Origin of the sequence: Halopelagius fulvigenes (assembly GCF_042662625.1) — an archaeon.
Lineage (GTDB): Archaea > Halobacteriota > Halobacteria > Halobacteriales > Haloferacaceae > Halopelagius > Halopelagius fulvigenes.
Map to the genome: position 1 here is coordinate 830781 of NZ_JBHSXH010000015.1, position 53816 is coordinate 884596.

At 67.9% G+C, this 53816-nt stretch carries 59 protein-coding genes, 1 tRNA gene and 2 pseudogenes (2 of these 62 cut by a window edge); 27 read left to right on the forward strand and 35 right to left on the reverse strand.

Features of this window, described 5'->3' with window-relative positions:
• Positions 1-524: the 5' portion of a Na+/H+ antiporter gene (locus ACFQEV_RS14395; protein ID WP_379697355.1), read on the reverse strand. Its footprint begins 1180 nt before the window's first position; only the first 524 of its 1704 coding nucleotides appear in the window; it begins with the start codon at positions 522-524; the stop codon falls past the left edge of the window.
• Positions 525-608: 84 nt separating this feature from the next.
• Positions 609-2003, reverse strand: coding sequence for an adenylosuccinate lyase (purB, locus tag ACFQEV_RS14400; protein ID WP_379697358.1), 1395 nt, complete (start codon positions 2001-2003; stop codon positions 609-611).
• A 168-nt stretch (positions 2004-2171) separates the two neighbouring features.
• On the opposite strand from purB, the gene purH reads away from it, so the two are divergent.
• Positions 2172-3749: a bifunctional phosphoribosylaminoimidazolecarboxamide formyltransferase/IMP cyclohydrolase gene (purH, locus tag ACFQEV_RS14405; RefSeq protein WP_379697361.1), complete on the forward strand. Its 1578-nt coding sequence runs from the start codon at positions 2172-2174 to the stop codon at positions 3747-3749.
• Between the two features lie 239 nt (positions 3750-3988).
• On the opposite strand, the gene ACFQEV_RS14410 is transcribed toward purH, so the two are convergent.
• On the reverse strand, positions 3989-4174 hold the full coding sequence (locus tag ACFQEV_RS14410) for a DUF7534 family protein (RefSeq protein ID WP_379697363.1): 186 nt from the start codon (positions 4172-4174) through the stop codon (positions 3989-3991).
• A 121-nt stretch (positions 4175-4295) separates the two neighbouring features.
• Complete coding sequence (locus ACFQEV_RS14415) at positions 4296-4724, reverse strand: universal stress protein (protein WP_379697366.1); 429 nt, start codon at positions 4722-4724, stop codon at positions 4296-4298.
• A 139-nt stretch (positions 4725-4863) separates the two neighbouring features.
• Between ACFQEV_RS14415 and folP the strand changes: the two genes are divergently transcribed.
• The 3 genes from folP to ACFQEV_RS14430 all read left to right on the forward strand — a co-directional run bounded on the left by folP (position 4864) and on the right by ACFQEV_RS14430 (position 8615).
• Positions 4864-7374: a dihydropteroate synthase gene (gene folP / locus ACFQEV_RS14420; RefSeq protein WP_379697368.1), complete on the forward strand. Its 2511-nt coding sequence runs from the start codon at positions 4864-4866 to the stop codon at positions 7372-7374.
• Positions 7375-7486: 112 nt separating this feature from the next.
• Positions 7487-8236 carry an NRDE family protein gene (locus ACFQEV_RS14425; protein ID WP_379697370.1) on the forward strand — a complete coding sequence of 250 codons (750 nt, stop codon included), beginning with the start codon at positions 7487-7489 and terminating at the stop codon, positions 8234-8236.
• 25 nt (positions 8237-8261) lie between these two features.
• Complete coding sequence (locus ACFQEV_RS14430) at positions 8262-8615, forward strand: helix-turn-helix transcriptional regulator (RefSeq protein WP_379697372.1); 354 nt, start codon at positions 8262-8264, stop codon at positions 8613-8615.
• Between the two features lie 231 nt (positions 8616-8846).
• Here ACFQEV_RS14430 and psmA read toward each other — a convergent pair whose 3' ends face one another.
• The 10 genes from psmA to dapA form a co-directional block, all read right to left on the reverse strand.
• On the reverse strand, positions 8847-9617 hold the full coding sequence (psmA, locus tag ACFQEV_RS14435) for an archaeal proteasome endopeptidase complex subunit alpha (protein WP_379697375.1): 771 nt from the start codon (positions 9615-9617) through the stop codon (positions 8847-8849).
• A 6-nt stretch (positions 9618-9623) separates the two neighbouring features.
• Positions 9624-10103, reverse strand: a complete 480-nt coding sequence (locus tag ACFQEV_RS14440; RefSeq protein WP_379697377.1) for an Rpp14/Pop5 family protein — start codon at positions 10101-10103, stop codon at positions 9624-9626.
• The gene (locus ACFQEV_RS14445) at positions 10104-10763 is read right to left on the reverse strand and encodes a class I SAM-dependent methyltransferase (RefSeq protein WP_379697379.1); all 660 of its coding nucleotides are present in this window, start codon (positions 10761-10763) and stop codon (positions 10104-10106) included.
• Complete coding sequence (locus ACFQEV_RS14450; RefSeq protein ID WP_379697382.1) at positions 10747-11442, reverse strand: RNase P subunit p30 family protein; 696 nt, start codon at positions 11440-11442, stop codon at positions 10747-10749. The genes ACFQEV_RS14445 and ACFQEV_RS14450 overlap by 17 nt, the downstream gene beginning before the upstream one ends.
• A 64-nt stretch (positions 11443-11506) precedes the next feature.
• Complete coding sequence (locus ACFQEV_RS14455; protein ID WP_379697384.1) at positions 11507-12619, reverse strand: M20 family metallopeptidase; 1113 nt, start codon at positions 12617-12619, stop codon at positions 11507-11509.
• 50 nt (positions 12620-12669) lie between these two features.
• Positions 12670-13941 (reverse strand): diaminopimelate decarboxylase, encoded by a 1272-nt coding sequence (gene lysA / locus ACFQEV_RS14460; protein WP_379697386.1) that lies wholly within the window; start codon positions 13939-13941, stop codon positions 12670-12672.
• Positions 13934-14470, reverse strand: coding sequence for a hypothetical protein (locus ACFQEV_RS14465; protein WP_379697389.1), 537 nt, complete (start codon positions 14468-14470; stop codon positions 13934-13936). Before ACFQEV_RS14465 ends, lysA begins: the two co-directional genes overlap by 8 nt.
• A 209-nt stretch (positions 14471-14679) precedes the next feature.
• The gene (locus ACFQEV_RS14470) at positions 14680-15525 is read right to left on the reverse strand and encodes a 2,3,4,5-tetrahydropyridine-2,6-dicarboxylate N-succinyltransferase (RefSeq protein ID WP_379697392.1); all 846 of its coding nucleotides are present in this window, start codon (positions 15523-15525) and stop codon (positions 14680-14682) included.
• The gene (gene dapB / locus ACFQEV_RS14475) at positions 15522-16340 is read right to left on the reverse strand and encodes a 4-hydroxy-tetrahydrodipicolinate reductase (protein ID WP_379697395.1); all 819 of its coding nucleotides are present in this window, start codon (positions 16338-16340) and stop codon (positions 15522-15524) included. Before dapB ends, ACFQEV_RS14470 begins: the two co-directional genes overlap by 4 nt.
• The gene (gene dapA, locus ACFQEV_RS14480) at positions 16341-17264 is read right to left on the reverse strand and encodes a 4-hydroxy-tetrahydrodipicolinate synthase (RefSeq protein ID WP_379697397.1); all 924 of its coding nucleotides are present in this window, start codon (positions 17262-17264) and stop codon (positions 16341-16343) included.
• Positions 17265-17641: 377 nt separating this feature from the next.
• Between dapA and ACFQEV_RS14485 the strand changes: the two genes are divergently transcribed.
• A complete protein-coding gene (locus tag ACFQEV_RS14485; RefSeq protein ID WP_092536832.1) occupies positions 17642-18139 on the forward strand; it encodes a LabA-like NYN domain-containing protein in 498 nt (165 codons plus the stop codon).
• 4 nt (positions 18140-18143) lie between these two features.
• Here the strand turns inward: ACFQEV_RS14485 and ACFQEV_RS14490 are convergent, their stop codons facing one another.
• Together ACFQEV_RS14490 and ACFQEV_RS14495 are read right to left on the reverse strand one after the other, a co-directional pair.
• Entirely contained in the window at positions 18144-19064 is a 921-nt protein-coding gene (locus tag ACFQEV_RS14490; RefSeq protein WP_379697400.1) for a DUF7847 domain-containing protein, read from the reverse strand.
• Between the two features lie 114 nt (positions 19065-19178).
• Positions 19179-19358 carry a hypothetical protein gene (locus ACFQEV_RS14495; protein ID WP_379697402.1) on the reverse strand — a complete coding sequence of 60 codons (180 nt, stop codon included), beginning with the start codon at positions 19356-19358 and terminating at the stop codon, positions 19179-19181.
• Between the two features lie 119 nt (positions 19359-19477).
• Here ACFQEV_RS14495 and ACFQEV_RS14500 point away from each other — a divergent pair, with 119 nt between their 5' ends.
• Entirely contained in the window at positions 19478-19984 is a 507-nt protein-coding gene (locus tag ACFQEV_RS14500) for a PUA domain-containing protein (protein ID WP_379697404.1), read from the forward strand.
• A gap of 12 nt (positions 19985-19996) precedes the next feature.
• Here ACFQEV_RS14500 and ACFQEV_RS14505 read toward each other — a convergent pair whose 3' ends face one another.
• The 4 genes from ACFQEV_RS14505 to ACFQEV_RS14520 form a co-directional block, all read right to left on the reverse strand.
• Positions 19997-21034: a presenilin family intramembrane aspartyl protease PSH gene (locus ACFQEV_RS14505; RefSeq protein WP_379697407.1), complete on the reverse strand. Its 1038-nt coding sequence runs from the start codon at positions 21032-21034 to the stop codon at positions 19997-19999.
• Between the two features lie 46 nt (positions 21035-21080).
• A complete protein-coding gene (locus tag ACFQEV_RS14510) occupies positions 21081-21308 on the reverse strand; it encodes an H/ACA ribonucleoprotein complex subunit GAR1 (protein ID WP_379699889.1) in 228 nt (75 codons plus the stop codon).
• 5 nt (positions 21309-21313) lie between these two features.
• The gene (srp19, locus tag ACFQEV_RS14515; RefSeq protein WP_379697410.1) at positions 21314-21595 is read right to left on the reverse strand and encodes a signal recognition particle subunit SRP19; all 282 of its coding nucleotides are present in this window, start codon (positions 21593-21595) and stop codon (positions 21314-21316) included.
• 136 nt (positions 21596-21731) lie between these two features.
• Positions 21732-22853, reverse strand: coding sequence for a PGF-CTERM-anchored ABC transporter substrate-binding protein (locus ACFQEV_RS14520; RefSeq protein ID WP_379697413.1), 1122 nt, complete (start codon positions 22851-22853; stop codon positions 21732-21734).
• 67 nt (positions 22854-22920) lie between these two features.
• Here ACFQEV_RS14520 and btuC point away from each other — a divergent pair, with 67 nt between their 5' ends.
• Both btuC and ACFQEV_RS14530 read left to right on the forward strand, forming a co-directional pair.
• Positions 22921-24030 carry a vitamin B12 ABC transporter permease BtuC gene (gene btuC, locus ACFQEV_RS14525; RefSeq protein WP_379697415.1) on the forward strand — a complete coding sequence of 370 codons (1110 nt, stop codon included), beginning with the start codon at positions 22921-22923 and terminating at the stop codon, positions 24028-24030.
• Positions 24027-25391 carry a heme ABC transporter ATP-binding protein gene (locus ACFQEV_RS14530; RefSeq protein WP_379697418.1) on the forward strand — a complete coding sequence of 455 codons (1365 nt, stop codon included), beginning with the start codon at positions 24027-24029 and terminating at the stop codon, positions 25389-25391. The genes btuC and ACFQEV_RS14530 overlap by 4 nt, the downstream gene beginning before the upstream one ends.
• Here the strand turns inward: ACFQEV_RS14530 and ACFQEV_RS14535 are convergent.
• Positions 25367-25501 carry a hypothetical protein gene (locus tag ACFQEV_RS14535; protein ID WP_379697421.1) on the reverse strand — a complete coding sequence of 45 codons (135 nt, stop codon included), beginning with the start codon at positions 25499-25501 and terminating at the stop codon, positions 25367-25369. The genes ACFQEV_RS14530 and ACFQEV_RS14535 overlap by 25 nt on opposite strands.
• 201 nt (positions 25502-25702) lie before the next feature.
• On the opposite strand from ACFQEV_RS14535, the gene ACFQEV_RS14540 reads away from it, so the two are divergent.
• On the forward strand, positions 25703-26881 hold the full coding sequence (locus ACFQEV_RS14540; protein ID WP_379697424.1) for a tubulin/FtsZ family protein: 1179 nt from the start codon (positions 25703-25705) through the stop codon (positions 26879-26881).
• A gap of 143 nt (positions 26882-27024) precedes the next feature.
• Positions 27025-28047, forward strand: coding sequence for a transcription initiation factor IIB (locus ACFQEV_RS14545; RefSeq protein WP_379697426.1), 1023 nt, complete (start codon positions 27025-27027; stop codon positions 28045-28047).
• 31 nt (positions 28048-28078) lie between these two features.
• Here the strand turns inward: ACFQEV_RS14545 and ACFQEV_RS14550 are convergent, their stop codons facing one another.
• On the reverse strand, positions 28079-28300 hold the full coding sequence (locus tag ACFQEV_RS14550) for a hypothetical protein (RefSeq protein ID WP_379697429.1): 222 nt from the start codon (positions 28298-28300) through the stop codon (positions 28079-28081).
• A 44-nt stretch (positions 28301-28344) separates the two neighbouring features.
• Complete coding sequence (locus tag ACFQEV_RS14555; RefSeq protein ID WP_379697432.1) at positions 28345-28833, reverse strand: halocyanin domain-containing protein; 489 nt, start codon at positions 28831-28833, stop codon at positions 28345-28347.
• A 101-nt stretch (positions 28834-28934) separates the two neighbouring features.
• Between ACFQEV_RS14555 and ACFQEV_RS14560 the strand changes: the two are divergent.
• Both ACFQEV_RS14560 and ACFQEV_RS14565 read left to right on the forward strand, forming a co-directional pair.
• A pseudogene (locus ACFQEV_RS14560) lies at positions 28935-29213 on the forward strand (Htur_1727 family rSAM-partnered candidate RiPP); the annotation flags it as partial.
• A 30-nt stretch (positions 29214-29243) separates the two neighbouring features.
• Positions 29244-29642 (forward strand): annotated as a pseudogene (locus ACFQEV_RS14565) (SPASM domain-containing protein); the annotation flags it as partial.
• Between the two features lie 12 nt (positions 29643-29654).
• Here the strand turns inward: ACFQEV_RS14565 and ACFQEV_RS14570 are convergent.
• On the reverse strand, positions 29655-30092 hold the full coding sequence (locus ACFQEV_RS14570; RefSeq protein ID WP_379697435.1) for a universal stress protein: 438 nt from the start codon (positions 30090-30092) through the stop codon (positions 29655-29657).
• A gap of 134 nt (positions 30093-30226) precedes the next feature.
• Here ACFQEV_RS14570 and ACFQEV_RS14575 point away from each other — a divergent pair, with 134 nt between their 5' ends.
• The 3 genes from ACFQEV_RS14575 (at position 30227) to mobA (ending at position 32296) form a co-directional block, all read left to right on the forward strand.
• Entirely contained in the window at positions 30227-31090 is an 864-nt protein-coding gene (locus ACFQEV_RS14575) for a universal stress protein (protein ID WP_379697438.1), read from the forward strand.
• A gap of 105 nt (positions 31091-31195) precedes the next feature.
• Entirely contained in the window at positions 31196-31645 is a 450-nt protein-coding gene (locus tag ACFQEV_RS14580; RefSeq protein WP_379697441.1) for a pyridoxamine 5'-phosphate oxidase family protein, read from the forward strand.
• A 3-nt stretch (positions 31646-31648) separates the two neighbouring features.
• Entirely contained in the window at positions 31649-32296 is a 648-nt protein-coding gene (gene mobA, locus ACFQEV_RS14585) for a molybdenum cofactor guanylyltransferase (protein ID WP_379697444.1), read from the forward strand.
• A 3-nt stretch (positions 32297-32299) separates the two neighbouring features.
• Here mobA and yqeC read toward each other — a convergent pair whose 3' ends face one another.
• Positions 32300-33046 (reverse strand): selenium cofactor biosynthesis protein YqeC, encoded by a 747-nt coding sequence (yqeC, locus tag ACFQEV_RS14590; RefSeq protein ID WP_379697447.1) that lies wholly within the window; start codon positions 33044-33046, stop codon positions 32300-32302.
• A gap of 135 nt (positions 33047-33181) precedes the next feature.
• On the opposite strand from yqeC, the gene ACFQEV_RS14595 reads away from it, so the two are divergent.
• Entirely contained in the window at positions 33182-34165 is a 984-nt protein-coding gene (locus ACFQEV_RS14595) for a class I SAM-dependent methyltransferase (protein WP_379697450.1), read from the forward strand.
• Positions 34166-34224: 59 nt separating this feature from the next.
• Positions 34225-34297, forward strand: a tRNA-Thr gene (locus tag ACFQEV_RS14600).
• Between the two features lie 78 nt (positions 34298-34375).
• On the opposite strand, the gene ACFQEV_RS14605 is transcribed toward ACFQEV_RS14600, so the two are convergent.
• Entirely contained in the window at positions 34376-34684 is a 309-nt protein-coding gene (locus tag ACFQEV_RS14605; protein WP_379697453.1) for a hypothetical protein, read from the reverse strand.
• Positions 34685-35088: 404 nt separating this feature from the next.
• Here ACFQEV_RS14605 and dph5 point away from each other — a divergent pair, with 404 nt between their 5' ends.
• The gene (gene dph5 / locus ACFQEV_RS14610) at positions 35089-35868 is read left to right on the forward strand and encodes a diphthine synthase (RefSeq protein WP_379697456.1); all 780 of its coding nucleotides are present in this window, start codon (positions 35089-35091) and stop codon (positions 35866-35868) included.
• 15 nt (positions 35869-35883) lie between these two features.
• On the opposite strand, the gene artA is transcribed toward dph5, so the two are convergent.
• The 5 genes from artA to ACFQEV_RS14635 all read right to left on the reverse strand — a co-directional run bounded on the left by artA (position 35884) and on the right by ACFQEV_RS14635 (position 43003).
• Entirely contained in the window at positions 35884-36828 is a 945-nt protein-coding gene (artA, locus tag ACFQEV_RS14615; protein ID WP_379697459.1) for an archaeosortase A, read from the reverse strand.
• Between the two features lie 180 nt (positions 36829-37008).
• Entirely contained in the window at positions 37009-39699 is a 2691-nt protein-coding gene (locus ACFQEV_RS14620) for a DUF7827 domain-containing protein (protein WP_379697462.1), read from the reverse strand.
• 847 nt (positions 39700-40546) lie between these two features.
• Positions 40547-41314 carry a VOC family protein gene (locus tag ACFQEV_RS14625; RefSeq protein WP_379697465.1) on the reverse strand — a complete coding sequence of 256 codons (768 nt, stop codon included), beginning with the start codon at positions 41312-41314 and terminating at the stop codon, positions 40547-40549.
• A 101-nt stretch (positions 41315-41415) separates the two neighbouring features.
• A complete protein-coding gene (locus tag ACFQEV_RS14630; RefSeq protein WP_379697468.1) occupies positions 41416-41880 on the reverse strand; it encodes a TIGR04206 family protein in 465 nt (154 codons plus the stop codon).
• 10 nt (positions 41881-41890) lie between these two features.
• On the reverse strand, positions 41891-43003 hold the full coding sequence (locus ACFQEV_RS14635; RefSeq protein ID WP_379697471.1) for an OBG GTPase family GTP-binding protein: 1113 nt from the start codon (positions 43001-43003) through the stop codon (positions 41891-41893).
• Between the two features lie 138 nt (positions 43004-43141).
• On the opposite strand from ACFQEV_RS14635, the gene ACFQEV_RS14640 reads away from it, so the two are divergent.
• The 6 genes from ACFQEV_RS14640 (at position 43142) to ACFQEV_RS14665 (ending at position 47131) form a co-directional block, all read left to right on the forward strand.
• Complete coding sequence (locus ACFQEV_RS14640) at positions 43142-43342, forward strand: VNG_1110C family protein (RefSeq protein ID WP_379697473.1); 201 nt, start codon at positions 43142-43144, stop codon at positions 43340-43342.
• A 43-nt stretch (positions 43343-43385) separates the two neighbouring features.
• Entirely contained in the window at positions 43386-43751 is a 366-nt protein-coding gene (locus ACFQEV_RS14645) for a DUF7541 family protein (protein ID WP_379697476.1), read from the forward strand.
• Positions 43752-43824: 73 nt separating this feature from the next.
• Positions 43825-44208 carry a DUF6684 family protein gene (locus tag ACFQEV_RS14650; protein WP_379697479.1) on the forward strand — a complete coding sequence of 128 codons (384 nt, stop codon included), beginning with the start codon at positions 43825-43827 and terminating at the stop codon, positions 44206-44208.
• 59 nt (positions 44209-44267) lie between these two features.
• Entirely contained in the window at positions 44268-46037 is a 1770-nt protein-coding gene (locus tag ACFQEV_RS14655; RefSeq protein ID WP_379697482.1) for a cbb3-type cytochrome c oxidase subunit I, read from the forward strand.
• Positions 46038-46363: 326 nt separating this feature from the next.
• Positions 46364-46639, forward strand: coding sequence for a DUF7520 family protein (locus tag ACFQEV_RS14660; protein WP_379697485.1), 276 nt, complete (start codon positions 46364-46366; stop codon positions 46637-46639).
• Between the two features lie 99 nt (positions 46640-46738).
• Entirely contained in the window at positions 46739-47131 is a 393-nt protein-coding gene (locus ACFQEV_RS14665) for a universal stress protein (protein ID WP_379697488.1), read from the forward strand.
• An 89-nt stretch (positions 47132-47220) separates the two neighbouring features.
• Here the strand turns inward: ACFQEV_RS14665 and ACFQEV_RS14670 are convergent, their stop codons facing one another.
• Positions 47221-47370: a YbbN family protein gene (locus ACFQEV_RS14670; protein ID WP_379697491.1), complete on the reverse strand. Its 150-nt coding sequence runs from the start codon at positions 47368-47370 to the stop codon at positions 47221-47223.
• Between the two features lie 93 nt (positions 47371-47463).
• Between ACFQEV_RS14670 and ACFQEV_RS14675 the strand changes: the two genes are divergently transcribed.
• Positions 47464-48210 carry a GNAT family N-acetyltransferase gene (locus tag ACFQEV_RS14675; RefSeq protein ID WP_379697494.1) on the forward strand — a complete coding sequence of 249 codons (747 nt, stop codon included), beginning with the start codon at positions 47464-47466 and terminating at the stop codon, positions 48208-48210.
• On the opposite strand, the gene ACFQEV_RS14680 is transcribed toward ACFQEV_RS14675, so the two are convergent.
• A complete protein-coding gene (locus tag ACFQEV_RS14680) occupies positions 48207-49820 on the reverse strand; it encodes a long-chain-fatty-acid--CoA ligase (RefSeq protein WP_379697497.1) in 1614 nt (537 codons plus the stop codon). The two genes, ACFQEV_RS14675 and ACFQEV_RS14680, sit on opposite strands and share 4 nt — an antisense overlap.
• 173 nt (positions 49821-49993) lie before the next feature.
• On the opposite strand from ACFQEV_RS14680, the gene ACFQEV_RS14685 reads away from it, so the two are divergent.
• Positions 49994-50236: a hypothetical protein gene (locus ACFQEV_RS14685; protein ID WP_379697500.1), complete on the forward strand. Its 243-nt coding sequence runs from the start codon at positions 49994-49996 to the stop codon at positions 50234-50236.
• Between the two features lie 120 nt (positions 50237-50356).
• Here the strand turns inward: ACFQEV_RS14685 and acs are convergent, their stop codons facing one another.
• Complete coding sequence (gene acs / locus ACFQEV_RS14690; protein ID WP_379697503.1) at positions 50357-52336, reverse strand: acetate--CoA ligase; 1980 nt, start codon at positions 52334-52336, stop codon at positions 50357-50359.
• A gap of 130 nt (positions 52337-52466) precedes the next feature.
• Positions 52467-53279, reverse strand: coding sequence for a mycofactocin-coupled SDR family oxidoreductase (locus ACFQEV_RS14695; RefSeq protein WP_379697505.1), 813 nt, complete (start codon positions 53277-53279; stop codon positions 52467-52469).
• A gap of 128 nt (positions 53280-53407) precedes the next feature.
• Here ACFQEV_RS14695 and ACFQEV_RS14700 point away from each other — a divergent pair, with 128 nt between their 5' ends.
• Positions 53408-53816 carry the start of a glycosyltransferase family 4 protein gene (locus ACFQEV_RS14700; RefSeq protein WP_379697507.1) on the forward strand. The gene runs 800 nt beyond the window's last position, so the window shows 409 of its 1209 coding nt (coding positions 1-409); its start codon is at positions 53408-53410; the stop codon falls past the right edge of the window.

The window sequence follows — 53816 nt, forward strand, 5'->3', positions numbered from 1 at the left end:
GAGGTGACGAGTCCGAGCAGCGACGAGAAGATGACGACGCCCACGCCGTCGTTGATGAGGCTCTCACCCTCCACGAGCGTCGAGAGTCGCTCCGGCGCGCCCACATCGTCGAAAAGCGCCAGCACGGAGACGGGGTCGGTGGGGAGGATCATCGCCGCGAACAGCATGGCGACGAGGAGCGGAAAGCCGAACGCGTAGCTGCCGAGGAACCCCAACACCGCCACCGAGAGGATGAGTCCCGGGACGGCCAAGGTGAGGATGACCGGCAGGTTCGTCCGGAACTCCTCTAAGTCCGTCGTCGCCGCGCCCTCGAACAGCAACGGCGGCAACAGGACCAACAGGATGATGTCGTGAGAGAGTTCGATTCCGAACTCGATTCCGAGCACCGACGCCGCCAACCCGGCCAACAGGAGGGCGATGGTGTAGGGGAAGCGGCCGATTCTGGCGACGACGACGCCGACGACGCCACCTAACAGAAGAACGCCGATGAGGTCGAGCAACTCGGCCTCGACTCCGACTGCCATGAGACGGCGTTCTCCCCCCTGTCGGAAATAAGTTTTAGCGGACGGGGTCCGGAGACGCCCGACGGCGCGGCGACGGGGACGGGCCTACGAGTCGTCGAGTTCGCCCACCAGTTCGTCGCCGAGGCCGACGTACGTCGCCGGCGAGAGTGCGCGGAGTTCCTCGCGGACGGGTTCGCTCACGTCCAACTCGTCGAACAGGTCGCGGAAGTCCTCGATGGTCACGTCGCGCCCGCGGGTGAGTTCCTTGACGCGTTCGTACGCCTCGGTGTCGCCCTCCCGGCGGAGGATGGTCTGGACCGCCTCGCCGACGAGTTCGGGGTGGGCGTCGAGTTCCTCGCGCATCACCCGTTCGTTCGGGACGACCTTTCGGAGGCCCGCCGCCGCCTTGCCGTACCCGACGAGACAGTGCGCGAACGCCGCGCCGACGTTCCGCTTCACCGTCGAATCGGACAGGTCCCGCTGGAGGCGGGAGTTCGTCACGTAGTCCGCGAGGAACGTGAGGTCGGAGTTCGCCTTCGAGAGGTTCCCCTCGCTGTTCTCGAAGTCGATGGGGTTGACCTTGTGCGGCATCGTCGAGGAGCCGGTTTCGCCCGCCTCGGCCTCCTGTCCGAGGTAGCGGTCCGAGACGTAGAGCCAGACGTCGAGGTCCAAATCGAGCAGGACGTTGTTGACGCCGCGGAGGGCGTCGAACAGGGCCGCGAGGTCGTCGCAGGGGTTCACCTGCGTCGAGAGGGAGGTGTGTTCGAGGCCGAGTCCGGTCACGAACTCGCGGGAGAACGCCCGCCAGTCAACGTCGGGGTAGGCGGCGACGTGGGCGGCGTAGGTGCCCGACGCGCCCGCGAGTTTGCCCGACAGCGCGTCGGCCGCCTCGCGCACCCGGCCGAGTTGCCGGCCGAGCCGGGACGCGTAGACGGCCATCTCCTTGCCGAACGTCGTCGGCGTCGCGGGTTGGCCGTGCGTGCGCGCGAGCATCGGCGTGTCGCGGTACTCGCGGGCGAGTTCGGCGAGTTCGTCGCGCACCTCCGTCGCGGCGGGGACGAGGACGTCCTCGACGGCCGGTTTCGCCAAGAGGCGGTGCGCGAGGTTGTTCACGTCCTCGCTGGTGAGGCCGAAGTGAATCCACGGGTGGACGCGTTCGGGCGTCTCCGTCCGCAGGAAGTACTCGACGGCCTTCACGTCGTGGTTCGTCGCCGAGTACCCCGCCGCGCCCTCCGTCTCCAGTCGTTTCACGAGGCGGGCGTCCTCGGCGTCGAACTCCTCGTACAACGACCGCAGCGTCGCTCGTTCGTCCGCCGAGAGCGACACGGGCGTGGCGTCCAGGTCGGCCAGAGCCAGCAGGTACTCGGCTTCGACTCTGACGCGCGCCCGGATGAGCGCCGCCTCGCTGGCGTACGGGACGAGCGGTTCTGTCCGGCCCGCGTAGCGACCGTCGAGTGGCGAGACGGCCGACAGGGGGTCCGCTCGGGGAAGGTCGTCCATGGGCGAGGATGCCCCCGGCCCGACCTAAAGCGTGTCGATGGATGTCTCCACTACCATGTATAAATCGACGCACCGAACACCGCATCTCCGCTGAATATATCCACGAACGAGCATACATCTCCCTCGAACATCGCAACTGTTTTTCTCCCGGCGGGTGGGCGTACCACCATGACCAAGATTGCGGGCTTGGCGAGCAACCGCGGACGGAACCTGCTTCACATCGACGAACGCGCGCCGGGCGGCGCGGAACTGGCCGTCGTCCTCTCGAACGAGGAGGGCGCGCCGATCCTCGACGCCGCCTCCGAACGCGGCATCCCCACGGAAGTCGTCGCGCGCGACGACGGGGAGTCCCGCGAGTCCCACGAGAAGCGCATCCTCGACCGCCTGTCGGCGTACGACTTCGATCTGGTCTGTCTCGACGGGTACATGCGCGTCCTCACTGAGGAGTTCATCGACAACGCGCCGACGACGCTCAACGTCCACCCCTCGCTCCTCCCGTCGTTCCCGGGGATGGACGCCCACGAACAGGTTCTGGAGGCGGGCGTCCGCACGACGGGGTGTACGGTCCACGTCGTCACCGAGGAGGTGGACGGCGGGCCCATCGTCACCCAAGAGGCCGTCCCCGTCTATCAGGACGACGACGAGGCGTCGCTGAAAGAGCGAGTTCTCCGCGAGGGCGAGTTCGTCGCCTACCCACGCGCGGTCCGGTGGTTCGCCGAGGGACGGGCGGACGTCACCGACGAGGGCGTCGTCGTGGAGGGCGACGACGGCGGCGACTTCCCCGAACGCCGCGTCGTCTCGAACGACCGCGCCTCGGAACTGCGCTACGGCGAGAACCCGCACCAGGACGCCGCCGTCTACGCCGACGACGCCTGCGAGGAGGCCAGCGTCGTCCGCGCCGAGCAACTGAACGAGGGCGCGAAGGCCCTCTCATACAACAACTACAACGACGCCGACGGCGCGTTGAACCTGATAAAGGAGTTCGACGACCCCGCCGCGGCGGTCATCAAGCACACGAACCCCGCCGGGTGCGCCACCGCCGACACCCTCGCGGAGGCGTACGACCGCGCCCTCTCGACGGACCCGATGAGCGCGTTCGGCGGCATCGTCGCCCTCAACCGCGAGTGCGGCGCCGAGACGGCCGAACAGATCGTCGATTCGTTCAAGGAAGTCGTCGTCGCGCCGGGGTACACCGACGCCGCCCTCGACGTTCTGACCGAGAAGAAGAACCTGCGCGTCCTCGACGTCGGCGAACTCGGCGAGCGAACCGACCGACTCACCGAGAAACCCCTCGTCGGCGGGCGACTCGTCCAAGAGCGCGACCTGTGGGCGCCCACGGAGGAAGACGTGGACGTCGTCACGGAGACGGAACCCACGGAGGAGCAACTGGAGACGATGCTGTTCGCGTGGAAGGTGCTGAAGCACGTGAAATCGAACGGTATCCTGTTCGCCTCCGGCACGGAGACGGTGGGCGTCGGCATGGGGCAGGTGTCCCGCGTGGACGCCGTCCGCCTCGCCGCGATGAAAGCCGAGGAACACGCCGAGGGGAAGGACGCCGAGGGTGCCGTGATGGCCTCGGACGCGTTCTTCCCGTTCCCGGACGGCATCGAGGAGGCCGCCGAGGCGGGCGTCGAGGCGGTCATCCAACCCGGCGGATCCGTCAACGACGAGGACGTCATCGACGCCTGCGACGAACGCGGTATCGCGATGGTGTTCACCGGACGGCGGTGTTTCCGTCACGACTAGTGGCGGAAGCTCGTGGCCGAGCGATAGCGAGGACACGGTGCTTTAGACACGACTGACCGGAGTGAAGGAGCGTCTAACGCCAGCGAGACGAACGGAGTGAGTCTCGCGCGGTTTCCGTCACGACTGAGCGGAGCGAAGAAGTGACGGAAGTTCGACGGGCGAGCGTAGCGAGTCCGTCGGTATTTCCGTCACGACTGGCGGGAGCGCTCGAAAGTACGGAGCGTCTGTCCGAACCGAACTCAGACCGGAAGTCCTCTCTTGTAGACGACCCAGTACGAGAGGGGAACTACCACCAGCAGAATCACCGGAATCGTGAGTATCTGCGTGTACGGGTCCGGGGGTGTGAGCAGGGCACTGACGGCGAAGCCGAGAGCCACGGGTGTGGCGGAGACGAGGAGGAACCGTGTCCACAGCGACTGGTTCATATCCGTACATGTGAATTAGACTACATAAACCTGTGCTGGTCAGCGTTCCGGTCGTCCTCCCGGGCAGGCTCGGGAGTCGGTACGCTCCCGCGGCGAGTGACCCGTTCGCAGGTTCGACCGGTCAGATGCTCACGACGAGAACCGGCCGGTTCGTGTTCTGGACGACGCGTTCGGTGACGCTGCCGAGACTGGCGAGTTTGTCGCGTCCGGTGCGTCCGTGGGTCCCCATCACCACCAAGTCCACGTCGTGTTCGTCGGCGTAGTCGAGGATACAGCGGTACGGGACGCCCTTTCGGACGGCCGTCGTCGCCTGCACGTCGGCGTCGCGCGCGGCCTCGGCCACCGCATCGGCGGCCTCTATCGCCCTGTCGTGCAGCGAGTTCGCCACGGCCTCTCGCTGTTCGTCGCCGGCGGCGAGGCGGATGCGCCGGTCGACCACCGAGAGGGCGTGGACGGTTGCCCCCCGCGTCTTGGCGATGTCTAGCGCGTGTTCGAGGGCGACGGCGGTACCCTCGCTTCCGTCCGTCGGGACGAGTATCGAGTCGTACATGCCCCACCGTTCGGCGCGGGCGTGCTTGAAGCGATACGGTGGTTCTCGCGGGGCGACGACGGAGGCCGCCACCCCCGGCGTTCGGCCCGCGCACGCAGGTCCGACAGTCCTAAGCGCGGCCCGCGTCACCTCGGAGTATATGGAGTACCACGAGGCGGTCAACTTCCTCTTCGACCTCCGCAGGTTTCAGGTGAAGCCCGGGACTGCGTCGGTCCGGTCGCTCCTCGCCGAGTTCGACGACCCGCAGGACGACGTGTCGTTCGTGCAGATCGCCGGGTCGAACGGAAAGGGAAGCACCGCCCGAATGGCGGAGTCGGTCCTCCGCGAGGCCGGCCTCACGGTCGGCCTCTACACGTCGCCGCACTTCGAGGACGTCCGCGAGCGCATCCGCGTGGACGGCCGGAAGATCCCGGAGTCCGCACTGGCCGAGTTCGTCGCGGCGGCGAAGCCGTGGCTGGTCGAACGCGCCGCCTCGGGCGAACCGCTGACGTTCTTCGAGGTGATGACGGCGATGGCCATCTGGCGCTTCGCGGAGGCGGACGTGGACGTGGCCGTCCTCGAAGTCGGCATGGGCGGGGAACTCGACGCGACGAGCGTCGTCGACCCCGTGGCAAGCGCGGTGACGAACGTGACGCTCGAACACACCGCCGTCCTCGGCGACACCGTCGAGGAGATAGCCGAGAAGAAAGCCGCCGTCGCGCCCGACGACAGACCCCTCGTCACCGGCGCGACGGGCGACGCCTTGGAAACGATTCGAGCGCACGCCGAGGAGACGATAACCGTCGGTACCGCGGACGCGGAGATGGAACCCGGGCCGAACGTGACCGTCCGGTACGACGGCCGGGTGAACCACCAGGAGTCGGCCGTCGTCGTCTCCGGCCCCTCGTGGGGCGTCGAAGCGAACATCCCGCTCCTCGGCGCGTATCAGGCGACCAACGCCGGTATCGCCTGCGTCGTCGCCGAACAGGCCGCCGACGCGGCGGGGACGACCATCGACGCGACGACGCTCGAACGCGGCCTCAGGCGGGCCAACTGGCCGGGGCGGTTCGAGGTGATGGAACGGAACCCGCACGTCGTCTTGGACGGGGCGCACAACCCCGGCGCGTGCGAGGAACTCGCGTCCGTAATCGGGGAGTTCGATTTCGAGAACCTCCACCTCGTCTTCGGCGCGATGCACGACAAGGACCACCGCGAGATGGCGGCGGCGCTTCCCCGCCCCGCCTCCGTCGCGACGTGCAGGCCGAACAACGCCCGGTCGGAGGACCCCGAGACGCTCGCCCGCGTATTCGAGGACGCGGGCGCGGGCGACGTGACCGCTGAAACCACCGTCTCCGCGGCGCTTCGGACGGCGCGCGAACGCGCGGGGCCCGACGACTGCGTCCTCGTCACTGGGTCGCTGTTCCTCGTCGCGGAGGCGCGGACGGCGTGGACGCGGACGGTGGTGCCGAAGCGCGTGGAGACGCTCTCGGACGCCGACCGCCTCCTCTCGCGGGCGAGCGTCCCCAACGAGGACGCCGAACGGGTGCGCGGCGATACCGTCCACCGCGTCTACCGGACGACGGCGCAACGCCGGCAGGCCCGCCGCCTCCGCGAGGAGATGCTGGCCGTCGGCGGCGACTGCGCCGTCTCCGGGCACCGCGGCGAGGGCGAACAGGTGGACGTGGTCCTGACTGGGACGCGCGCGCAGTTCGAACGCGTCCGAGCGAACCTCGCGTACGCCGACGAGTACGGCCTCTCGGAGTTCGCCGGAGCGCTCGACGCCGCCCTCGACGCGCCGCCCTCCGGGTCCGCCGCGCCCGGACCGGCGGACGAAACGGGCGAAGCGGAGTTCCCGTGGACCGACGGCACCGCCGTCATGGGTATCCTCAACGTCACGCCGGACAGTTTCCACGACGGCGGCGAGTACCGCGACGCCGACGACGCCCTCGAACGCGCCGAGGCGATGGTCGAGGCGGGGGCCGACATCATCGACATCGGCGGCGAGTCCACCCGCCCCGGCGCGGACGTCGTTCCGGTCGAAGAGGAGATAGAGCGCATCGTCCCGGTCATCGAGTCCCTCGCGGATACGGACGCTCTCGTCTCCGTGGACACGCGGAAGGCGGACGTCGCCCGCGCGGCACTCGACGCCGGGGCCGACATCCTCAACGACGTGACCGGCCTCGAAGACCCCGAGATGCGCTTTCTCGCGGCCGAACGAGACGTTCCGGTCATCGTCATGCACAGCATCGACGCGCCCGTCGTCCCCGGGAAGGACGTGGCGTACGACGACGTGGTCGAGGACGTGATAGACGAACTGAAAGAGCGGATTCTGCTGGCGGAACGGGCGGGCGTCCCCCGCGAGAACGTCGTCGTGGACCCCGGCCTCGGGTTCGGAAAGACGGCCGCGGAGGACTTCGAGATGCTGGACCGGATCGGCGAGTTCGAAGCGCTGGGCTGTCCGATCCTCGTCGGCCACTCCCACAAGTCGATGTTCGAACTCGTCGGCGAGGAGGCGGGCGACAACCTCGAAGCGACCGTCGCCGCCACGACCATCGCCGCCGACAGGGGGGCGGACATCGTCCGCGTCCACGACGTGCGCGAGAACGTCGCGGCGGTGAACGTCGCCCTCGCGGCGCGCGACCCGAGTCGGTTCGCGGACGGCGGCGACTGAACGACTCCGCCCCGTTCGCTCCGCCTCTCCTCACCGTCCCGTCCCCGACCGGCCGTGCGCGCCGCCGACCGACCGGCGAATCGTTTTCCCCCTCACCCCCCTACACGGCGACGTGTGTACTCTGACGATAGCGTGGCGAGCGTTCGACGAGGCGCCCGTCGTCGTCGCGGCGAACCGCGACGAGGCGTTGGACCGACCGTCGGAACCGCCCTCCGTCGCCGAGGGCGACCCCGCGTTCGTCGCGCCGAGAGACGCGGAGGCCGGCGGCACGTGGGTCGGCTACAACGACCGCGGCGTGTTCGTCGGCATCACCAACCGCTGGGTGTCCGTCGAGGGCGGCGGCGAACGCTCCCGCGGCCGACTGGTCCGCGACGCCCTGCGGTGTGAGTCGGCCGAGGACGCCCGGACGATGGTCGAGGACGCTGTTTCCGACGCCGTCTACGACGGGTTCAACCTCGTCGTCGCCGACTCCGAGGCGGCGTACCTGTTCGAGTGGGACGGCGGCCTCCGGATGACGGCGTTCGACCCCGGCGTCCACGTCGTCGTGAACGTGGGAACAGATAGCGAGTTCTTCGAACCGCCGGCGAGACCCCGAGCGGGCCGCGAACAGGCGGAGAACGCGACGAAGGTCCGGTCGGCGCTGGAACCCGAACCCGGCGAGTCCGCGGCGGAGTGGCGCGAACGCGCCGCCGGCGTCCTCGGCGACCACGAGTACGGCGTCTGCGTCCACGACCCCGAGGGTCGGTTCGGCACCGTCTCCTCGTCGCTCGTCACCCTGTTCGCCGACGGGACGGCCGAGTACGAGTTCGCCCCCGGACCGCCCTGTCGGACGGCGTACCGGCGGGTCGAAAGTCAAGTTTAAACCCGTCGCGGGCGACCGTCGAACCATGAGCGCAGGCGAGGCCGAACCCGACCTTTCGGAAGCCGAACGCGCGGGACTGGAACTCATCCGCGAGAGCGGCGGTATCCACCAGAGCGACTTCTGGAAGGAACTCGACATCTCCTCCCGGAAGGGGAGTCGCGTCGCCGAGCGTCTCGCGTCGCTCGGCCTCATCAAACGCGAGGACACGGTGTACAACGGACACAACACCTACTACCTCGAACCCGCCGCGAAGGACCTCGAGTTCTCCCTGCTGATGGCCGGCGACATGCTCTCGCCGTTCATCGGCGAGGAGGAGATAAACGCCAACAGCAACTCCTTCTCCCAGTGGCTGATGAACCTCGCCTACGAGGAGTACTGAGCCGCTTTCTCCGTCCGTTCGGTCTCTCCTTCGAGAGGCGCGTCCGTCTCGCCGAGTGAGAGACGCGTCCGTGGGCCGTTCGATACCGCCGGCGAGAGCGAGGCGCGTCCGAAACGGAGACGAGGCGTACCGACCGGTACCGAGCGGCGATTCGAAGCGACGGTCCGGAGAGAAAAGATAGTCGAGTGCGTCGATTTCGGCGGCGGGACGGCCTGAGACCCGAAGCGGGCGTTACTCCTCTTCTTCGGCCGCGTCTTCGTCGTCCTCGTCCGTGGGTTCGAGGTCGTTCTCGGTGATGTACGACTCCACCTCGTCGTTCGTCAGTTGGACGTACTCCTCCGTCTCCGCGGAGACGGTGGCGACGTCGACGCCCTGGGCGTCGAGCTGGTCGTCGTTCGTCGAGGCGATGGCGCGGAGTGCGAGTCCGAGGCCCTCGTCTAAGGTCAGGTCGTCGCTGTAGTTCTCCTCGAGGTACTCCTGGAGGTCACCGCGTTCCGCGCCGATGGAGACGGCCTTCCACTCGTACGGCGTCCCCGAGGGGTCCGTCTCGTAGAGGCGCGGCGTGCCGTTCTCGACGCCGCCGATGAGGAGGGCGACGCCGAACGGGCGCGCGCCGCCGACCTGCGTGTACTGCTGGATGTGGTCGGTGACGTTCTTCGTCAGCGTCTCGATGCCGATGGGTTCGCCGTAGCGGAGTCGGTTCACCTGCGCCTGCCGGCGGGCGAAGTCGATGAGTTGGCGGGCGTCGGCGACGTGTCCCGCGGAGGCCAGACCGATGTGGGTGTCGGCCTTGTGCAACTTCTCGACGCTCGTCGGTTCCATGAGGGGAGAGCGAGAGCGCTTGTCCGCGGCGAGAACGACGCCTTCCGGCGTTCGGACGCCGACGCTCGCCGTGCCTCGCTTCACCGCCTCGCGGGCGTATTCGACCTGATAGAGACGGCCATCAGGCGAGAAAATCGTTATCCCGCGGTCGTATGCCTGCTGTTGGGCTTGTCCCTGCATATAGTATCACTCGAAATCGAGTTTCGTCGCGCCCGCGAACCCGTCGGCGCCGCGGACGTCCACGCGCGAACCGCGGACGACGGCGGGCCGAGAGTCGTTCTCGAACACGACGTTTCTCTGTTCACAGTCTCCGGCCCGCCCGTTCAAATAACTTTCCTCACAGGCACGCACGGTGCCCGAAATCCCGCGGATTCGGAGTCCCACGGGGTCGCCGCTGACGCGACTCACGCAGGCGACGGCGGCGCGGGCGCGGTCGGTTCGCCCCCGGTGGGCGCGGACTATCGTCTCGCCCTCGCCGTCTTCGAGGCGAAAGGAGAGGACGGTCAGGTCGGCGTCCGCGCTTCCGGCGTCGCCGTAGAGGTTCTGGGCGGCGTACCACAGGTCGCGCTGGAAGTCGCCGCGGTCAAAGTCGGCGTCGGGCCACGCCTCGATTTCGACCGCGAGGTACCGCCACCGCGGGCGGATGTGCTTCGGGAGGTGCTTCATCTACTCTTCGCTCTCGTCGGCCGCCGCGCCGAGTTCGATTTTCTCGCCTGCCTCTCCGAACCGTTCGGCCACGAGGACGCCCACCTGTTCGTCGACGCGTTCGACGGCGGTGAGGACGAACCCCTCGTCGGTCAACGCGTCCACGAGGACGCCGACGGTCGCGGGGTCGTCCACCTCGGGACTGTAGAACGGTTCCTCGGGGTCCGGCGTCCCGAAGAACATCACGTCCCCGAGGACGAACCGGTCGGGGTCCAGGTCGGCGACGACGCCGATGGCCTCGCGTTTCTCCTCGTCGGAGAGGTGGTGCATCGCGAAGTTCGAGGTGATGATATCGACGGGGCCGTCGTAATTCGGGTCGCGGAACCGCCCCTCGCCGAACTCGACGTTCTCTACGCCGGCGTCTTCGGCCTTCTTCCGCGCCTGTTCGAGCATCCCCTCGCTGATGTCGCGGCCGACGACTCGCTTCGCGTCCGGCGCGAGGGCGAGTGCGATAGCGCCCGTCCCCGTCCCGAGGTCCAACACCACGTCGTCGGCCGTCGGCGCGGCGTGTTCGACGACGAGGTTCGCGCAGGCGAGGTACTCATCGGAGTCCTGCGAGTCGTCGTACTCGGCGGCGGCCTTCGAGAACCGGTCGGCGTGTTCCTCAATCGTCTTCTTCATATCCGTCACGTTTGACGCCGGGGGCTATGAACGACTCGGACATCCGCTCGCGGTTCCGCGCGGCGACGTCGCCCCACGCGGCCAGTCCCTCGCGGACGAACTCGCCGCCGAGGCCGATTTCCTCGCCGACGGCCGCCAGTTCCCGCGGCGAACGCACCTGCAGGTGCGACTCCGCGCCGACGCTGACGACGTGCGGCGCGTCGTAGTGGTCGATTAGTCGAGACAGTTTCCGGAGTTTCCGCAGGTGTTGGACGCGCGTCCCCCCCGTTCGCCGCAGGACGGGGCCGAAGTTCACCTCGACGGCGACGCCGTTGTCGCGGGCGGCCTTCGCGAGGACGTGGTTCACGTCGCCGTCGCCGTCGAACGGGCGGGCGAGGACGTCCACGCGCGCCTGTTCGACCGCGAAGCGGTTGAGTTCGTTCGTCCCGCCGCGGACGACGACGAGGGTGCGGTCTGGGCGGAAGTTGCCCACCGCGCCGCTCGCGTTCCGCGGGTGCGGCGCGACCACCTCGGCGGCGTCCACGATATCGACGCCCGCCTCCCCGCGGAGGGCCTCGTAGTCGGGTCTGGCGTCCACGGCGCGGACGACGAGTCCGTCGTAGCCGTGTCTCGCCGCCGTCGCCGCGAATCGAGACACCGTGGCGTCGCCGTCGGGGTGCGCGTAGACCGCCTCGTACATGTGCGCCCAGAGGCCGAGGCGGGGTTTCGTCGTTACGGTTTCCCGGCCGAGGGGGACGGCGCGGTCACCGGCCGACGAGTTCGGCCGCCGCGTCGGTCAACGCCGCCGCCGCTGTCCGCACGTCCTCGACGCGGACGTACTCGCGTTCGGCGTGGGCGACGGCCCCCTCCTCGTCGGCGAGGACGCCCGGCCCGAAGACGACGACGGGCGCGGGCGAGAAGTACGACGCCTCCGTCGCCGCCGTGAAGGGACGCACGTCGCCGGACCCGCCCGCCCGCCGGGACGCCTCGGCGACGGTTTCGACGAGTTCGTGGTCCTCGTCGGTGGCGAACGCCTCCAGGAACGGCGTCGGCCGGTCGGTCAGGTCGAACGAGACGCCCACGTCGTCGGGGACGGCCTCGCGGACGGCGGATTCGATGCCGTCGCGGAACGCCGCGGCCGTCTCCGGCGGAACGCTCCGCCGGTCGAGGACGAGTCGGCACTCCGCGGGCACCTGATTCGTCGAGTCGCCGCCCTCCACCGTCGTCGGCGTCAGCGTGGCGGACCCGAGAGCGGGGTGTTCCTCCCGCCCCTCGTCGTAGGAGCGAATCGCCGATAGCGCCCGTTCGAGTGCGAACACGGCGTTGACGCCCGACTGCGGTTCGGCGGCGTGGGAGGCGACGCCGGAGAGCGTCAGCGTCCCCTGAAACCGCCCCTTCGCGGCGGTGCAGACGTCGAGGTTCGTGGGTTCGCCGACGACGTACATGTCGCTATCCACGTCGAGTGCGTGCGCGCCCGTCGAGAGCACTTCCTCGTCGGGCGTCACCGCGAGGGTAACGCGGGCGTCCGAAGCCGGTTCGACGGCGACGAACGCCGCGAGAAGCGCCGAGAGCGGTCCCTTCGCGTCGCACGACCCCCGCCCGCGAATCACGTCGCCGTCCCGGCGGAACGGGACGTGCGGCGAGACGGTGTCGATGTGCGTGTTCAGTACGAGGTGGGTGTCCGGGTCCGCCGCCCCCTTCGAGGCGAGGGTGTTGCCTGCCCCGTCCACCTCGGGGTCGAACCCAGCGTCTTCGAGCGTTTCGACCAACAGGTCGCGCATCTCTTCGACGCCGTCGTTCGAGGCGACGGGCACCGCGCGTTCGAGGAAGTCGATGGGGTCGAACGCCGAGGCGTCGGCGTCCGAAGCGGAGTTCATGCGGTGACGTTCCCCCGTTTCGATATAAAAAGAATCGGACCGCCCGCCCGCTACTCCTCTAAACGAACCAGGTCGTCGAACGTCTCCCGGCGGCGGGCGACGCGCGCCTCGCCGCCTTCGAGGGCGATTTCGACCGGGCGGGGTTGCGAGTGGAACTGACTCGCCATCGCGTAGCCGTACGCGCCGGTGTGGCCGATGGCGAGGATATCGTCGCGTTCGGGGCGCGGAAGCGGTCGGTCGCGGCAGAACGTGTCGGAACTCTCGCAGACGGGGCCGCCGACCGTCAGCGGTTCGACCGGCGCGTCGGGGTTCGTGAGGTTGCGGATGCCGTGGTAGGCGTCGTACATCGCCGGGCGAATCAGCGTCGTCATGCTGGCGTCGATGCCGACGACGGTCGTCTCGGGCGTGTCCTTGACGGTGTTGACCGTCGCCAACAGACACCCGGCGTCCGCCAACAGGTACCGACCCGGCTCTATCTTCAGCGTCGCGTCCAAGTCGCCGAGGGCCTCTGCGGTCCGGTCGGCGACCGCCTCGATGTCGAGGGGGTCCTCGTCGTCGCGGTAGGGGACGCCGAACCCCCCGCCGATGTCGAGGAATTCGAGGCCGCCCACCTCGCGGGCCAACTCGCCCATCTTCGCGACGTACTCGGCGTGGGCGTCCATGTCCTCGTCGAGCATGCCGCTTCCGGCGTGGGCGTGGAGGCCGACGAGGTCCATATCGTACTCCTCGCGGACGCGTTCCGCGACCTCGGGGACGCTGTCGTACGGGATGCCGAACTTCGGGTGCGCGCCCGTCTTGACCTTCTCATGGTGGCCCGCGGCGATGCCGGGGTTGACGCGGAGGCAGAGGCGGCCGTCGAACCCGCGTTCCGCGAGGCGTTCGACGCTGTCCTCCGCGCCGACGTTGAGCGTCATGCCCGGCGCGTCCTCCCAGACGCCGACGACGTAGTCTAGGTCGTCGTCCGGGGGGTTGACGCCGGTGTACTGTATCTCGTCGGGGTCCGCGCCCGCGCGGAGGGCGCGGAACACCTCGCCCGCGGCGGCGCACTCCATCGGGACGCCCTCGTCTAAGAGCGTCTCCACGACGGCGCGCCCGGAGTGGGCCTTCACCGCGAACATCACCGTCGGGTCGTCGAACGCGGACTCGAAGGCGGCGGAGAGTCGCCGGTAGTTCTGCCGGATGCGGTCCAAGTCGATGACGTACGCCGGCGTGTCGTACTCGTCGGCGAGGTCGCGGAGTCGGGCCGCGTCCCAGTCGCCGAGGCGACGGACCGCCGGGTCGACGTCGGTGTCGGATCCGGCCGTCGGAGCCCGGTCAGTCATCGTCCGCCGGTTGGGTCTCCTCGGACACGGCCGGTTCGGTTTCGACCCGGGGAGAGCGACCCACGCGGCCGCCGTCCGGCGCGGGGGCCGGCGCGGCAAGGGACGCTTCGGACTCGCGTTCGCGGACGACGGCGGCGTTCGTCCCGTCGTCCTCGGAGGAGAGCGCTTCGACGAGGACGCCCTCCCCGTCGGCGACGGCCCGGTACGTCCCCGTCTGCGTGTCGAGCAGGACGGTCTCCTCGCCGATTCGGTCGATGGCCCACGCGGCGGCGCATCCCGCGGCGGCGGGCGTGACGCGTTCGACGACGCCCTCGGGGTTCACGAACGTCGTGACGACGCGCGGTTCGGCGTAGCTCTCTTCGAGTGCGAGAAAGAGGACGCCCTCGGCGTCCTCCTCGGACTCGCAGGCGGCGCGGACGAACGCCCCCCTGTCGGGGACGGCCTGGGCCGCGTCGACGGCGAGAAGTCGGCAGTCGTGGTTTTCGCTTCGGTACGATTCGTACGAGATAGTTCGGTCGGATACGTTCATGGGTGGTGCTAGCGCGGTGGCTCGGTCGGATTCCGATATGGCCGCGAGTGGTCGGACACGGGAGTCACGCGAAAGAGAGAGGTTCGAGCGTTCGCGGATGCTCCCGTGCCGTTCATCGGAGGCCTCTATGTCTCCCCCCTATATATGTTCTGGTGACGATGACATTCGTTGCCACGACCGATGGTCGTGGGAGTCGGTGTCAGAGCGGATTACTCTCGGAGCGCTTCCTCCCTGCGGGTCTTGTCCAGCGTCTCCTCCTCGATGTCGAGGGCGACGACGGCGGGCTTGAACGCGCCGCCGGCGAACAGGTCGTGGTCGCCGATGGACGACTCGACGTAGCGGGTGAACGCCCGGCGGTTCGCGGGCAGGTGCCCGTAGACGACCTCCTCCTCCACGAGGTCGTACACCGGGATTCGCGGCGACAGCAGCGTGTTCTCGCCGACGACGGTGTTCTCGCCGACGTGGAACCCCGAGGTGACGCGGCACCCCGCGCCGAGGGAGACGTTGTCCTCGATTATCACGGGCGCGTCCTCGACGGGTTCGAGGACGCCGCCGACGAGGGTGTTCGCGCCGAGTTTCACGTTCTCGCCGATCTGCGCGCAGGAGCCGACGGTGTCGCAGGAGTCCACCAGCGTTCCGTCGCCGACGTGCGCGCCCACGTTGACGAACGAGGGCGACATCATGATGCAGTCGCGGCCGAGGTACGCGCCGCGGCGGACAACGGTCCCGTCCGGCGTGTTCCGCGTGCCGCGTTCGCCGAGGTCGGCCGTCTCGCGGAGGGGGAGCACGTCGTAGTAGGTGACGCCGCCGTGCTCGCGGCCCTCCGTCTCCCGGAGGCCGAAGTTCAGCAGGATGCCCTGCTTGACCCACTCGTTGACCTCCCAGCCGTCGGGACCGGACCCGCCCGTCTGTTCGGCGGCGCGGACCTCCCCGCCTTCGAGGGCTTCGAGGAACGCGTCGAGCGTCGCCAGTTCCTCGCTGCCGGCCGTCGTGACCGAGAGGGCGTCGTCTTGGTATCGCTGCCACAGGTCGTCGATGTCGGATTGCATGCTCATCGTTGGTCGAGTACGTCGTCGAAGTCGTACCGCCCGGCGTCGCGTCCCGCGACCCAGACGGCGGCGTCGAGTGCGCCGGCGGCGAAGACGCCGCGGGCACCCGCCCTGTGCGTCAGAGAGAGGAGTTCGTGGTTGCCGGCGAGAAGGACCTCGTGCTCGCCGGTCACGTCGCCCGCCCGCCGCGCGTGGACGCCGATTTCGCCGTCCTCGCGCGGTTGGTCGCCGACGCGTCCGTGGACGCGTTCGGACTCGCCGCGGACGTCGTCAGTGTCGCCGGACCGCGTCCGGCGGTTCGACGAACGGACTTCGTCGATGTCGTCTAAGATGGTGTTCGCCGTGCCGGAGGGGGCATCGCGCTTCCCGTTGTGGTGCGTCTCCGTCACCTCGATGTCGTAGCCGGGAAGCGCTGCCACCGCCTCGCGGACGGCGCGACGGAGGGCCGCGACCCCCCGAGAGAAGTTCGCCGCCTTCAGGACGGGAACCGACTCGGCGGCCGAATCCAGCGTCGCGCGGCCCTCCTCGTCGAACCCCGTCGTGCCGACGACGGCGGCGACGCCCGCGTCGGCGCAGGCGGCCACGTAGTCGGCGCTGGACTCGGGACCGGTGAAGTCCACGAGGACGTCCGGCATCTCCACCGCCAGCAGTTCGTCGATCCGCGCCGCTTCGCGGACCGGGACGCCCGAAATCTCCTCGACCGGCGACCGGTTGACCGCGAGCACCACGTCCACGTCGTCGCGGTCGGTGGCGGCGTCCAGAACCTCCCGGCCCATGCGTCCGGCCGCGCCCGTGACGGCGAGGCGAACCGCCTCGGCCATCTACTCGGCCCCCGCCGCCGCGCCCAGCGATTCCTCGCGCGCCGCGTCGAGTTCGTCGAGGATGCGCCGCAGTTCCGCGGCGTTCTCCTCGCGCAACTCCGTCAACGGCGGGCGGAGCGCACCCGGGGCGTGCCCGCGCATCTCCACCGCCGCCTTCACCGGAATCGGGTTCGTCTCGACGAACAGGTGGCGGTTGAGCGGTCCGAGTTCGTGGTGGAGTTCCCGCGCCCGGTCGTAGTCGCCGTCGAGGGCCGCCTCCACCATCGCGACCGTCCGTTCGGGTTCGACGTTCGCGGTGACGGAGATGGTGCCGACGCCGCCCACCGAGAGGACGGGGAGCGTCAGTGCGTCGTCGCCGGAGAGCACCGCGAACTCCTCGCCGCGCGTGCGTTCGACGACTTCGGATATCTGCCCGAGGTCGCCGCTCGCGGCCTTGTAGCCGACGATGTTCTCGTGTTCGGCGAGTTCGGCCGCCGTCTCCGGTTCGATGTTTCGGCCCGTCCGCGAGGGGACGTTGTACACGATCTGCGGCACGTCCACCTCGTCGGCGACCGTCCGGTAGTGGTCGGCGAGGCCGGCCTGTTCGGGCTTGTTGTAGTACGGCGAGATGAGGAGGAGTCCGTCCGCGCCCACCTCGGCGGAGCGTCGGGACAGCTCCAACGCCTCGCGGGTGGAGTTCGACCCCGACCCCGCGATCACGGGCACGTCCTCGACCGCCTCCACCGTCGTCTCGACGACTTCGACGTGTTCGTCGTGCGTCATGGTGGCGCTCTCGCCCGTCGAACCGACGGGGACGAGGCCGGCGACGCCCGCCTCTTCGAGGCGTCGCACGTTCTCAGCCAGCGTTTCGTGGTCGATACTGCCGTCCGAGGCGAACGGCGTCGTCATCGCGGGGAAGACTCCCGTCAAGTCGAGTTCCGTCATGTGGTGTCGTGTCTGTGTGTCTGCGTCGCGTCGGTGGTCGAACGCCGGTGCGCACCGTCGAAAGCCGCCCGAGACGGGGTCGCTACTCCCGCCACGAGCGTTACGGTGCGCGTTTTTTTGGTTTCAGAAGAGCCCCACGCGTCGCTGTCGGCAGGCGGACACCCGACCGGGACGGCGTGGTTCGCGTCACACGCGAGAAACCGGACCGTGCCCAAATATAACTTGCGCAGCGCGCAACATCCGCCGATCGGACGAGGGCGCCGACGGCGGCGGCCGGAGCGGTCAGCGTGACGACCGTTCGCGCGCACGCGTCCGGGCGGGCGCGGGAGACCGGAATCGCCCCACAATTCATTAGGTGTCGTCCCCCCCAGTGAGGTATGACCGAGATTCACCCGGGCCAACGCGTCGCCGTTCTGGCCGACGCGCAGAACCTCTATCACACGGCACAGAGCCTCTACTCGCGGAACATCGACTACTCGTCGCTGTTGGAGAAGGCGGTCTCCGACCGAGCGCTCACGCGCGCCATCGCCTACGTCGTCCGCGCGGACTCCCCCGACGAGGAGCGGTTCTTCGAGGCACTCGTCGATATCGGCTTCGAGACGAAGATAAAGGACATCAAGACGTTCGGCGACGGGTCGAAGAAGGCCGATTGGGACGTCGGGATGGCGTTAGACGCCGTGACGCTCGCCAACCACGTCGATACGGTCGTGCTCTGTACGGGCGACGGCGACTTCTCCCGACTCTGTTCGCACCTGCGTCACGAGGGCGTCCGCGTGGAGGTGATGGCGTTCAAGGAGTCCACCGCCGAGGAACTCATCCGCGAGGCGGACGCCTTCCTCGACATGTCGGAGCGAACCGACACGTTCCTGCTGTAGCCTCTCAGAGCGCCGACTCCTCGCTCTCGTTCTCGAAGTCCGTAGCCTCGGCGAACTCCTCGGGTCGCGCACGGGGTTCGTGAGCGCGGTAGAACGCCGTCGCGTACGTGCGCTGGAACGTGAACAGGAGCATCGTCGTCGCCAACGAGATGACCGAGACGAGGAGTACCTCCTGCGTCGAGAAGCCGAGCGCCTGCATCGGGGCCGCACCGCCCGCGACGGCACTGGCACCCGCGCCCGCGCCGGCCCCCGCACCGTCTTGGAGCTGCGGGAGGTTCTGGAACGTTTGCCAGACGACGAACCCCGTGATGGGAATCGTCGTCAGGATCGAAACGACGAGGTTGATGACGGAGTAGCCGAGGGCGCTGACGAGATTGTCGCGCACGAGTCGGTAGCTCTCGCGGAAGCCGTCGAGCGCTCCCGCCTCGCCGACGACGATGGCGACGGAGTAGAACTGGATGAAGAAGTGCAGGACGAGGAGCGCGAGGACGAGGACGACGACGAGCGCGCCGACTGCGAGCATCGCACCGCCGCCGGCGCCGCCCGCGCCGCCCGCGCCGAGGAGGCCGACGGCGGCGACGACGCCGACGATGGTGGCGACGACACCGAACACGAGGAGGATGGCGAACTCGACTATCGAACCGACGAGCAGGGGGACGTAGCGGTCCCTCCCGACGCGGGTGAGCGTCGAGAGCGACGTCTCTCCGTCTAATCCTTCCGACGCCATGCCGAGGAGGCCGGCGACGACGAACGGCGTCACGAAGAACGTGAGGATCTGGAGGGGGTACGACAGGAAGGAGAGCGACGTCAGCGAGAGCGCTTGCTGCGGCAGGACTATCAGGCCGTACAGCAGTCCTACGAGGAACAATACGGGATTTCGGCCCAGTGCGGAGAGGGCCGAACGGAGGGCATCGATTGCGGCCATACTATCCGTTTGTCGCAGCGTTCCTTAAAGATGAATGAACAGAACCGCTGTCACGTCCGGTCGGCGGCCGCCGCGATACGATTACGGCGTCGAGAGGCCGCGTTACGAGCGGTGTCAGGCCGTCGCGCCGTCGGCGTCCCGTCCGGCGCGGAGGGACGCGACGACGGTGGAGGCGGCGGCGAACGCCGCGATGGCGGCGGAGACGCGCCCGTCGACGCCCGTCTGCAGGAGGAAGGCGCTGCTCGCCAGAAGGAGCGCCGCTCCAAGCGCGACCTGCCGCATGTCCACGGTCATACCCGGAACCGACTGACAGTCGCTACTTAGGGTTTTTCTTCGAAATCGAGCGTGGTAACGAACTGCACGGGGCGAGGGCGGACCGCGACTGACTTCACGGACCGGCGGGAACGACGACCATGAGCGACGACAGCGACGAGGCCGGCGGGGACCGGACGCTCGCCGACCTGCGGACGGTGGCCGACTACCAGTTCGGCGCGGGCGCGGGCGAGGCGCTCTTTCCGAGCGACGCCGAGGCGGAGTTGACGGTGACTCGCTCCACCAGCGGTCGGCCGAGGCAGATACGCGCGCCGGCGGGGCGACTCGTCTCCTACGGGACGGACGGTCGGTTCACGCTCGGGCACGCGGGCGGCGTCCGCCTCGCGGCGGCGTCGGAATCGCCCGCGAACCGAGTCGTCGTCGGCGACGAGAGCGAACCGTTCGTCCGCGACGGCAAGAACGCGTTCGCGAAGTTCGTCACCGACGTCGACCCGGACGTTCGACCCGGCGACGAAGTCGCCGTCGTGACGCCCGACGACACCGTCGTCGCCACGGGCCGCGCGGAACTGTCGGCCGACGCGATGCTCGATTTCGAGACGGGGATGGCCGTCCACGTCCGCGAGGGTGCGGGACCGAGAGAGGAGTGACGCGACGGTAGGTTACAGGCCGAGCGCGGTCAGAATCGGCACGCCGGCGGCGAGCGACCCGACGAGGTAGCCGCCTATCGCGCCGCCGTTCAAGAGCGGCAGTCCGGCGTGCGCCCGCCCCTTCAGCACCATCCACAGGAGGACGAACAGTCCCGCGAACGTCCCGACCATCGATGTCAGCGCCGGGAGGTTCAGGGCGGGGAGGAAGCCGACGCCGAGCGACTCCGCGGGCGAGAAGAACGCCGCCGACGCGATCATCACCGTCGGCATCACGGCGTCGCCGAGGCCGATGAAGAGGGCGTCCCGAACGCCGTCGTCGGAGTCGGAGTCGGCTTCCGTCTCTGCGCCGTCGCGGGCCGGCGAACTCGGTTCGTCGCCGCCGTTGGCCGCGGCCGTCGCCTCGCCGTCCGTCGTCGGGTTCGCCTCCGCGTCCGTTCCGTCCCCCTCGTGGACGTCGTTCGCGCCGGAGAAGTCGTCGTCGAGGAGCGAGTACGACAGCGTCGTCGGCATGACGAGGACGACGGGGATGCGGAGGTCCATCACGCCCTCCGCCAGATCGAGCATGTGCTTCGTCCCGTAGACGCTGATGGCGTCGTAGACGGCCAAGGCGGCCAAGAGGAGTATCGCGGGGAGCAGTCCGAAACTGATGCCGAACAGTCCGGCCGCGCCCGCGCCCATCAGGACGCCGGCGGTGTCGATGACGTACCACTCGGGGTACGCCACGAGTGCGGCGGCGACGACGACGGCGGCGACGGCGGCCGGAATCGCCGGCAGGACGGCGGAGAAGACGTACCACGAGAGCCACCCGCTGGTGAAGACGATGAGCGCGCGGACGGCCCAGTCGAAGTCGTACTTGAACGCCGCGAGCATCACGGCCGTCGCCACGAGGATGGCGCCGATGTAGACGAGGCTGTTCGTCGGGTCCGTCGGGTCCTCGACGGTCTGGTAGCCCTGCTCGTAGAAGGTGGGGACGAGCGCGAGTGCGCCCAACTGCACGAGGAGGAAGACGAGCGCGGCGATGGCCACGCCGAAGTACGCGCGCTTTCGCATGTCGCCCCGTTTCGGCCGGTGCGGTATGGGGGTTGTGCTTCGTCCGCTACCGGGCGTACAGTTTCGTCCCGACGAGCGACGCCGGCGACGCCCCCTCGTTCGGCGCGATGGCGACGTACGGTCGCTCGACGGGGCCGAAGATATCGACCACGCGCCCGACGCTCGACAGCGACTCGTCCACCACGTCGCGGCCGATGTCGGGGTGGGTCTCGCCGTCGGCCCGCGCGATGAGGAGGTTCTGTGCGGTCCGCGAGACGGTGCCGACGCGTTGCATCGCCATTATCCCCTGAGGATGCCGACGTACGCGGCGACGGCCTGCACGAGGTCGTTCTTCGTCGAGTCCTCCGCGCCTTTCACGAGGACGCGCCCGCGGGAGTCCCACTCGCGCGGGTGGGTCACGTCTCGCTCGATGACCGCGTCGTAGCCGACCTGCTGGACGGCTTCCGCGATCTCGTCAACCGTCGGTTCCTCGACCGCGGCGCGGAGGGGGACCCGACGCCCCTCGGACCGCGACTTCGACGCATCGATGTAGACGGGCCAGATGACGTTCTCGACGGCCATACCGAAAGGGGTGCGGCGCGGCCGTAATACGGTTGTGGTCCGCGGTCACCGGTCGCCGACGGTCGGTCGTCTCCGCGGTCGGTCGTCCGCCGGTCGAAAAAAGAGCGAGTCGTCCGAAGCGACGGGTCGTTCGGTTCTACCGTCGGCGCGCCAGAAGCGACGCCCCGAGGAGGGCGACGACAGACGCGGCGACGCCGAATCCGGGCGCGCCCGTCTGCGTCTCCTCGGCCGTCGTGGTGGCGGGCTGTCCGGCGGTCGAACCGGTCGTCTCCGTCGCCGCAGTCGTCCCCGCCGTCGCCGTCTCGTTCGACTGCTGCTTCATCGAACGGTACTCCTCGTACGCCTCGGGGTGGACCGCCTGCATGATCGTCTCGGCGGCGTCCACGGCCCGCGGCGCGGGTTGCTGGAGGTTGTTCTCGTCCACTCGGACGACGTTCCCCTCCCGAATCGCCGTGGTGCTGTTGTAGGCGTCGTTGTTCGGAATCGGCGACCCCTCGGGCGCGACTATCCACGTCGGGTCCATCTGGACGACCGTCTCGTCGTTGAGTTGAGCGAACCCGGAGACTCCGGCCTCGGCGGCCCCGTTCCGGAGGCCGGCCGTGGTCATCACGTCGCCGATGAACGTGTTGTTCCCGGAGGTGTAGCCGTAGAAGACGTTGAGTCCGACGGGTTTCTCCTCGTCGGCGAGGGCCTTCCGCATCAGGCGGGCGGACTCGCAGACGTCGGCGGCGGTCCGCTGTCCCGCCTCGCAGTTCCCGGTCAGGCGACCGATCGTCTCCGTCTTGTTGGCGACGAACTCGAGGGAGGTGCCCGTCCCGAAGACGTACACGGGGACGCCCTGGTCGCGAATCTGCTCGACGCGGTCCTTCGCCAGCCCGTACGTCGAGTTCGGCACGAGGACGAGGTCGGGGTCGGCCGCGAGGACCCTCTCGACGCTCGGGCCGCTCGCCCCGGAGACGTTCGCTTTCTCGTCGGCCCCCTCCAAGTAGGAGGCGTACTGCGAGACGCCGACGACTTCGTCGCGCGCGCCGATCTCCCACATCGTCTGGGCCGCGCTCGGGTTGAGCGTCACGACCCGTTCGGGGTCCGCTTCGAGCGTTACGTCCGTCCCCGTCGCGTCCGTCGCGGTGTAGGGGAAGGTGCACGATCGCTGTCCGCCGGACGCGCCGTCGTCGGTCTGTGCCGCCGCCAGCCCCGCCGTCGGCGCTACCGCGGCGACGACGAGGACGAGGGCGAGAACGGCTGTTCTGTGTCTCATGTGTCCTCCCGTGACCCCTATCGCAACAAGTATTTACCTAAACCAACTGCGATTGGGTTAGAAGCACATGGACGTTCGTGCCCGCACCCTCGCGTGGTCGGGGGGGCTGACCGGCCTCCTCGTCGCCGTCGTTCTCGTCAGCGCCGGCATCGGGCCGGTGTCCATCCCCGCCCGAACCGTGGCGAAGGTGGTGTTGAACGCCGTCGCGGTGCCGTCGGGGGTCACGCTCTCGCCCGCCGCGGTGCCGTTCCCCCTCGTCGGCCGGGCGAACGTCCTCGCGCCGCACCTCGAATTCTCGCCGGTGTTTCGGTTCCCGGTCGAACGGACCCACACCGTCATCGTCCGCAGCGTCCGCCTCCCACGCATCGTCCTCGCCGCCCTCGTCGGCTTCGCACTCGCCACCGCCGGCGTCGTCATGCAGGGCTTCTTCCGGAATCCGATGGCCGACCCCTCCATCATCGGCGTCTCCTCGGGCGCAGCCGTCGGCGCAGTCGCCTCCATCGTCCTCCCCTTCGCGCTCCCGTTCGGCCTGCAACTCCAGAGCGCGGCGTTCGCGACGGCGCTCCTGACGGCGTTCGGCGTCTACCTGCTCGCCTCCGAGGGCGGCCGCACGCCGACGGCGACGCTCCTCCTCGCGGGCGTCGCGGTGCAGACGTTCCTCGGCGCGGTCATCTCCTTCATGCTGCTCCACAGCGGCGAGAGCCTCCGCCGCGTCGTCTACTGGCTGATGGGCCACCTCGGCGGCGCGACGTGGGACGAGGTTCGAACCGTCGCTCTCGTCCTGCCGCCGCTCTTCGTCCTCTTGCTCGCCTACGGCCGGGACCTGAACGTCCTGCTCCTCGGCGAGGAGGACGCCCACAGCCTCGGCATCGAAGTCGAGCGGACCAAACGGATCCTCCTCGCCGCGTCGAGCGTCGTCACCGCCGCCGCCGTCGCCGTCACCGGCGTCATCGGCTTCGTCGGCCTCATCGTGCCGCACGCCGTGCGCCTCGTCGTGGGCCCGGACCACCGGATACTCCTGCCGACGAGCGCGCTGGCCGGGGCGTCGTTCCTGGTCGCCACCGACACCCTCGCGCGGTCCGGGGCGGCCGAGATCCCCGTCGGCATCGTGACGGCGGCCCTCGGCGCGCCCTTCTTCCTCTACCTCCTGCGGACGCGAGAGGTGCATCGGCTGTGACCGACCCACTCGTCCGCGCCTCGGACCTCCGGATCGACCTCGGGGGGACGACCATCCTGGACGGCGTCTCCCTGACCGTCGATTCGGGGACGTTCGTCGGCCTCATCGGCCCGAACGGCGCGGGGAAGACGACGCTGCTCCGGGCGTTGAACGGCGCGCTCACGCCAGCGCGGGGGCGCGTCGAGGTGGCGGGCGAGCGAATCGGCCGCCTCGGGTCGAAGGCCGCGAGCAGACTCGTCGCCACCGTCCCGCAGGACACGTCCGTCTCCTTCGACTTCGACGCCCGCGAGACGGTGCGGATGGGTCGGACGCCCCACCTCTCCCGGTTCGGCGGGTGGAGCGACGAGGACGCGGCGGCCGTCGAACGCGCGATGGAGCGGACGGATGTGACCGGTCTCGCCGACCGCGCCGTCACGGGTCTCTCGGGCGGCGAACGACAGCGAGTCCTCATCGCCCGCGCACTCGCGCAGGCGACGCCGCTTCTCCTCTTGGACGAACCGACCGCCAGCCTCGACATCAACCACCAGGTCCGGACGCTCGAACTCGTCCGCGAACTCGTCGCCGAGGGGAAGACGGCCGTCGCGGCCATCCACGATCTGAACCTCGCGGCGCACTACTGCGACGAACTCCTCCTCCTCTCGGACGGGCGCGTCGTCGCCGCCGGCCCGCCCGCCGACGTTCTCACCGAGGCGAATCTGGAGGGCGCGTTCGGCGCGAACGCGGTGGTGTCGCGCCACCCCGTCACCGGGTCGGTGTACGTCACGGCGTTGCCGGAGACGCGGGCGGGCGACGCCGAGGGGCGCGTTCACGTCGTCGGCGGGGGCGGCACCGCCGCGAGGCACCTCCACATCCTCTCGGCGGCGGGGTACGACGTCTCCGTCGGCGCGTTGAACGAGGGCGACACCGACACCGAGGCGGCGCGGAGCCTCGGCTTGGACGCGGTGACGGTGGCTCCCTTCTCGTCGGTCGATTCCGCGGCGCGCGACGCCGTGGCCGCGCGGGTCGAACGCGCCGACTGCGTCGTCGTCGCGGACGTGGAAGTCGGGCGGGGGAACGTGGCGAACCTCCGCGCGGCCGCCGACGCCGACAGCCTCGTCCTCGTGGAGGAACGACCGTTCGCGGAGCGGAACTACGCCGGCGCAGAGGGCGAACGCGTCTACGAGCGACTCAGGGCGCGTGGCACCGTCGTCTCGGCGGGGGACGTGTTGGCCGCCGTCACGGCGGCAGTCGAGGGCGAGACGGAGAGCGTAGAGACAGGGACGACGACGGAGACAGAGGGAGAGGTGGCGGGGGACGCGGAGGCGGAACGAGAGAAGACGGGGACGGAGGAAGCGGGTCAGTCGGACTCCTCGGCGACGTAGCGAGCGTAGATGCGGTCGGCCGCGAACGACCCGACGACGACGGCGGCGACGGTACAGACCGCCCGGAGGCGCAGTCGGTCGGGGGTTCGACCGGCGTCCGGCGTCGTCACCGAGCAAAGCTCGGCGGGCCGTGAGACCCAATCTCACGACGGGAGCTCGTCGTCTCGACTCATCGTGGTTCGCTCGGGACGCGAGCGTGTTCAATCGTCCGTTAAGCGAACACCCGACCGGCTAACACCTCGGTAACGCCGTTGTATTGATACGGTCACGGCGCGTGTGTGGTGGCGACTGGCTCGTCTCAGGTGTTAAACATGAACGTCGCACTCATCGGGGTCGGACTGGCGGGGGGGAGAATCGTCGAGTCGCTCCTGGCGTACGAGGCGGACGCGGGCGTCGATTTCGTGACGGACGCTCTCGCGGTGAACACCGCCCGCGCCGACTTAGTGGAGCTCGAACGCCTCCCGGAGGACCGCCGCGTCCTCGTCGGTCAATCCCGGGTGAAGGGCCACGGCGTCGGCGCGGACAACGAACTCGGCGCGGAGGTGACCAGAGAGGACATCGGGAACGTCCTCTCGGTGGTGGACGAGTTCTCGACGCACGAGGTGGACGCCTTCCTCGTCGTCGCCGGACTCGGCGGCGGCACCGGAAGCGGCGGCGGCCCGGTCGTCGCCGAGGAGCTCAGCCGGGTGTACGCCGAACCGGTGTTCGGACTCGGCGTCCTCCCGGGGCGCGACGACGACGAGATAAACACGCTCAACGCCGCGCGGTCGTTCCCGACGTTCGTCCGCGAGGTGGAGAACCTGATCCTCTTCGACAACGACGCGTGGCGGCAGTCCGGCGGGAAGATTTCGGACGGCTACGAGAGCCTCAACCGGGAGCTCGCCCGACGCCTCGGCGTCGTGCTGAGCGCCGGCGAAACCGACGAGACGGACGACGACGGCGCCGTCCGGACGGCCGACGTGCGCGACACCCTCGCCGGCGGCGGCGTCTCCACTATCGGATACGCGAGCGTGGAGGTGCGGCGTCCCAAGCGCGGACTCGTCGCCCGACTCCTCGGTTCGACCCCGGACCGCGACGAGGGGAAGGTGACGAACAGGGTGACGTCGCTCGTCCGGCGGGCGACGCTGAGTCGCCTCACCGTCCCCTGCGACGTCAAGAGCGCCGACCGGGGGTTGGTCGTCGTCGCCGGACCCCGCGGCGAGGTGTCCCGCCGAGGGGTCGAACGCGGCCGAGAGTGGGTCCGCGAGGAGACGGCGTTGACGGAGATTCGCGCCGGCGGCTGCCCGATGAACTCCGAGTCCGTCGCGGCGGCCGTCCTCCTGTCGGGCGTGAGCGACGTGCCGCGACTGACGGAACTCCGGCGGACGGCCGTCGAGATGCGCCGCGACATCCTCGAAAAGGACTCCGCGGGCGGCCACCGCTACCGGAGCCTGATTCGGGCGTCCGGCGGCGACGACGGCGACGAAGAGTCCATCGAACCCCTGTTTTGAGCGTCGACGCGGAACGCCGACGAATCGTCGGCGACGACAACTATCCGGTAAGCAATCCGCCACCACGGTTTTGACTCGACCCTCCGTTAGGTAAAATCGAATTCGGGACCGGCGGCCGTTCTCGCCGGTTCGAAACCAAATCTATGAGCGACACCTCCTCGGTAACCGCGCGCCGCCGCGGTGAGACGGACGAGACGCGAACAGAACGCCCCGAACGCGAAGACGGGGACGAGAAACGTCGATGTCCGGAGTGCGCGTCGTCCGCACTCGTCGCCGACGAGGAGCACGGGGAGACGGTCTGCGACGACTGCGGACTCGTCGTCGAGGAGGACTCCGTGGACCGCGGCCCCGAGTGGCGCGCCTTCGACGCCGCCGAACGCGACGAGAAGTCCCGCGTCGGCGCGCCGACGACGAACACGATGCACGACAGGGGCCTCTCGACCAACATCGGTCGGGAGAACAGAGACAGCAACGGCAACGCCCTCTCGTCGCGGCAACGGAAGCGGATGCACCGCCTCCGCACGTGGAACGAACGCTTCCGCACCCGCGACTCGAAGGAGCGCAACCTGAAGCAAGCGCTCGGCGAGATCGACCGGATGGCCTCCGCGTTGGGCCTGCCCGAGAACGTCCGCGAGACGGCATCGGTCATCTACCGCCGCGCACTCGACGACGGCCTCCTGCCCGGACGCTCCATCGAGGGGATCGCGACGGCGTCGCTGTACGCCGCCGCGCGGATGGCGCACGTCCCGCGTTCGCTCGACGAACTCGCGCGCGTCTCCCGCGTGGACGAACGGGAGTTCCAGGGAGCGTACCGATACCTCGTCCGGGAACTCGGCCTCGAAATCGAACCCGCGGACCCGGCGGAGTACCTCCCGCGGTTCGCCTCCGAACTCGACGTGCCGGCGGGGACGGAGCGAACCGCCCGCGAACTCCTCGACGACGCCAAGGAGGCGAACCTCCACTCGGGGAAGTCGCCGGTCGGGCTGGCCGCCGCCGCCCTGTACGCCGCCGTCCGACTGACGAACGTCCACGTCACGCAGACGATGATAGCCGACGTGAGCGACATCTCCGAGGTGACGATTCGCAACCGCTATCAGGAACTCCTCGACGCGAGCGAGGAGTCCGCCTTCTCCGACGGTCCGGGCGCGACGCGGCCGAGTCCCTGACTCCGGAGGCGGGCGAACCGCCGCCGGCCGGTCAGAGGATGGACGGGTCGGGTGCGCGCGCGGCGTCCTCGTTCAGAATCGACAGGAGATTCTCGTACGGAACGAACGCGAGAAACGTCTCCTCTCCGTCCGACGGCGTCCGACGGGCCGACGGCCGTCGCTCCTCGACCGAGTACAGTTCGACCCCGTGGTCGCCCAACTCGAAGCGGTCGCAGACCACGTCGCGGTTCCGGGTGACGGCGCGGTACGTCATGGGTGGCGGTACGCGCTCGACGCGCTTGAACGTGAGCGTCTCGCTCACTCCACCACGACGACGCCCTTCATCCCCATCGCCCGGTGCGGGGTGCAGAAGTACTTGAACGTCCCCGCCTCCTCGAACGTCCGAGAGAACGTGTGCCCTCCCTCGCTCGTGCGTTCGGACGCGAACGAGTCGTCGGCCGCGACCACGTCGTGGGCGTTGCCCTTCCCGGTCCACGTCCAGACGACCGTCGTCCCCGCCGAGACGCGAACCGCGGCGGGAGAGAAGCCGTACGCCCCGCCGTTCGCCCGCGAACCGACCGTCACTTCGACCTCCGAGGCGTCCGTCTCGTCGACCACGCCGTCGTAGTTCGTCGTCGCGCCGAGCCATCCGCCGAAATCGCGCTTCGACGCCGCGTCCGAGGACCCCTCTCCGCCGGACCCCTGCGACGGCGTAGTGCCGCCGCCGGAACAGCCGGCGAGGGCCGTCAGCGTCGCTGTCGCGGCCGAACCGACGAACGCCCGCCGCGAGAGACTGTCTCCGTGCATCGTCTCCCCGTCGCGGCAGGCCGGCAAAACCGGTTCGGTCCGTTCCCGGCGACCGGGAACGACCGAGCGAACCGTAGGTGGGGTCGCTCGTAGGCGGACGTATGAACGGGGACGACAAGAACCCGGACGCACTGGACGCCGACGCGAACGCGGACGCGAGACGCGCCGGGACGGACGCACGACGCACCGAGGACCGCCACCCGCGGCGGGCGCGCCCCGACGCGGGGAGGGAGTGGGAACTGTTCGTCCGCGAGGAGGCGGCGGAACCCCTCCGACACGTCGGCAGCGTGAGCGGTCGGACCGCCGCCGTCGCGCGCGAACGGGCCGAGTCGCTGTTCGGGTGGGCCGCGGAGGGGATGTGGCTCTGCCCGGCCGACGAGGTGCGGCGCGTCGGCGGGCGGCCCCTCGACGGCGAGGAGTGCGCCGACGACGGAGCGGACGCAACGCGCGCGGACGGCGGCGACCCGACCGGCGAACGCGTCGCCGACGTGGACTACTGCGGCAACGTCCACCCCACACAGTTCTGGCAGGGGTACAGCCTCGGAAACGTCCGCGACAGGCCGTTCGGGGCCATCTGGGAGGACGAGTCGAACCCTCTCCTGACCGCCCTCCGGGAGCGAGAAGGCCACCTCACGGGCCGGTGCGCCGACTGTCGGTACCGGGACATCTGCCGCGGCGCGTCCCGCCTCCGCGTCCTCTCCACCGGGGGCGGCGTGTTCGCGCCCGACCCGCAGTGTTACCTCACCGAGTCGGAACGACTCGGGACGGACTCCGCGGACCCCTCGGGAACGGGGACGGCGGCGGACTGACTCGCTTCCACCCTACTCCCCGGCGCGGACGGTCAGCACGGGGGCGTCGCACCGCCGGACGACCCGTTCGGTGACGCTTCCGATGAGCGCTCGCTTCAGCCCCGTCCGGCCGTGCGTCCCCATCACGACGAGGTCAGCACCCGCCTCCGCCGCGGCGTCGAGTATCTCGACGTGCGGGATGCCTATCGTCACCTCCGTCTCGGTGCGGACGCCCGCCTCCGCGGCGCGTTCGGCGGCGTCGTCGACTAACTGCTCCGCCCGCCCGCGGAGCGAACGGCGCACGCCGTCTACGGGTGCGCTCTCGGGCGACAGCATACCCGCGTCGCCGATATCCACGACGGAGAGGATGCGGAGCGTCGCGTCGTACGTCTCCGCGAGTTCTATCGCCCGGTCGAGGGCGGCGTCCGCCGGGGCGCTTCCGTCGGTGGGGACGAGAATCGTCCGGTACATGGGGAGTCGTACGCGCCGCAGAACCGTGTAGTCACCGCCGATTCGGGCCGAGTCGCCCGTCGCCCGCCCCGAGTCCCTCCGTGCCGCCGGGACGGCCTCCCGGCTTTTTCTCTCTCGGTCCCCTACCGCACGCCATGGACGGACTCGACTCCTGCGATCGCGTTCTCGTGCCGACCGACCGAGACGACCACGTGGTCGCCTTGGACCACGCCGTCGAAATCGCCCGCCGGTGCGACGCCGAGGTGTACGTCCTCTCGGTCGTGAACCCCTACGACATGTCGACGGTGGCGGAACGGGAGGAGGCCGAGTCGCGCGCCGAGGAGGTGGTAACGGACGCCGAAGAGAGAGCCCGCGCAGAGGGCGTCGCCGCCGACTCGGCCGTCGAGACGGGAGAACCGAGCGAACAGATACTGGAGGCGGTGGACCGGACGGACGCCGACGTGGTGGCGATGGGGACGCACGGGCGGCGCGGCACGGAGCGATACGTCGTCGGGAGCGTCGCCGAGAAAGTCGTCCGACACTCGCCCGTCCCGGTGTTGACGGTCAGAATCGACGCGCCCGGCGAGTTGCCGTACCGGGAAGTCGTCGTGCCGACCGACGGAAGCGAGGCGAACGACCCCGCCGAGGAGTGGGGCGTCGCCGTCGCCGCGGCGTTCGACGCGGAGGTCCGCGCCCTCTCGGTCGTCGAATCTTCCCGAATCCCCGGCGGGGACTCGGAGGAGGAACGGGACGCGGCCGCCGAGGCGGCGGTCGAGGAAGTACTCGACCGGGCCGAGCGCGCGGGCGCGGCGGCCGCCGGCGCGGTCGAACGCGGCGACGTCCACGAGGAGATTCTCTCCCACTGCGAGGCGGTGGGCGGTGACCTCGTCGTGATGGGCACGCACGGCCGGACGGGACTGAAGCACGCCCTCATCGGGAGCGTCGCCGAGAAAGTCGTCCGCCTCTCGGACGTTCCGGTTCTGACCGTCCCCGGCGACGGCGAGGACGGTACTCGGTGATCGAGACGGGCCGAACGCCAACGAGGACGGCGGGCGGTCGAACGAACGCGACGGAACGCGAGACGATAGCAGCGATTCATTGCGTTCGCCGACGTACGGACGGGCATGGACAACGTCGAGTTTGTGTACATGGTCGGGATGGACGAGGCTGACGTCGCGCGCCGCCTCGAAGAGGGCTTCGCGGGCGTTCTTTCGCTCGCTAACGACGGTGTCGCCTACGGCGTCCCGGCGTCCTATCACTACGACGGCGCGGAGAACCGACTACTCGTCAGGCTGAGCGACGACGGAGAGAGTTCGACGGTTAGGTTCCTCGGCGAAACCGAGCAGGCGTCCTTTCTCCTCCACGACGTCGCGGACGAAGACGGCCACTCTTGGAGCGTCATCGTCTGCGGTTCGCTCCGTCTCCTGCCGGACGAGATGTTCACCGAGACGGAGATAAACGACCTGTTCGACCCCGTATCCGTCTTCGACGAGGACGTCGCCGACGTTCGAATCCGCGTCGCTGAACTGACGCCGACGCAAGTGAGCGGCCGCATGACGGCACCGGGTCAGTAACGGATGAGCGACCGCACTCCGAACCGGGAGGACGCGTTCGAGGGCGTCGTCCTCGGCGGCGGGTACTCGACTCGCTTCGACGACGAGGACAAGGCCCTCGCGGAACTCCGGGGCCGTCCCCTCCTCGCGCACGTCGTCTCCCGACTCGGGACGGTGTGCGACCGGGTCGTCCTCAACTGCCGCGAGGAGCAAGCGACGGCCCACCGCGCGGCCGTCGAGGACTGCGACGTGCCCGTCGCCGTCGCCGTGGATCCCGAACCCGACCGCGGCCCGATGGCCGGCATCGCCGCCGGACTCCGCGCCGTCGAAGCCGAATACGCCGCTGTCGTCGCCTGCGACATGCCGTTTCTCGACCCCGCGTTCCTCCGCTACCTCCGCCGGCGCGCCGAGGGGCGGGACGCCGCCGTCCCGCAACGCGAGGACGAGTGGTACCAGACGACGCAGGCGGTGTACCGCGCGGAGGCGATGGCCGACGCCTGCGAACGCGCACTCAAACGCGGCGAGGGGAAGATACTGGCCGCACTGGAGGAGGTAGACTGGGCGACGGTCGGCGAGGCTGACATCGCGGCGCACGCCGCCGCCGACACCTTCGAGAACGTCAACACCCGCGAGGAACTGGCCGAGGCGGAGCGGAAACTCCGGGAGGGGTGAACGCTACCGCATTACGACGTCGACGACGGGGTCCTCGGCGGTCATCCGCGTGAGGAGCACTCGGTCCACCGCCGACGCCGTCGTTCCGTCGAGGACGCCCCGCGCTATCTCCCGGGCCGCGTCGGCGAGTTCGGGCGTATCGACCATGTTGACCGTCGGGATCGCCCGCGCGCCGTCCGGAACGCCTTTCAGGCCGCCGTTCTCGTGCCCCAGGACCGCCGCGACGTGCGACGGGCGAATCTCCTCGCCCTCCTCGACGCCCGCGAGTTCGCTCACCCTCTCGGGTCGGTGGACCGCCCGTTCGGAGAGGGGTTCGCCGACGACGCGCGCCGACGCGAGAGGGAGAACGTGCGTCGCGGCGGCGGGTATCTGCGGTTCGCGGTCGTTCGGGGCCTTCAGCAGGCGGGTCCGCGCGCCGTCGGCTTTCACCAGTAGGGGGCCGACGCCCGCGGCGGCGAGTGCGTCCACGACGCCGGGGTCGTAGCCGAGGTAGCGGTCCTCCCGTTCGCGTTCGGGCACGAGACCCAACGGTCGCCGCGCCTCCTCGGCGGCCGCCGCCTCCGGATCCGCCGTGACGACGACCCGTTCGACTTCCTCGTCGAAGATGGGAATCCTGACGGTGGCGGTGACGACGCCGCCCGTCTCCGCGGCGAGGCGGTAGAGCGTCGTCTTCTTGCCGCCCGCGCCGACGACGGCGACGACCGAGTCGTCGTCGATGGCGAGCGTCTCCGAGAGCGTTGGTTCGGTCACTGGGGTGTCACCTCGGCGAAACCGTCGCGCGGCGGACGGATAGGCGTTTCCTCGGCGCTCTCCCGCCGCCTCGGACCGCCCGCCGGCGAACCGCCGAAGCGTCACGCTTACTCTCCCCCGCCGGCAGGTTCGGGTATGAACGTCCCCTGCGTCCGCGTCCCGCGAACCGACGGCGAGGCGACGCGCCGCGCCCTCGCGGAGGCGGACTGTATCGACCGGGACTTCGAGATTGCGGTCGAAGACGGGCACCTCTACATCCCCGTGACCGACGCCGCGGCGGTCCCCGAGGAGTTCGAGGTGGTCGAGTTCGACGCCGAGGCCCGCCGTCGACAACGGACGCCCGCCGACATCCTCGGCTTCGAACCGACGTACGAACGACTGGGCGACATCGTCATCGTAGACGAGGACGACGACGAACGCGCCCGCGAGATAGCCGACGCCGTCGTCGAATCCGACCTCCCGGCCGACACCGTCGTCAACCGGGCCTCGAAAGTCAAGGGCGAACTTCGCGTCCGCGACTGGGACGTCCTCGCGGGCGAGGACACGGAGGCGGTCCACCGCGAGTACGGCTGCGAGTTCCTCCTCGACATCGCGGAGGTGTACTTCTCGCCGCGACTGGCGACGGAGCGACACCGCGTGGCCGAACAGGTCGAACCCGGCGAGAACGCGTTCGACATGTTCGCCGGCGTCGGCCCGTTCGTCGTCCCCTTCGCCAAGCGAGGCGCGGCGGTGGTCGGCTGCGACCTGAACGAGGCGGCGATTCGGTACCTCCGCGAGAACGCGCGCCGCAACGGCGTCGAAGACCGGGTGACCGCCGTCCACGGCGACGTGCGCGAGGTGGCCGGAGCGTACGAGGGGTGGGCCGACCGAATCGTGATGAACCTCCCCCACAGCGCCGACGACTTCCTCGACACCGCGGTCCGACTCGCCGGCGACGACTGCGTGGTTCACTACTACGACATCCAACACGAGGACGACCCGTACGGCCCCGGTATCTCGGCGATTCGCGACGCCGCCGAACCGCGGTACGACGTCGAGGTACTGACCGAACACGCCGTCCGGTCGTACGCGCCGCACGAACTCAACGTGTGCGTGGATGTCAGGCTCACCTCGCGCTAATTCGGAAGCCTTTTCTTGTTCATCGGGTTACCAGAGAGTGCGTTCCGATGCACGCACGCGCCGGTGTAGCTCAGCTGGCAGAGCGATTCCTTCGTAAGGAATAGGCCGAGGGTTCAAATCCCTCCACCGGCTTACTTCTCTCTTCACTCAGCCTTCGAGTACCTCGGTGTCCGTCTCCGTGTCGCGATTCGGAGAAGACTCGGGCGGGCGTTACTGCCGGGCGAATCGAAGCCGAACGTCCCCGACCGTCCGTTCCGTGACCGTCTGCAGTCGGAGGGGTTCCATCGAGTTACCGACGACGGCGTCGTACGTCTTCGAGACGGTGAACTCCTCGTGGTCGGTCGTCCCCCAGACGACGGCGTCGATGACTTGGGTGTCGTTCAATTTGACCTCGGATCGGTCGTCGGTCCAGAGAACCGTCACGGGCATCTCGTCCGCGTCCCCGGCGGAGTCGGAGGCGTTCGAGGGGGTGGCGGCGGCGGCGCGGAGACTACCGTTCGATTGTGTATGTTCGATCATAGATACTGAAATGGATACTGACGTGTCTCCGGCGGAGACACGCGTTCAAATGTGTATCGAAGTTCCGAAGGCGGTCGCTCGCCGGCGACGCCCGCCGCACTGGCGAGTGGACGCCCGGTCCGTCCGGCACCGTTCGATGGCACGGGGACGACAGTCCTCGCGGCCGGTCAGAACGCGACGCGTTCCGGTGGCATCGCTCGCGCCCGTCGGTCCTCTCGACGACCCCCTCCGGCGCGGTCACCAGGCGCACCGGATTCGCGGGGGTGTCGTCCGAACAAACCAGGGCGTTCGTACGCCCACCGGTAGTATATCCTCCCGGCTTAAATTTGTACTGTACTGACACGTGGCGGTCGTCGCCCCGTCGCTTCAGGCACTTTATCATCCGCGGCGGCGGAGGAGGGGGTATGCTCACGTTCATCGGTCTCGGTCTGTACGACGAACGTTCGATAACCGTCGAGGGCAGAGACGCGCTTCGAGAGGCGGACCGGGCGTACGCGGAGTTCTACACGAGCAAACTCCTCGGTGCGACCGTCGAGGAACTTCGGTCGTACCACGGCGCCGATATCGAGGTTCTCGGACGGGAGGGCGTCGAACAGCGTCCCGACGAGATGCTCGACGCCGCCGAGACCGAGGACGTGGCGTTTCTCACCGCCGGCGACACGATGATATCGACGACGCATGTCGACCTGCGGCTTCGAGCGATAGCGCGCGGTATCGAGACGCGCGTCGTCCACGGCGTGACCGCCCAGTCGGCCGCGAGCGGTCTGAGCGGACTTCAGAACTACCGGTTCGGCAAGGCCGTGACGCTCCCGTTCCCGTACGCGCACGGCGCCGAGGGCGTCCCGCAGAGCGTCGTCGATTCCATCGAGGCGAACCGAGAGCGAGGGCTCCACACGCTGGTGTACCTCGATATAAAGGCCGACCGCGACGAGTACATGACCGCGGACTTCGCCGCCGGGGAGCTGGCGTCCGACTGGAAGGACGTCCTCGGCGTCGTCGTCGCCCGCGCGGGGAGTCCGGACCCCGCGGTGGCGGCGGACCGGCTCTCCGCCCTCGCCGACCGCGAGTTCGGCGACCCCCTTCACATGCTCCTGATTCCCGGTGACCTCCACCACGTCGAGGCCGACGCGGTGGGAACGCTCGGCGGCGCGCCGGACGACGTGGTCGCCGAGAACGAACTGTAAACCGCTCTTGACCGCTCAGACGCTTCCGCCGCGGTTCGTCCCCTGCACGTCCTCCACGTCGAGCGCCTCCGCCAAGTCGTACTCGTCGCCGGTGAGCATGTACAGCACGTCCTCGACCACCGTGAGGAGCTCCGGCAGTTCGCGGACGACGAGGTAGGTGATGCCGACGAGAGCGACGACGGCGAGCAGTTGACTGATTATCCGATCGGAGATGAAAAACGAGACCATGTAGGGGTCGCTCGACCCGAACAGAAGCAGTATCTCGTCGACGAAGAACTGGAAGTACTGCTTTCCGAACGCGATGGTGATGAACGTCGTCCGGAGCAGGTTGAGCGCGTAGATGATGGGGATGGCGATGGCCAGCGCGCGGAGTTTCCGCCGGAGCGGAGCCTTCACCGCGGCGATGAGGCCCGCGAAGATGGTCATGCTCCCGAGGCCGGTACACGCGAGGACGACGGACACTTCGAGGCGGTGGTCGCCGGCCCAGAAGCGGAACGTGTTCAGATAGCCCTGTTCGCCGACGACGAGTTCGGGGTGGTAGCCGAGGGCGTTGACCAGGAACCCCGTCTGCGCGGCGACCGTCTCCATCAGGACGCCTCTCGGCGCGGGCACGCGGAGTCCGAGGAGCGTGAACGCGGGGATCGTCTCGAACGGGAGGTAGACGGCACCCATCACGGCGACGGCGCGCGAGAGGACGAACAGCGTACTTCGGCCGGAGTAGAGGAGATAGCCAGCGTAGAGACACGCCGGGACGGCCGCGAGCGAGAGGAACCCCTCGATGTAGCTCTTGTGGACGAACGCGAAGTGGGGGACCAACTGCAGCCAAAAGAGCGCGAAACCGGCCCACGCGGCCACGGTGACGTATCGCGCGTACCGCTCGTCGCGGCGTTCGAGTAACGCGCCGGCGACGAACGTCAGGATGACGACCCACGCGAGGCCGTCGGAGAGAACTCCGGGCATAGACGAACGATATCGCGTTCGGATTAAATCCCTTGTCGTTCTGTGCGCCGTCCGAGTCGAAGCGCGAACGGGCGACTACCGGCGGTACGGCGGGTGAGACGGAGCCGTCGCTCGCCGAACGAGTCCGAAAGAAAGGAAAAAGGACCGAGTCGGAGGGAAACCCTCCGGGGGCTCAGTTAGTTAGTCGCGGCGGACGGCGAGGAGCGCCGCAGCGAGGAGCGCGATGACAGCGACGACCACGCCGAAGCCGGGCGTGCTCGTGTCAGTCGGCTCGTCGGTTGCGGGCTGCTCGGTCGTGCCAGCGTCCGTCGTCGCGGCCGTCGTCGTGGCCGGCGTGCCGGTCGTCGCCGTCTCGGTCGGGCCCTGCGTCGTGACCGTACCGTTGTCCGTCACGGTTTCGGTCGTCTGGGAGCCCTCGACGACGTTACCCTCGAACGATTCCTGCTCGTCGAAGGAGGTGCCAGCGACCGAGCGCACGATGAAGTCGAACGTGTCGCCGGTGTTCTGACCACTGAAGTCGAACGTAGCAGAGAACGTGTTGTTCTCCGTGACGTAGACCGACGAGGTCTTCAGGAAGCTCGGCTGCGTGTCTCCGCTGCTGCGGACGCGCAGGCTGAGCTGCGTACCGGGTGCGAGAGTGGTCTCGCCCTCGACCGTCTGGCTGGCGGCGTTCGAGACGTTGACGGGCTCGTCGACGCTGACGGTGCCCTCGACGATCTCGTAGTCGACGGAAACGGACTCGTTGTTGCTCACGAGCGCGTTGTCGGCGCTCTTGTTGAGCTTGAACGTAGCCGTGAGGCCGTCGCCGTTCTGCAGCGACTTACCCGATTCTTCGCGGATCACGTCGCTCGTGTCGAACATGACGAAGTACGTGTCGTTCTCCGCGTCGGAGACGACCGTCACGTCGTCGGAGTAGTTGACCGTCCACGGCTGGCGGTTGACGTTAGCTTCGGTCTGGTTGACCTTCAGCGACGCGAGGTCGCTCTCGAGGAGAGCGACGAACGCCGCCGTCTCGTCGTTGCCCTGGTTCGCGAGGTAACCCTCGAGACCCGAGGCGTTGATCTGGTGGATAGCGTAGTCGCCGTTGGCGATTTTGCTGTCCAGCGTGACGTTATTGTTCGCGGCCGCCTCGTAGAGACCGGACTTGTCGAGGTCGTTCGCGCTCAGACCCGAGGGAGCGGTCCACGTGTTGATCGAGTCCGTGGAGCGCTCTTCGAGGACGAGCGTACCGAGGTCGGTCGACTCGGCGTCGTTGTATTCGTTACCGGGGTCGACAGAGAGGTCGTACTCGCCCGCATCGAGGAGCGCGTTGACCGTGTTCTGTTCGTCGGGGTCGACGTTGTCGAGGGAGTCCTCGTCGCCGACGACGGTCACGACATCGCCACCTGCGCTCGCCGCGTAGGTGTTGAACTGGAGCGTGACCTGGTTGTCGTCATCGTCACCGTCGGAGACGGTGGCGTTGAGACGGTAGCCGACGTCCGGCGATCCGATCTGGACCGTCGCGGTGTCGGTGTTTTCGAGCTGGACGGTGATGTTCGCAACGTCACCGCGCTGCTCGGTGACGATCTTCTGCGTGAAGGACGCGTCAGAGTTGCCCTTCGCCTTGAGGTTGTACTTCGACGTCGTCTTCGTGACGCCGGAGTCGACGTCCGTCACTTCGACCGTGTACGTGCCCGTGCTGAGGCCCGAGGTGTCGAAGTTGAACGTGGCTTCACCGCTGTTGGAGCCGGTGGTGAGCTCTTGCGTGCTACCGACCTGCGTGTCCTTGGAGTTGTAGAGCTTCGCCTCGATGGTGCGGCCGCCAGCGTTCGTGCTGACGGTGCCCTTGATGGCGTCGCCCTTCGTGACGTTCAGGCTCGAAGCCTTCACGGAGAGACCGAGGTCACGGAGACCCAGGTCGAAGCCGCCCTCGGCGGACTCGAACTGGTACGTCGCGGTGGCGTTGCGTTCCGAGGTGTTGAAGAGGTAGTAGACGCTGTTCGCGCCGGTGTAACCGTCGAAGATGAACTTACCGGATTTCGTCTCGACAGAGACACCTTCGTTCTCGTTCGCGGTGACGCCAGAGGCGTTGTACGCGACGAGCTCGCCCTGGTAGGCGTTGCCGTCCTTCGTACCGTCAGGCTGACCGGACGTCTCGCTGATGACACCCGAGGTGACGGTCACCGACTCGTTCTCGACGGTGATGGAGTTCCCCTGTACGTCAGCGACGGGGGTGGTGAAGTTGACTTCGACGTCGGAGTTAGCCGAGACGTCGCCCATGACGAGGTCGAACGTGATGCGACCCGTACTCTGGCTGAACGTCGTGGCGTCGATGTCCTTGGACTCTCCGTCAACGAAGACTTCGACTTCGCTAGCCGAGAGTGCGGTAGAACCATCCTCCTGGTAGAGCGTCTCGTCCGCGTCGAACGAGACTTCGATGGTACCGCCGGCCTCGATAGCGCTGTCGAAGGATGGGGCATCGGCGTCAACATCGAAGGAGCCCGTTGCTTCCTTCGTGTTGGTGCTACCAGATTCGTAGGCGTACAGCGTGTACGTGCCCGATTCGTCCGGGACGTTAGCCGCATCGAAGGAGTCACTGCCAGCGCCTTCAGTGCCGCCATTGTCGTCAGTGACAGTGATCGAAGCTTCTCCACTCTGCTTCGTCCCGTCTCCGTTCGTGTCTATCCAGATAACGATATCATCTGCTGTAGCGTCTCCGTCACTCGCCTGTACGTTGAGGCCAGAGTCAGCCCCGACAGGCGCGTTAGTCGCGGAAACGCTAGTCGCGGCCGCAGCAGCCGTGCCCGTGAACGCGATGGTGCCGGCGAAGACCGACAGGACCATCAGCGCGGCGAGCGCGACGGCGCGGATTTGCTTTTGTTTGCTTGTCATGTTTAGTTTGGGTAGGTCGCAATCGGCAACAGCATCTTTCTGCCGTCCCGCGTGTCCGACTCCCGACGGAGCCGAACCCGGACGGCGGTACTCGGTGTTGTCACCTTGGGTAGGGGTACTGGCAACTACAGAGAAGCCACGTTATATATTTTGTGTATTTCACTCTGAGTTGTCAATCAGTAATTAGTATGTGAGTGGTGCAGTACGGGACGTACAGAACGTCTCACCGGCGATTATCACTCTGCGCGAGGGTGGTGCCGGCGGCGTTCGGGGGTGCATACTCGGCGGTCTACGGCCGGTCGAACGGCGAACGAGTCACTGTCAGGGAACGGTCTGGTCAATTTCCGCGGAAATCATCCTCGCCCGGAGGTGGTCGATTCGAGGCGACGGAGTACGAGGAGGCGGACGTTCCGACTGCGAAGCATCTCGGACGGACTCCCGTGAAGGACGCGTCTACTCGCGTGAGAGGTCCTGGAGAACGCCGTCGAGCGAACGCACGTTCGGTGGAAAGCGCGTTTGCGCCGGTGTGGGACCGTCGCAAACGCAGTCCCCACCTCGTTCGCCGAGGAACGAGGCGTCGAAATACCCCAGCGTCCGACGACGCTGTCAGCCGGTCGAACGGTCCCCTTCCGCAGTTTCCGAACGGGAGGTGACCTACTGACCGTACTGAGACTGATTTGCAGATAGAGAGAAACAATTTTCGGAGTAGATATTCACATAATTTTATACTACGTGCCGGAGGGCGTGGTCCCTCGTCGGTGGGGAATCGACGAGGCGCGGTGGGGGACGATAGGGGCGACGAAGAAAAGTCGTGACGGCGATGCGTCGAGGCGGCGGACGTTCGGACTCAGTCGTCGGGGTTCAGAATCTCTATCTCGTGGCCGTCGGGGTCCTTCGTGAACGCGTAGCGCTGGTCGCAGGACTCGGGGTCGCGGTAGTCCTCCGCCTCGCGTTCCATCAGGGTATCCCAGTACTCGCTCAGGTCGTCCGCGCGGACGCAGACGTGTCCCCAGGCGTCGCCCATCGTGTAACTACGGCCGTCGTAGTTGTAGGTGAGTTCGACCGCCATCGCCTCCTCGGCGGCGTCCTCGGGCTTCATGAAGTAGTTCGCGAACGTGTCGGACTCCCAGCGGCCGGTGTGTTCGTACTCGAACTTCCGCGTCCAGAAGCCGAGTGCCTCGTCGGCGTCCTCGACGCGCATCATCGTGTGGTCGATGCTCCACTTCGCGCCCTGGTCGCGTTGGACGATTTCGACCTCGTGGCCGTCGGGGTCTTTGACGAACGCGTAGCGTCCGCCGCAGGACTCGGGGTCGCGGTAGTCTTCGACGCCCTCGTCCATCAGTTGCTGGTAGGCGTCTTCGAGTTCGCCCTCGGGAACCCGGACGGCGATGTGGCCCCACGCGTCGCCCATCTCGTACGTCCGGTCGTCGTGGTTGTACGTCAGTTCGAGGACCGCGCCGTCCTCGTGGACGTCCTCCGGGCCGAGGTAGACGTTCGTGAACGTGTCTGCCTCCCAGCGACCCTTCTCCTCATAGTCGAAGTGAGTCTGGTACCAGTCGAGCGATTCGTCGAGGTCCTCGACGCGCATCATCACGTGGTCAAGTACTCCGGACATACACGTAGAGGATCGGTCGGCGCGTCGAAAAGGGTACCGAACGCGGAAGCCCCCGACGCCCGTTCCCACGGCCGTTTGGGACGCTCTATCGCGTCGTCGCGTCACTTCCGCCGCCGCTTCGCGCGCGGCCAGTACGCCCACCACGCGACGGTCCAGAGGGCGAGCGTTCCGACGGGCCACGCCGTCCGACCGGGTTGCACGGAGAACCCCCACGCGAGAGACAGTTGCGCGACGCCGGCGAGGACGAGGAGTCCGCCCGTCACGCGCGGGTCCTCCGGTCCCCCTCGCCATCCGACGACGGCGCTCACCGCCGCGCAGACGTAGAACGCGACCGAGAGCGGCCACGAGAAGATGTACTCCGGGAGTCCCCGGGTGTAGACGAACAGGAAGTCGGTGAGCGTCGTCGCCCGCACGGGCGCGGTGTTCAGAAGTCCCCACGCGAACAGGAGCGTCGTCCCGCCGTCGGCGTAGCGTTGAACCGACCACGGAACCGCCAGAAGTGCGAGGAGTGCGAGGACGGCGCGTTCGTCGGAGGGAGAATCCTGTCGGCCGGTGCGTCGGGACACGGACGCCGGTTCACTTCCGCGAGACGATGCGGAGGACGTCCTCGTCCCGCAGTTCGTGGTCGCGTCCGACCTGTTGTTCGTCGTGTTTCGCGCTCGGGCCCGTGACGCGCGCGAACCGGAACCGTTCGTCCAACGTCCCGCCAAGTCTGTCGAGGGCGTCATCGACGGTGTTCTCGTCCTCCGTGAGGACGAGGGGCTCCTCGTAATCGACGCCGCGGCCCGGCTTGTCCATGTAGATGCGGATGAGTCCGAGTTCCTCCCACATCTTCTCCTTCAGGGCGTCGAGGCCCTTCTCGGCCTCCGCGCTGATGAAGACGGCCTCCTCGGGGTCGATACCGACCTCCCTGAGGTTCTCCTCGACCGTCGGCAGGTAGTCGCGGTCGATGAGGTCGGCTTTGTTGACCGTGACCATCGAAGGCAGGTAGACGCGGTTGTCCATGATGCCGTCGATGAGTTCGTCTATCGTCAGGTCGCCGCGGACGGTCACGTCGGCGTTGACGTACCCGTGTTCTCTGAGGACGTCCTTGATCGTCCCCTCGTCGAGGGACACGTCGTCTGTCGTCGTGACCTGAAGCCCGCCCTTCCCCGTCTTCGAGATGGTGAGGCTCGGCGGTTCGGAGTCGAGTCGAATCTTGTTCTCGTACAGTTCGTGGCGGAGGCGTTCGTAGCGCTCGATTTCGAACACCGAGAGCATGAACACCACGAGGTCGGCGGTCCGAACGACCGAGAGCACCTCCTTGCCGCCGCCGCGGCCGCCCGCCGCGCCCTCGATGAGGCCCGGCACGTCGAGGATCTGGATGTTCGCCCCGTTGTACTTCAGCATCCCGGGGTTGACGTTCAGCGTCGTGAACTCGTACTCGCCGACTTCGCTGTCGGCGTTCGTCAGGGCGTTGATGAGCGTCGACTTGCCGACGCTCGGGAATCCGACGAGCGCGACGGTCACGTCGCCCGTCTTCTCGACCGCGTAGCCGTGGCCGCCACCGCTGGAGGACTGTTTCTCGAGTTTCTCCTTCTTTTCCGCGAGCTTCGCCTTCAGACGCCCGATGTGCGACTCCGTAGACTTGTTGTAGGGCGTGTTCGCGATCTCCTCGCGGAGTTCTTCGATCTCTTCCTCCAGTCCCATCGGTTACTCGTCGGCCACGTGCGTCGAAAAACCTGTTCCTTCGTCTCGGTCTCGGTGGTTGTGTCGCGCACGCGAGGGCGCGCGAGAAGCGCTTCGATAGCGTTATACTGGGGACTCGTGACCGAGGAGGTAGACGAGATGCCGGACGCTTCCACGTTTCGGGACAGGACGGAGATAGTGGTTCCGTGCGAGTCGTTGAGCGAGGTTCGGAACGAACTCGAATCGGAGTTCACCGTCACCGTCTTCCCGAGGGACGGCGTCTGCCGCATCATCGCCAGCCCGGTGGAGATTCGGGCGGTCGAGCAGTTTCTCACGAACCACGGCGTCACCGTCCCCTGATCCGTTCCGAAGCGCTTTGTACCCCGCGCGACCAACCTCCGGTATGGACGAAACGCCGGGACTCTCCGACCAGTACCGGATGGCCAGCCCGTGGCCCCTGTTCGTTGCGCTCGGAATTCCCATCTCCGAAATCGGCATCCTGTTCGACCTCTTCCCCGTGGCGGTCGGCGGACTGCTCCTCTTCTCCGGGAGCGTCGCCGGGATGTCCCACGAGTCGGGGTACGCGAAGACGCCGTGGCGGGCGCTGGTCGTCCTCGCGGCGATTCTGCTCGTCTCCGGCGGCGTACTGGCGTTCGCCGGCGTGGGCCTCGTCACCCGCGGGTACGCCATCGCCGTCGCGGGAGCGATACTCCTCGTCGCCGGCGTCGTCGGCGAACTGGTCGCGGACGAGGGCACGGAACCGTACTGAGGGCGCGACGTTCGCCCGTTCCGACCGGTAGCGAACCAACAACCTATTTGATTCCGGCCGAGAAGACACTACCATGGCGAACAAGATCTTCGACAGGGACACGGTGTTGGACCTGACGGTCAACGTCATCCCGTTGTTCATCATCGTCTTCTTCATCGTCGGATTCGCGGTGTACCCGGCGTTCGGAACCGACCTGCTCCCGTCCGCGATTCAGTTCGGCCTGCTCGTCGTGCCGTTCGTGATGCTGACGGTGCTGACGTACCTCTCGGGGAAGGCCGTCTCCTCCGCCGAAAAGACGGCGACCGTCTTCCCGCCCGGACAGGCGACCGTCCCGGGAACGAAGCCGCTTCACGAGGCGGAGCACGAGGCCGAAGCGGTCCCGGCGGAACCCGACGCTTCGACCGGCGAAGAATCCGTCGCGGCGGGCGCCGAAGCGGCCGAGTCCGACAGACAGTAGCGACCTCGCGTCGACCCATACCCGCACCTTTCATTACCCTCCGTTCCTGAGAAGCACGCATGGAGATCAACGGACAGTTGGCGCTGACGGTCCTCATGGGGGTCTTCCTCGTGGCCGTCGCCGCGTGGCTCGCGCGGATCGAAAACTGGCGCTCCTACACGCCGCTTGCCGGCGGCGGTGGCGTCGGCGGGCACGAGCAGCACGTCCACCAGGAGAAACCGTCCGGGCTCATCCGATGGTTGACCACGGTAGACCACAAGGACATCGGCATCCTGTACGGCACCTACGGACTCATCGCGTTCGCCGTCGGCGGGTTGATGGTCGTCCTCATGCGGGCCGAACTCGCGGACCCGAACGCGACCCTGATGTCGAACACCTTCTACAACTCGCTGATGACGAGCCACGGCATCACGATGCTGTTCCTGTTCGGGACGCCGATCATCGCGGCGTTCGCGAACTACTTCATCCCGCTTCTCATCGGCGCGGACGACATGGCGTTCCCGCGCATCAACGCCATCGCGTTCTGGTTACTGCCGCCGGGTGCGCTCCTCATCTGGGCCGGCTTCTTCCCCATCCCGGAGGTCATCCCGGCGCAGACGGGGTGGACGATGTACACGCCGCTTTCTGCGGGCGTCGGAAACGGCAATCAGGCCAACGCCGGTACTGACCTGATGCTCCTCGGCCTGCACCTCACCGGCGTCTCCGCGACGATGGGCGCTATCAACTTCATCGCGACCATCTTCACGGAACGCGCCAAGGAGGTCACGTGGGCGAACCTCGACATCTTCTCGTGGACGATACTCACCCAGTCGGGGCTCATCCTCTTCGCGTTCCCCCTGCTGGGGAGCGCGCTCATGATGCTGATTTTCGACCGTAACTTCGGAACGTCGTTCTTCGTCAACGGCGGCGGGCCGATACTCTGGCAGCACATCTTCTGGTTCTTCGGCCACCCGGAGGTGTACGTGTTGGTGCTGCCGCCGATGGGCATCGTCAGCCTCGTGTTGCCGCGCTTCACGGGCCGTCGGCTGTTCGGCTTCAAGTTCGTCGTCTACTCGACGCTGGCCATCGGCGTCCTCTCGTTCGGCGTCTGGGCGCACCACATGTTCGCGACGGGTATCGACCCGCGCCTCCGCGCCTCGTTCATGGCCGTCTCGTTGGCGATCGCCATCCCCTCTGCGGTGAAGACGTTCAACTGGATAACGACGATGTGGAACGGCAACGTTCGGCTCACCACGCCGATGCTGTTCTGCATCGGATTCGTCTCCAACTTCATCATCGGCGGCGTCACCGGCGTCTTCCTCGCGTCGATTCCGGTCGACCTCGTCCTCCACGACACCTACTACGTCGTGGGTCACTTCCACTACATCGTCATGGGCGCCATCGCCTTCGCGGGCTTCGCGGGCATCTACTACTGGTTCCCCCTCTACACGGGGCGGATGTACCAGCGCACCCTCGGGAAGGCGCACTTCTGGCTCTCGATGGTCGGGACGAACCTGACGTTCTTTGCGATGATTCTGCTCGGCTACGGCGGCATGCCGCGCCGGTACGCGACGTACCTGCCGCAGTTCACCGACCTGCACCTTCTGGCGACGGCCGGGGCGTTCACCCTGCTCGTTGGTCAGATAATCTTCGTCGGAAACATCGTCCAGTCGTGGCTCGAAGGTCCCCACATCACGGACGGCGACCCGTGGAACCTCAAGGAGAACAACCTTTACACCTCCGAGTGGGACTGGTTCAGCCGCAAACTCGAAACCGCAATCGCCGACGGCGGCGAGGAGGAGGAGACTCCCCTCACCGACGGCGGCTGTCCGTCCGACGCGGACGAGTAATTCCGGTCGCGCAGTTCGCTTTTCGTTCTTTTTCGCGTCTCAGCGTCGTCTCTCACCGCTCGCCGAAATCGAAGAGTCGGGCGCGGCGTCGCACGGGCGCGTGCGGTCGCTCAGGCGCCGTTCGTCGGAGGGTGCGGCCGAGACGGCCGCCGGTCAGAACACGAGGACGATACCGGTCAGGAACATCAGCGCCGCCACCGCGGCGAGAACGATGCCGAGGAGGTCCTTGTCGGACATATCCGAACGTTGGCGTCGAGGGACAAAGACTCGTCGGTGTCGCGAGGGGAGAGCGGAACCCCTAACCCGAACCGGTCGTAGGTTCGAACGTGAGTCAGTCCGTCTCCCAGTCCGACGGTTCGGGCGTCGACGGTCCGCGGTTCGTCGGCTACCTCTACGTGCTTCTCGTCTGTTTCGCCGGCACCGCCGGATTCCTGCTCGGTACGTTCGTCGAGAACCTCCAAGCGCCGCGCTTTCTCTTCGTGATACCGTTCCCGCCGACGCCGTTCGGCTTCGCGGCCTACGGCGCGTTGACCATCGCCGTCGCGTTGGGGATTCCGCTGCTCCTCGTGGTCTACGTCTCCGAGAACGTGGTCGAGGAGTGACTCCGACTCCGAAGCGAGTCGGCGCGTCGGGAGGTGTGTGGGCCGAATCCCGCCGCCGTCCCCCAAAAGACTAAGCCTCGGGGGCAGTCATCTGTGCCTATGTATCACGTGGTAGTCGGCGTCGACGACGAGGAGGAACACGCGCTCCGGTGCGTGGAAGAGGTCGTCGAACTCCCCGGCGGACCCGAGGAGAAGAGGGTGACGCTCATCCACACGTTCGTCGACAACCCCAGCGGTGCGTCGGCGACGCAGGTCCAGTCGGTTCGGGAGGCGGCGGACTACCTCGAGGAACGCGGCGTCGAGTACCAAATCGAGGAGTCGAGCGGCGACCCCGCGGACGCCATCGTGACCACCGCCGACCGGGAGGAGGCGAACCTCATCGTCGTCGGCGGGCGGAAGCGGTCGCCCGCGGGGAAGGCGTTGTTCGGGAGCGTCACGCAGTCGGTCATCCTCGGCGCGGAGCGACCGGTGATGGTCACCGGCGTCGAGTAGTCGGCGTTCGGCGTCGCGGCGTCGTTTCTCGGGGAGCACTCGTACCGAGCGACGGCAACACAAAAGGAGACGACTGCGACGAGCGGAGCCTACGCGCTCCCGCCGAACGCCTCGTCGAACCGTTCTGCGAGCGTCTCCGGACGGCAGCGTCCCGTCAGCGTCTCCCGCAGTTCGCCGCCGCGGAAGACGAGCACCGCCGGGGCGCTATCGACGCCGAACTCGCGGCGGGCGGCGTCCACACCGACGCCGTCGGAGCGTCGCAGTCACCGATAACCGAATTCACCCCGTGCGAACCCCACGAGCGTGAAGTGAGGAACTCCCGTAGGGAACCCATGGACGTGAGGGATGCTAACAAGGATGACGCCGAACAGATACGCTCCGTCGCCCGCCAGTCGCTTCTGGCCTCGTACGGGCACGCCTTCGACGAGGAGACGCTATCGGAGGCGGTATCGGAGTGGTACGACCGAGAGCAGGTGACCGCCACAGTGAGCGACGACGACGCGGTGTTGGTCGTCGGAGAAGACGACGGCGACGTCGTGGCGTTCGCCGAGAGTTACATCGCCGAGAGCGAGGTGGCCGTCGGCGAGATAGACTGGCTCCACGTCCTCCCCGACTACCGGGGGGAGGGCCACGGGACGCGGTTGCTCCGACACGTCGAGCAACGACTGGTGGACGAGGGGGTCGAGCGAATCCAGGGCCGCGTGCTGACCGAGAACGAGGCGGGGACGACGTTCTACGAGGACCACGGGTTCTCGGAGGGGCACGAACGGGAACTCGACATCGGCGACGAGACGTTCGTCGAGCGGATATACACGAAGCCGATCGACGACAGTCCGGCGCTGGAACCGCACGAGACGCCCGACGGCGAACGCCTCTTCGTCGCCTACGACGAGGCGTCTCGGGGGTCGAAGTCGCCGTTCGTGGCGGCCTACGCCGACGAGAACCGCGAGAACCTGCACGGGTGGATGTGCTCGAACGACGATAGCTTCGACTTGGCGATGGACACGATGGGACGAATCGAGTGCAACACCTGCGGCAACAAGCGGAAGGCCACGCGGTGGGACGCCTCGTACCTCTAACCCTGCCCGACCATCCGGTCTTCGTCCTCCCACTCCTTCTCCCGCAGTTCGTACTTCTGGACCTTCCCGGTGGCCGTCTTCGGCAGTTCGGCGACGAACTCTATCTCCTTCGGTACTTTGAACGTCGCGATGCGCTCCCTGCAGTAGTCGAGCAAGTCGGACTCGGTGACGCCCGGGTCCGCGGGGTCGCCGTTCGCGGGCACGACGAACGCCTTCGGCGACTCGCCCCATTCCTCCGAGGGCGCCGGGATGACCGCCACGTCGCCCACCGCCTCGTGGTCGAACAGGGTGTCCTCCAACTCGATGCTGGAGATGTTCTCGCCGCCGGAGATGATGATGTCCTTCTTCCTGTCCTGAATCGTCACGAAGCCGTTCTCGTCCACGACGGCCAGATCGCCCATGTGGTAGTAGCCCTCCAGACGCTCCGAGAACGCCTCTTCCGTCTCCTCGGGTTTGTTCCAGTAGCGGTCCATCACCTGGTTGCCGCGGACGACTATCTCGCCGATGGTCTGGCCGTCTCGCGGCACGTCCTCGCCGTTCTCGTCCACGACGCGGACGTCCGTCCCGACGTAGCCGATGCCCTGTCGCTTCTTCAGGTCGAACCGCGCCGGGTCGTCGTCGTCGAAGAAGCGGCGGGCGTGCGACGTGGTGATGAGGGGCCCCGTCTCCGTCGCGCCGTAGACGTGCATGAGGTACCAGCCGAACTCCTCCTCGACGGTCCTGATGGTCGCCTCCGGCGGGGCCGCGCCCGCGGTGGCGACGCGAACCGGGTTCGCGCCCGTCGTCTCCACGCCGCCCTCCCGGTCGTAGTGGTCCATCAGCAGGTTCAGCACCGTCGGCGCGGCGCACATGTAGGAGACGCCCTCCCCGCGCACGGCGTCGAAGATGTCCGCCGCGTCCACGCCGCGGGTGCAGACGTGCTTCGCGCCGTGTCCCGTCACGGAGTAGATGTGACCCCACCCGTTGACGTGGAACATCGGGAGCGTCCAGAGGTACACGTCGTCGTCCGCGAGTTCCTGATGCATCGAGACGAGGTAGGCGTGGAGCGTCTCCGTCCGGTGGGTCCGGCAGACGCCCTTCGGGTCGCCCGTCGTCCCGGAGGTGTAGTTGATGGTGACGACGTCGCCCTCGTCCATCTCCGGGCGGTCGTACGCCGCGGAGTCCGCTAGTTCCTCGTCGAACGAGAGCCACTCGCCCTCGACGGCGTCGGCGTCGTTCGTCACGAACGTCTCCGTCGGCACATCGTCGCGTATCGCCTCTATCTTCTCGGCGTACTCGTAGTCGGCGTAGACGACGTCCACGCCCGCGTCGTTCAGGATGTACTCGTAGTCCGCGGGGACGAGTCGGTAGTTCAACGGCGTGTGGACCGCCCCCACCTGCATCGACCCGTAGGCGGCTTCGAGGTGGTAATGCGTGTTCGGGTCGAGGACGGCGACCCTGTCGCCCTTCTCCACCCCGTATCGCTGCAACGCCGCCGAGAACCGGTCCGCCCTGTCCCCCAGTTCGTCGTACGTGTAGCGCTCTCTGGTCGTCGCCACGACGGCCTCTTTCGACCCGTAGTACCGCCGCGCGCGGTCCAAGAAGTCGGTGACGAGGAGTGGTTTCTCCATACCGACCGTACATAATCATCTATCAGTATAAAATTGCGGTTCGCCGGGCTCTCCGTGCGGCTATTGATGTCACGGCAGCGAGAGGTACCGCTCTTTCACTCCCCCCGGACACGGGTTACCTACCTATCAGTTCGCAGAAAGTAACTTACCCGCTCGCCCCGTTAAACCCGGCAATGGCTCTCTCAGACTACGCCGGTCGTTCGCCGAACGGGCGGGACGACGCGACGGTGTTGCGCGTCGCCCCGCACCGCCTGTGGCGGCCGGGAGACGAACGAGTCGAAGCGTGCGCCTACAGCGGCGAGGAGATTCCGCTCTCGGAGAGACACCTCCTCGTCGTCCTCGACGTCGGCGGGAACCGGGTCCGAAAGTACGTCAGGGACGAGTCGTCCCTGGAGGCGTGGCTGAACGGCGAGTGACCGGGCGACGGGCGGACGGAGGCGGCGAATCCGCTCGGCGTTCGGTTCGTCGCGCGAAAAAAGCGTTCGGGGAGTCGAATCACCGCCGTCGGACGACGCCGCGGCGGGCGCGTCGCGCCGTCAGTCGCCCTGCACCTTCGTTTGGATGTCGGTGACGATTTCGGGGTTGCGGAGCGTCGTCGTGTCGCCGATTTCCTCCTCGTTCGCGATCTCCTCCAGCAGACGGCGCATTATCTTGCCGGACCGCGTCTTCGGCAGTTCGGGCGTGAACACGACCTGTTCGGGGCGGGCGATGGGGCCGATGGCGTCCTCGACGCCCTCGACGATTCGCCCGCGCATCTCGTCGTCGCCCTCGTAGCCGTCCTCGGTGATGACGTAGGCGTACACCGCCTCGCCCTTCACCTCGTGGTTGCCGCCGACGACGGCCGCCTCCGCGACGCCCTCGACGCCGACGATGGCGGACTCTATCTCCATCGTGCCGAGGCGGTGCCCGGAGACGTTGATGACGTCGTCCACGCGGCCGAGGATGGTCATGTAGCCGTCCTCGTCTATCTTCGCGCCGTCCTCGGGGAAGTACACCCACTCGTCGGCGTCCTCGTCGGAGTACTCGGCCCAGTACTCGTTGATGAACCGCTCGTCGTTCTTGTAGAGGGTGCGGAGCATCCCGGGCCACGGCTTGTTCACCGTGAGGTAGCCCGCGCGGCCGGGCTCTATCTGCTCGCCCTCGGTGTCGACGATGCGGGCGTCGATGCCCGGAAGCGGCGGGCCGGCGGACCCGGGCTTCATGTTCTTCACGCCGGGCAGGGTCGTTATCATCATCCCGCCCGTCTCGGTCTGCCACCACGTGTCCACGACGGGGCACTCCTCGCTGCCGATGTGCTTGTAGTACCACTTCCACGCGCGGGGGTTGATGGGTTCGCCCACCGTCCCCAGGAGGCGGAGCGACGACAGGTCGCGGCGTTCGGGGAACTTCGAGCCCCACTTCATGAACGCGCGGATGGCCGTCGGCGCGGTGTAGAACACGTCGACCGCGTACTTCTCGACGATGTCCCACAGGCGGTCGCGCTCGGGGAAGTCAGGCGTGCCCTCGTACATCACCGTCGTGGTTCCGAGCGCCAGCGGTCCGTAGACGATGTAGGAGTGGCCCGTGATCCAGCCGATGTCGGCCGAGCACCAGTAGGTGTCCTCGGGCTTCAGGTCGAGGACGGCGTGTGAGGTCCACGCCGTGTACGCGAGGTAGCCGCCGGTGGTGTGTTTGACGCCCTTCGGCTCTCCGGTCGTCCCGGAGGTGTACATGAGAAACAGCATGTCCTCGGCGTCGCGTTCGACGGGGTCGACGCGCTCGCCCCGCTGTTCGTCCATCAGGTCGTCCCAGTCGTGCTGGTTCTCCGCCAACTCGTGGCCGAAGCCGTCGTCGCCGAGGCGGTTCACGACGACGGTGGCTTCGACGTCGTGGTCGACGCCTTCGAGCCCCTCGTTGGCCTTCTCCAAGTGGTCGAGGGCGTCGCCGCGGCGGTAGTATCCGTCGCAGGTGACGAGGTAGTCGGAGTTCGCAGAGTTCATCCGCGTCGCGAGGGCGTCCGCGGAGAACCCGGCGAAGACGACGGAGTGGGGCGCGCCGATGCGGGCGCACGCGAGCATGGCGATGGGGAGTTCGGGCACCATCGGCATGTACAGCGTGACGACTTCGTCCTCCTCGACGCCCATGTCGCGGAGCGCCGCCGCGAACTCGTTGACCTCGCGGTAGAGGTCCTGATAGGTGTACGTCCGCGTCTCGCCGTACTCGCCCTCCCACTTGATGGCGACGCGGTTCTTGTCGCCGTTCTCGACGTGGCGGTCGACGCAGTTGTACGACGCGTTGAGCGTCCCGTCCGAGAACCACTCGTAGAACGGTTCGTTCGAGTCATCCAGAACCGTCTCGTACTCCTCGTCCCAGTCGAGCAAGTCGGCGGCCCGTTCCCAACAGTCGGGCCAGTTCTCCTCGAACTCCTCGTAGATGTCGGGGTCCGAAACGTTCGCCTGCTCGACGAACTCGTCAGAGGGCTCGAATTCTTCCTGTTCAACCAGCCGTGCCTCTAATTCACCGTCACCATCTGACATAGGTCATGGTAATAAACCGAATCCTGCATGATAAATCTATGCCAACCCGCAGCGGGTGGATTCCCGACCCGTCTGCGAATTTTGCCGCTGGCGATACGTAGGCTCGGGGGTCGGTTCCATCGATCCGACCTCAGACGGCGGTCGCACCGGCGGCGACCGGAAGCGCGACGCCGGTGACGAAGCGAGCGTCGTCGCTGGAGAGCCACATGAACGCCGCGCTCACGTCCTCGGGTTGGAGGATGTCCTCGAAGAGGTTGTCCGGCCCCGTCTGCTCCGCGATTTCGGCGATGTCCTCGTCGATGGTCTCGACGATGCCGGAGGTCATCTCCGTGTCCACGGCCGTCGGGCAGACGGCGTTGACGGTGATGTCGTGCGGCGCTAACTCCATCGCCAGCGTCTTCGTGAGGCCGATGACGCCGTGCTTCGCGGCGGTGTAGTGGCCGAGGCCGGGCGACGCGCCGAGGCCGGCGGTCGAGGAGGTGTTGACGATTCGTCCCCCGTCGCCGCGCTCTATCATGTGGCCGCCGACGTGCTTCGCGCAGAGCCACATCCCCTTGAGGTTCACGTCGAGCGCGAGGTCCCACGTCCGTTCGTCCAGTTCCATCAGCCCGGAGACGGGCGCGACGCCTGCGTTGTTCGCCAAGATGTCGATGCGGCCGAACTCCTCGACCGCCTCCCCGACGGCGCTCTCCACGTCGCCCTCGTCCGAGACGTCCATCTCGACGCCGAGGGCGTCCTGCCCGCGTTCCTCGACGAGTTCGACCGTCTTCTCCATCTGCTCTCGGCCGGAGAGTTCGTACTTCGACTCCTCTTTCGTCTCGCAGATGTCCGTCACGACGACGTCCGCGCCGTTCTCGGCGTAGTGGAGCGCGTGCGACCGACCCTGCCCGCGGGCCGCACCCGTGACGAACGCTACCTTCCCGTCGAAGTCGTACGTGGCCATACGGCCGACGACCGACGGCTACGTTATCACCCCTCTGCCTGCACGTTCGGCGTCGCGCGCCGAGACGCGGCGACGGTCGCCGAGAACGGCAACAGCCCTTTTCTCCGTCGGCGGAGGACGGTAGGATAATGCGAATCCTCGTCGCCGCTCACGACTTCTACCCCGACCCGGGGTCCGGCGGAAGCGGTCGCTACGTCTACGAGACGGCGCGGCGACTCGTCAGCCGGGGCCACGAGGTGTCCGTCGTCACCCGACGGCGCGGAGACGTCCCCGCGCGCGAGACGGTGGACGGCGTGGACGTCCGCCGCTACGACCTCTCCGTGGCGAACCGGTCCGCCCCCGAGATCCTCCGGCAGTTACCGGACGCCGCCGGGGCGGTGAACGCCGCCTGCAAGGGAATCGACCCGGACGTGCTGAGCCTCCAAGGCCCCGTCACGGGCGTCCTCTCGGACCGCGCCGTGCCCGACGACGTCCCCCGGTCCTGCACCTTCCACAGCCCGTGGCCGACGGAGTACCTCCTCAGAACGCGGGACGGCG

Coding starts and splice junctions, on each gene's coding strand:
- dapA (WP_379697397.1), bottom strand. CDS start 17,264: ATGACGGAACTCGACTTGACGGGAGTCTTCCCCGCGATGACGACGCCG.
- dapB (WP_379697395.1), bottom strand. CDS start 16,340: ATGGCCGAGGCGGTTCGCCTCGCCGTCACGGGCGCGGCCGGACGCATG.
- purB (WP_379697358.1), bottom strand. CDS start 2,003: ATGGACGACCTTCCCCGAGCGGACCCCCTGTCGGCCGTCTCGCCACTC.
- ACFQEV_RS14410 (WP_379697363.1), bottom strand. CDS start 4,174: ATGAACCAGTCGCTGTGGACACGGTTCCTCCTCGTCTCCGCCACACCC.
- ACFQEV_RS14450 (WP_379697382.1), bottom strand. CDS start 11,442: ATGTACGAGGCGGTCTACGCGCACCCCGACGGCGACGCCACGGTGTCT.
- ACFQEV_RS14490 (WP_379697400.1), bottom strand. CDS start 19,064: ATGGCCGCAATCGATGCCCTCCGTTCGGCCCTCTCCGCACTGGGCCGA.
- ACFQEV_RS14465 (WP_379697389.1), bottom strand. CDS start 14,470: ATGAACGTATCCGACCGAACTATCTCGTACGAATCGTACCGAAGCGAA.
- folP (WP_379697368.1), top strand. CDS start 4,864: ATGGAGTACCACGAGGCGGTCAACTTCCTCTTCGACCTCCGCAGGTTT.
- ACFQEV_RS14645 (WP_379697476.1), top strand. CDS start 43,386: ATGGACGAAACGCCGGGACTCTCCGACCAGTACCGGATGGCCAGCCCG.
- ACFQEV_RS14520 (WP_379697413.1), bottom strand. CDS start 22,853: ATGAGACACAGAACAGCCGTTCTCGCCCTCGTCCTCGTCGTCGCCGCG.
- mobA (WP_379697444.1), top strand. CDS start 31,649: ATGAGCGACCGCACTCCGAACCGGGAGGACGCGTTCGAGGGCGTCGTC.
- dph5 (WP_379697456.1), top strand. CDS start 35,089: ATGCTCACGTTCATCGGTCTCGGTCTGTACGACGAACGTTCGATAACC.
- ACFQEV_RS14430 (WP_379697372.1), top strand. CDS start 8,262: ATGAGCGCAGGCGAGGCCGAACCCGACCTTTCGGAAGCCGAACGCGCG.
- acs (WP_379697503.1), bottom strand. CDS start 52,336: ATGTCAGATGGTGACGGTGAATTAGAGGCACGGCTGGTTGAACAGGAA.
- ACFQEV_RS14505 (WP_379697407.1), bottom strand. CDS start 21,034: ATGCGAAAGCGCGCGTACTTCGGCGTGGCCATCGCCGCGCTCGTCTTC.
- ACFQEV_RS14685 (WP_379697500.1), top strand. CDS start 49,994: ATGGCTCTCTCAGACTACGCCGGTCGTTCGCCGAACGGGCGGGACGAC.
- ACFQEV_RS14580 (WP_379697441.1), top strand. CDS start 31,196: ATGGACAACGTCGAGTTTGTGTACATGGTCGGGATGGACGAGGCTGAC.
- ACFQEV_RS14595 (WP_379697450.1), top strand. CDS start 33,182: ATGAACGTCCCCTGCGTCCGCGTCCCGCGAACCGACGGCGAGGCGACG.
- ACFQEV_RS14675 (WP_379697494.1), top strand. CDS start 47,464: ATGGACGTGAGGGATGCTAACAAGGATGACGCCGAACAGATACGCTCC.
- ACFQEV_RS14665 (WP_379697488.1), top strand. CDS start 46,739: ATGTATCACGTGGTAGTCGGCGTCGACGACGAGGAGGAACACGCGCTC.
- ACFQEV_RS14640 (WP_379697473.1), top strand. CDS start 43,142: ATGCCGGACGCTTCCACGTTTCGGGACAGGACGGAGATAGTGGTTCCG.
- ACFQEV_RS14550 (WP_379697429.1), bottom strand. CDS start 28,300: ATGACGTACCGCGCCGTCACCCGGAACCGCGACGTGGTCTGCGACCGC.
- ACFQEV_RS14500 (WP_379697404.1), top strand. CDS start 19,478: ATGAGCGACGACAGCGACGAGGCCGGCGGGGACCGGACGCTCGCCGAC.
- artA (WP_379697459.1), bottom strand. CDS start 36,828: ATGCCCGGAGTTCTCTCCGACGGCCTCGCGTGGGTCGTCATCCTGACG.
- ACFQEV_RS14540 (WP_379697424.1), top strand. CDS start 25,703: ATGAACGTCGCACTCATCGGGGTCGGACTGGCGGGGGGGAGAATCGTC.
- ACFQEV_RS14635 (WP_379697471.1), bottom strand. CDS start 43,003: ATGGGACTGGAGGAAGAGATCGAAGAACTCCGCGAGGAGATCGCGAAC.
- srp19 (WP_379697410.1), bottom strand. CDS start 21,595: ATGGCCGTCGAGAACGTCATCTGGCCCGTCTACATCGATGCGTCGAAG.
- ACFQEV_RS14445 (WP_379697379.1), bottom strand. CDS start 10,763: ATGAAGAAGACGATTGAGGAACACGCCGACCGGTTCTCGAAGGCCGCC.
- lysA (WP_379697386.1), bottom strand. CDS start 13,941: ATGACTGACCGGGCTCCGACGGCCGGATCCGACACCGACGTCGACCCG.
- ACFQEV_RS14575 (WP_379697438.1), top strand. CDS start 30,227: ATGGACGGACTCGACTCCTGCGATCGCGTTCTCGTGCCGACCGACCGA.
- ACFQEV_RS14680 (WP_379697497.1), bottom strand. CDS start 49,820: ATGGAGAAACCACTCCTCGTCACCGACTTCTTGGACCGCGCGCGGCGG.
- ACFQEV_RS14470 (WP_379697392.1), bottom strand. CDS start 15,525: ATGAGCATGCAATCCGACATCGACGACCTGTGGCAGCGATACCAAGAC.
- purH (WP_379697361.1), top strand. CDS start 2,172: ATGACCAAGATTGCGGGCTTGGCGAGCAACCGCGGACGGAACCTGCTT.
- ACFQEV_RS14545 (WP_379697426.1), top strand. CDS start 27,025: ATGAGCGACACCTCCTCGGTAACCGCGCGCCGCCGCGGTGAGACGGAC.
- ACFQEV_RS14485 (WP_092536832.1), top strand. CDS start 17,642: ATGACCGAGATTCACCCGGGCCAACGCGTCGCCGTTCTGGCCGACGCG.
- ACFQEV_RS14605 (WP_379697453.1), bottom strand. CDS start 34,684: ATGATCGAACATACACAATCGAACGGTAGTCTCCGCGCCGCCGCCGCC.
- ACFQEV_RS14570 (WP_379697435.1), bottom strand. CDS start 30,092: ATGTACCGGACGATTCTCGTCCCCACCGACGGAAGCGCCCCGGCGGAC.
- ACFQEV_RS14625 (WP_379697465.1), bottom strand. CDS start 41,314: ATGTCCGGAGTACTTGACCACGTGATGATGCGCGTCGAGGACCTCGAC.
- ACFQEV_RS14495 (WP_379697402.1), bottom strand. CDS start 19,358: ATGACCGTGGACATGCGGCAGGTCGCGCTTGGAGCGGCGCTCCTTCTG.
- btuC (WP_379697415.1), top strand. CDS start 22,921: ATGGACGTTCGTGCCCGCACCCTCGCGTGGTCGGGGGGGCTGACCGGC.
- ACFQEV_RS14650 (WP_379697479.1), top strand. CDS start 43,825: ATGGCGAACAAGATCTTCGACAGGGACACGGTGTTGGACCTGACGGTC.
- psmA (WP_379697375.1), bottom strand. CDS start 9,617: ATGCAGGGACAAGCCCAACAGCAGGCATACGACCGCGGGATAACGATT.
- ACFQEV_RS14455 (WP_379697384.1), bottom strand. CDS start 12,619: ATGAACTCCGCTTCGGACGCCGACGCCTCGGCGTTCGACCCCATCGAC.
- ACFQEV_RS14440 (WP_379697377.1), bottom strand. CDS start 10,103: ATGAAGCACCTCCCGAAGCACATCCGCCCGCGGTGGCGGTACCTCGCG.
- ACFQEV_RS14555 (WP_379697432.1), bottom strand. CDS start 28,833: ATGCACGGAGACAGTCTCTCGCGGCGGGCGTTCGTCGGTTCGGCCGCG.
- ACFQEV_RS14620 (WP_379697462.1), bottom strand. CDS start 39,699: ATGACAAGCAAACAAAAGCAAATCCGCGCCGTCGCGCTCGCCGCGCTG.
- ACFQEV_RS14655 (WP_379697482.1), top strand. CDS start 44,268: ATGGAGATCAACGGACAGTTGGCGCTGACGGTCCTCATGGGGGTCTTC.
- ACFQEV_RS14510 (WP_379699889.1), bottom strand. CDS start 21,308: ATGCAACGCGTCGGCACCGTCTCGCGGACCGCACAGAACCTCCTCATC.
- ACFQEV_RS14695 (WP_379697505.1), bottom strand. CDS start 53,279: ATGGCCACGTACGACTTCGACGGGAAGGTAGCGTTCGTCACGGGTGCG.
- ACFQEV_RS14415 (WP_379697366.1), bottom strand. CDS start 4,724: ATGTACGACTCGATACTCGTCCCGACGGACGGAAGCGAGGGTACCGCC.